Origin of the sequence: Dyadobacter sp. CY351 (assembly GCF_021502625.1) — a bacterium.
Classification (GTDB): Bacteria; Bacteroidota; Bacteroidia; order Cytophagales; family Spirosomataceae; genus Dyadobacter; species Dyadobacter chenhuakuii.
The window spans coordinates 1-57,671 of the sequence record NZ_JAKFFU010000015.1; the positions used below are offsets into that span (position 1 = coordinate 1).

At 46.7% G+C, this 57,671-nt stretch carries 46 protein-coding genes (1 of these 46 running past the window's edge); 27 read left to right on the plus strand and 19 right to left on the minus strand.

Going from position 1 to position 57,671, the window contains the following annotated elements; genetic code table 11:
- Positions 1–134: 134 nt before the first annotated feature.
- The 8 genes from L0660_RS23780 to L0660_RS23815 all read right to left on the minus strand — a co-directional run bounded on the left by L0660_RS23780 (position 135) and on the right by L0660_RS23815 (position 9,440).
- Entirely contained in the window at positions 135–2,405 is a 2,271-nt protein-coding gene (locus tag L0660_RS23780; protein WP_235161624.1) for an NADP-dependent malic enzyme, read from the minus strand.
- Positions 2,406–2,499: 94 nt separating this feature from the next.
- Positions 2,500–3,708, minus strand: a complete 1,209-nt coding sequence (locus tag L0660_RS23785; RefSeq protein ID WP_235161626.1) for an MraY family glycosyltransferase — start codon at positions 3,706–3,708, stop codon at positions 2,500–2,502.
- A 151-nt stretch (positions 3,709–3,859) separates the two neighbouring features.
- Positions 3,860–4,603 carry a glycosyltransferase family 2 protein gene (locus L0660_RS23790; RefSeq protein ID WP_235161628.1) on the minus strand — a complete coding sequence of 248 codons (744 nt, stop codon included), beginning with the start codon at positions 4,601–4,603 and terminating at the stop codon, positions 3,860–3,862.
- The gene (locus tag L0660_RS23795; RefSeq protein ID WP_235161643.1) at positions 4,600–5,166 is read right to left on the minus strand and encodes a WcaF family extracellular polysaccharide biosynthesis acetyltransferase; all 567 of its coding nucleotides are present in this window, start codon (positions 5,164–5,166) and stop codon (positions 4,600–4,602) included. Before L0660_RS23795 ends, L0660_RS23790 begins: the two co-directional genes overlap by 4 nt.
- Positions 5,123–6,049, minus strand: a complete 927-nt coding sequence (locus L0660_RS23800) for a glycosyltransferase family 2 protein (RefSeq protein WP_235161649.1) — start codon at positions 6,047–6,049, stop codon at positions 5,123–5,125. The genes L0660_RS23795 and L0660_RS23800 overlap by 44 nt, the downstream gene beginning before the upstream one ends.
- Positions 6,050–6,108: 59 nt before the next feature.
- A complete protein-coding gene (locus L0660_RS23805; RefSeq protein WP_235161651.1) occupies positions 6,109–7,257 on the minus strand; it encodes a glycosyltransferase in 1,149 nt (382 codons plus the stop codon).
- A gap of 36 nt (positions 7,258–7,293) precedes the next feature.
- The gene (locus L0660_RS23810) at positions 7,294–8,439 is read right to left on the minus strand and encodes a glycosyltransferase family 4 protein (protein ID WP_235161653.1); all 1,146 of its coding nucleotides are present in this window, start codon (positions 8,437–8,439) and stop codon (positions 7,294–7,296) included.
- Positions 8,439–9,440 (minus strand): hypothetical protein, encoded by a 1,002-nt coding sequence (locus L0660_RS23815; RefSeq protein ID WP_235161656.1) that lies wholly within the window; start codon positions 9,438–9,440, stop codon positions 8,439–8,441. The genes L0660_RS23810 and L0660_RS23815 overlap by 1 nt, the downstream gene beginning before the upstream one ends.
- Positions 9,441–9,638: 198 nt before the next feature.
- Between L0660_RS23815 and L0660_RS23820 the strand changes: the two genes are divergently transcribed.
- On the plus strand, positions 9,639–10,517 hold the full coding sequence (locus L0660_RS23820; RefSeq protein WP_235161657.1) for an alpha/beta fold hydrolase: 879 nt from the start codon (positions 9,639–9,641) through the stop codon (positions 10,515–10,517).
- 35 nt (positions 10,518–10,552) lie between these two features.
- Here L0660_RS23820 and L0660_RS23825 read toward each other — a convergent pair whose 3' ends face one another.
- Positions 10,553–10,921, minus strand: coding sequence for a VOC family protein (locus tag L0660_RS23825; RefSeq protein ID WP_235161659.1), 369 nt, complete (start codon positions 10,919–10,921; stop codon positions 10,553–10,555).
- A 27-nt stretch (positions 10,922–10,948) separates the two neighbouring features.
- Positions 10,949–12,286 carry an amidohydrolase family protein gene (locus tag L0660_RS23830; protein ID WP_235161665.1) on the minus strand — a complete coding sequence of 446 codons (1,338 nt, stop codon included), beginning with the start codon at positions 12,284–12,286 and terminating at the stop codon, positions 10,949–10,951.
- A 137-nt stretch (positions 12,287–12,423) separates the two neighbouring features.
- Between L0660_RS23830 and L0660_RS23835 the strand changes: the two genes are divergently transcribed.
- Both L0660_RS23835 and L0660_RS23840 read left to right on the plus strand, forming a co-directional pair.
- Positions 12,424–12,600 (plus strand): DUF6496 domain-containing protein, encoded by a 177-nt coding sequence (locus tag L0660_RS23835; protein WP_235161666.1) that lies wholly within the window; start codon positions 12,424–12,426, stop codon positions 12,598–12,600.
- A gap of 245 nt (positions 12,601–12,845) precedes the next feature.
- Positions 12,846–16,349 (plus strand): PAS domain-containing hybrid sensor histidine kinase/response regulator, encoded by a 3,504-nt coding sequence (locus L0660_RS23840; protein ID WP_235161668.1) that lies wholly within the window; start codon positions 12,846–12,848, stop codon positions 16,347–16,349.
- A gap of 35 nt (positions 16,350–16,384) precedes the next feature.
- On the opposite strand, the gene L0660_RS23845 is transcribed toward L0660_RS23840, so the two are convergent.
- A complete protein-coding gene (locus L0660_RS23845; protein ID WP_235161669.1) occupies positions 16,385–17,242 on the minus strand; it encodes an SDR family oxidoreductase in 858 nt (285 codons plus the stop codon).
- Positions 17,243–17,479: 237 nt separating this feature from the next.
- Between L0660_RS23845 and L0660_RS23850 the strand changes: the two genes are divergently transcribed.
- From L0660_RS23850 to L0660_RS23865, 4 genes are read left to right on the plus strand one after another with little or no spacing between them, the layout of a single operon-like run.
- The gene (locus L0660_RS23850; protein ID WP_235161671.1) at positions 17,480–18,742 is read left to right on the plus strand and encodes an NAD(P)/FAD-dependent oxidoreductase; all 1,263 of its coding nucleotides are present in this window, start codon (positions 17,480–17,482) and stop codon (positions 18,740–18,742) included.
- 3 nt (positions 18,743–18,745) lie between these two features.
- Positions 18,746–19,648, plus strand: a complete 903-nt coding sequence (locus L0660_RS23855; protein WP_235161673.1) for a CorA family divalent cation transporter — start codon at positions 18,746–18,748, stop codon at positions 19,646–19,648.
- Positions 19,649–19,701: 53 nt separating this feature from the next.
- Complete coding sequence (locus L0660_RS23860; protein WP_235161675.1) at positions 19,702–20,880, plus strand: fibronectin type III domain-containing protein; 1,179 nt, start codon at positions 19,702–19,704, stop codon at positions 20,878–20,880.
- A 21-nt stretch (positions 20,881–20,901) separates the two neighbouring features.
- Positions 20,902–22,026, plus strand: a complete 1,125-nt coding sequence (locus tag L0660_RS23865) for a glycoside hydrolase family 18 protein (RefSeq protein ID WP_235161677.1) — start codon at positions 20,902–20,904, stop codon at positions 22,024–22,026.
- Here L0660_RS23865 and L0660_RS23870 read toward each other — a convergent pair.
- Entirely contained in the window at positions 22,023–25,409 is a 3,387-nt protein-coding gene (locus L0660_RS23870; protein WP_235161679.1) for a DEAD/DEAH box helicase, read from the minus strand. The genes L0660_RS23865 and L0660_RS23870 overlap by 4 nt on opposite strands.
- Before the next feature lie 50 nt (positions 25,410–25,459).
- Here L0660_RS23870 and L0660_RS23875 point away from each other — a divergent pair, with 50 nt between their 5' ends.
- The 3 genes from L0660_RS23875 to L0660_RS23885 all read left to right on the plus strand — a co-directional run bounded on the left by L0660_RS23875 (position 25,460) and on the right by L0660_RS23885 (position 28,034).
- Positions 25,460–25,903 (plus strand): RpiB/LacA/LacB family sugar-phosphate isomerase, encoded by a 444-nt coding sequence (locus L0660_RS23875; RefSeq protein ID WP_233796144.1) that lies wholly within the window; start codon positions 25,460–25,462, stop codon positions 25,901–25,903.
- Positions 25,904–25,941: 38 nt separating this feature from the next.
- Positions 25,942–26,721, plus strand: a complete 780-nt coding sequence (locus L0660_RS23880; protein ID WP_235161681.1) for a DUF481 domain-containing protein — start codon at positions 25,942–25,944, stop codon at positions 26,719–26,721.
- A 119-nt stretch (positions 26,722–26,840) separates the two neighbouring features.
- Positions 26,841–28,034, plus strand: a complete 1,194-nt coding sequence (locus tag L0660_RS23885; RefSeq protein ID WP_235161682.1) for a Gfo/Idh/MocA family protein — start codon at positions 26,841–26,843, stop codon at positions 28,032–28,034.
- Between the two features lie 523 nt (positions 28,035–28,557).
- On the opposite strand, the gene L0660_RS23890 is transcribed toward L0660_RS23885, so the two are convergent.
- Complete coding sequence (locus tag L0660_RS23890) at positions 28,558–29,400, minus strand: aldo/keto reductase (RefSeq protein WP_235161688.1); 843 nt, start codon at positions 29,398–29,400, stop codon at positions 28,558–28,560.
- A gap of 166 nt (positions 29,401–29,566) precedes the next feature.
- On the opposite strand from L0660_RS23890, the gene L0660_RS23895 reads away from it, so the two are divergent.
- Complete coding sequence (locus tag L0660_RS23895; RefSeq protein WP_235161690.1) at positions 29,567–29,809, plus strand: transcriptional regulator; 243 nt, start codon at positions 29,567–29,569, stop codon at positions 29,807–29,809.
- Between the two features lie 40 nt (positions 29,810–29,849).
- On the opposite strand, the gene L0660_RS23900 is transcribed toward L0660_RS23895, so the two are convergent.
- Positions 29,850–31,988 (minus strand): type IA DNA topoisomerase, encoded by a 2,139-nt coding sequence (locus L0660_RS23900; RefSeq protein ID WP_235161692.1) that lies wholly within the window; start codon positions 31,986–31,988, stop codon positions 29,850–29,852.
- A 494-nt stretch (positions 31,989–32,482) separates the two neighbouring features.
- Here L0660_RS23900 and L0660_RS23905 point away from each other — a divergent pair, with 494 nt between their 5' ends.
- Positions 32,483–32,740 (plus strand): hypothetical protein, encoded by a 258-nt coding sequence (locus L0660_RS23905; protein ID WP_026630255.1) that lies wholly within the window; start codon positions 32,483–32,485, stop codon positions 32,738–32,740.
- 87 nt (positions 32,741–32,827) lie between these two features.
- Here the strand turns inward: L0660_RS23905 and L0660_RS23910 are convergent, their stop codons facing one another.
- The gene (locus L0660_RS23910; protein ID WP_235161693.1) at positions 32,828–33,691 is read right to left on the minus strand and encodes a hypothetical protein; all 864 of its coding nucleotides are present in this window, start codon (positions 33,689–33,691) and stop codon (positions 32,828–32,830) included.
- A 168-nt stretch (positions 33,692–33,859) separates the two neighbouring features.
- Here L0660_RS23910 and L0660_RS23915 point away from each other — a divergent pair, with 168 nt between their 5' ends.
- From L0660_RS23915 to L0660_RS23945, 7 genes are all read left to right on the plus strand, one after another.
- Positions 33,860–37,702 (plus strand): PVC-type heme-binding CxxCH protein, encoded by a 3,843-nt coding sequence (locus L0660_RS23915; RefSeq protein ID WP_235161818.1) that lies wholly within the window; start codon positions 33,860–33,862, stop codon positions 37,700–37,702.
- 78 nt (positions 37,703–37,780) lie between these two features.
- Positions 37,781–38,905 (plus strand): redoxin domain-containing protein, encoded by a 1,125-nt coding sequence (locus tag L0660_RS23920; RefSeq protein WP_235161695.1) that lies wholly within the window; start codon positions 37,781–37,783, stop codon positions 38,903–38,905.
- A gap of 27 nt (positions 38,906–38,932) precedes the next feature.
- A complete protein-coding gene (locus L0660_RS23925) occupies positions 38,933–39,931 on the plus strand; it encodes a sugar phosphate isomerase/epimerase (protein ID WP_235161701.1) in 999 nt (332 codons plus the stop codon).
- 138 nt (positions 39,932–40,069) lie between these two features.
- On the plus strand, positions 40,070–40,435 hold the full coding sequence (locus L0660_RS23930) for a BlaI/MecI/CopY family transcriptional regulator (RefSeq protein WP_233796154.1): 366 nt from the start codon (positions 40,070–40,072) through the stop codon (positions 40,433–40,435).
- A gap of 22 nt (positions 40,436–40,457) precedes the next feature.
- The gene (locus L0660_RS23935) at positions 40,458–41,468 is read left to right on the plus strand and encodes a M56 family metallopeptidase (protein WP_255712417.1); all 1,011 of its coding nucleotides are present in this window, start codon (positions 40,458–40,460) and stop codon (positions 41,466–41,468) included.
- An 84-nt stretch (positions 41,469–41,552) separates the two neighbouring features.
- Positions 41,553–42,692 (plus strand): glycoside hydrolase family 5 protein, encoded by a 1,140-nt coding sequence (locus L0660_RS23940; RefSeq protein WP_235161704.1) that lies wholly within the window; start codon positions 41,553–41,555, stop codon positions 42,690–42,692.
- Positions 42,693–42,769: 77 nt separating this feature from the next.
- A complete protein-coding gene (locus L0660_RS23945) occupies positions 42,770–43,684 on the plus strand; it encodes a sugar phosphate isomerase/epimerase (protein WP_235161705.1) in 915 nt (304 codons plus the stop codon).
- Here L0660_RS23945 and L0660_RS23950 read toward each other — a convergent pair.
- On the minus strand, positions 43,681–44,202 hold the full coding sequence (locus tag L0660_RS23950; protein ID WP_235161706.1) for a hypothetical protein: 522 nt from the start codon (positions 44,200–44,202) through the stop codon (positions 43,681–43,683). The two genes, L0660_RS23945 and L0660_RS23950, sit on opposite strands and share 4 nt — an antisense overlap.
- Positions 44,203–44,373: 171 nt before the next feature.
- Here L0660_RS23950 and L0660_RS23955 point away from each other — a divergent pair, with 171 nt between their 5' ends.
- Positions 44,374–44,664 (plus strand): GNAT family N-acetyltransferase, encoded by a 291-nt coding sequence (locus L0660_RS23955; protein WP_233796158.1) that lies wholly within the window; start codon positions 44,374–44,376, stop codon positions 44,662–44,664.
- Positions 44,665–44,682: 18 nt separating this feature from the next.
- Here the strand turns inward: L0660_RS23955 and L0660_RS23960 are convergent, their stop codons facing one another.
- Positions 44,683–46,740 (minus strand): PAS domain-containing protein, encoded by a 2,058-nt coding sequence (locus L0660_RS23960; RefSeq protein ID WP_235161707.1) that lies wholly within the window; start codon positions 46,738–46,740, stop codon positions 44,683–44,685.
- A gap of 202 nt (positions 46,741–46,942) precedes the next feature.
- Between L0660_RS23960 and L0660_RS23965 the strand changes: the two genes are divergently transcribed.
- On the plus strand, positions 46,943–47,578 hold the full coding sequence (locus tag L0660_RS23965; protein ID WP_310589645.1) for a DUF1080 domain-containing protein: 636 nt from the start codon (positions 46,943–46,945) through the stop codon (positions 47,576–47,578).
- A 30-nt stretch (positions 47,579–47,608) separates the two neighbouring features.
- Here L0660_RS23965 and L0660_RS23970 read toward each other — a convergent pair whose 3' ends face one another.
- Complete coding sequence (locus tag L0660_RS23970; RefSeq protein WP_233796160.1) at positions 47,609–48,091, minus strand: DinB family protein; 483 nt, start codon at positions 48,089–48,091, stop codon at positions 47,609–47,611.
- A gap of 92 nt (positions 48,092–48,183) precedes the next feature.
- Between L0660_RS23970 and L0660_RS23975 the strand changes: the two genes are divergently transcribed.
- The 4 genes from L0660_RS23975 to L0660_RS23990 are packed head-to-tail and all read left to right on the plus strand — an operon-like array spanning position 48,184 to position 52,705.
- Complete coding sequence (locus L0660_RS23975) at positions 48,184–49,563, plus strand: Gfo/Idh/MocA family protein (RefSeq protein WP_233796161.1); 1,380 nt, start codon at positions 48,184–48,186, stop codon at positions 49,561–49,563.
- Positions 49,564–49,573: 10 nt separating this feature from the next.
- Positions 49,574–50,998 (plus strand): SDR family oxidoreductase, encoded by a 1,425-nt coding sequence (locus L0660_RS23980; protein ID WP_235161708.1) that lies wholly within the window; start codon positions 49,574–49,576, stop codon positions 50,996–50,998.
- A 54-nt stretch (positions 50,999–51,052) separates the two neighbouring features.
- Positions 51,053–51,919: an esterase family protein gene (locus L0660_RS23985; RefSeq protein WP_235161710.1), complete on the plus strand. Its 867-nt coding sequence runs from the start codon at positions 51,053–51,055 to the stop codon at positions 51,917–51,919.
- A gap of 3 nt (positions 51,920–51,922) precedes the next feature.
- Complete coding sequence (locus tag L0660_RS23990; protein WP_235161820.1) at positions 51,923–52,705, plus strand: SDR family NAD(P)-dependent oxidoreductase; 783 nt, start codon at positions 51,923–51,925, stop codon at positions 52,703–52,705.
- Between the two features lie 200 nt (positions 52,706–52,905).
- Here the strand turns inward: L0660_RS23990 and L0660_RS23995 are convergent, their stop codons facing one another.
- Positions 52,906–53,091 (minus strand): hypothetical protein, encoded by a 186-nt coding sequence (locus L0660_RS23995; RefSeq protein ID WP_026630238.1) that lies wholly within the window; start codon positions 53,089–53,091, stop codon positions 52,906–52,908.
- 679 nt (positions 53,092–53,770) lie between these two features.
- On the opposite strand from L0660_RS23995, the gene L0660_RS24000 reads away from it, so the two are divergent.
- Together L0660_RS24000 and L0660_RS24005 are read left to right on the plus strand one after the other, a co-directional pair.
- The gene (locus tag L0660_RS24000; RefSeq protein WP_235161711.1) at positions 53,771–57,025 is read left to right on the plus strand and encodes a TonB-dependent receptor; all 3,255 of its coding nucleotides are present in this window, start codon (positions 53,771–53,773) and stop codon (positions 57,023–57,025) included.
- 9 nt (positions 57,026–57,034) lie between these two features.
- Positions 57,035–57,671: the beginning of a RagB/SusD family nutrient uptake outer membrane protein gene (locus tag L0660_RS24005; protein ID WP_233796166.1), read on the plus strand. The gene runs 1,244 nt beyond the window's last position; the window shows 637 of its 1,881 coding nt (coding positions 1–637); the start codon lies at positions 57,035–57,037; its stop codon lies beyond the right edge, outside the window.

Sequence of the window (57,671 nt, forward strand, 5' to 3'; positions counted from 1 at the left end):
AGTGCGCAACTGCTAGCAGTAACGCACTTCGGCCGCCCGGCGGCCCGGTCCGCTCAGTGTGACAGGGGTTGTGCTCAATGTGACAGGGCTTAATACTCAGCGTGACAGGGGTTGTAATTGTGACAGCCCGCCGACTACTTCTTCATCTGGGCCTCGACAACCGCTATTGCAACCATATTAACAATCTCCCTAACGGAACTTCCTAATTGCAAGACGTGGACCGGCTTTTTCATTCCGAGCAAGATTGGCCCGATGGTTTCGAGTTCGGCAGCTTCTTTCAGCAAGTTGTAAGCAATGTTACTTGCAGACAGGTTCGGGAAGATCAGCGTGTTGGCGCCGCCATCGACGAGGTCGCTGAATGGGTGATTTTCCTTCAATAATGCTGTATTGAATGCGAGGTGGGCCTGCATTTCGCCTTCTACGATCATCGTTGGATTTCTCTTTTTGAGGATCGCGGTGGCTTCGCGCATTTTCACAGCATCAGTTCCGTCGGCGCTTCCGTAGTTGGCATAGGTTACCAATGCAATGCGGGGCTGAATGTTGAACCGCTCGACCGCTTTTGCCGTCAGTTCGGTGATTTCCACGATTTCATCAACCGTTGGATCCAGGTTAACGGTTGTATCCGAGAAGAATAATGGTCCTTTTGGGGTTAGCAAGATGTACATACCCGCCACTTTATTTACACCAGGATCTTTTCCAATGACATGCAATGCGGGACGGATCGTATCCGGATAAGTCCTTGTAAGACCGGAGATCAGCGCGTCGGCCTCTCCGTTTTCCACCATCATTGATCCGAAATAGCTTCTGAAATAAATGCTTCTGTGCGCTTCGATAGGCGTCAGGCCCTTTCTTTTACGTTTTTCAAAAAGCAGGTTGGCATATTTGTTAATGATGTCTTCATTCTCTTCTGCACGCGGATCCACAATCGCTACGTCACCCAGATCCAGCTTACTTTCTTTGATCAGGTTTGACACAATGTCTTTGCTGCCCAGTAAGATAGGAATCGCAATGCCTTCATCGCGAACCTGTTGTGCGGCACGAAGCACCTGAATGTTCTCTGCATCAGCAAAAACAACTCTTTTTGGAGCCAGTTTCGCTTTGTTCAGGATTACGCGGGAAATCTGTTCGTTACGACCAAGGCGGCTGGAAAGTTCCTGCTCGTAAGCGTCCCAATCCGTAATGACTTTGCGGGCAACGCCTGTTTCAATTGCAGCTTTCGCAACAGCAGGTGCAACCGTGGTTAACAATCGCGGATCAACAGGTTTTGGAATGATATAATTTTTACCAAAAACAATGTTCGTTTCATTGTAGGCAAGGTTTACAATGTCAGGAACCGACTTCTTGGCAAGATCGGCAAGCGCGTGAACGGCCGCCAGTTTCATTGCTTCATTGATCTCCGTCGCACGCACGTCGAGCGCGCCGCGGAAAATATAGGGAAAGCCAAGGACATTGTTCACCTGGTTCGGATAATCCGAGCGGCCTGTTGCCATGATCACGTCTTCACGCGCTTCAACGGCATCAGGATAGGGGATTTCGGGATTGGGATTAGCCATAGCGAGCACGATAGGGTCTTTCGCCATTGATTTTACCATATCCTTTGAGACAATGTCCGCCGTGGAAAGTCCGAGGAACAAATCGGCGCCGACCATTGCTTCTTCCAGCGACTCGTAAGCCACATCCGTTGCAAACTGCCGCTTCATTTCCGAAAGGTCCGTCCGGCCATTGTGAATGTGGCCTTTGGTATCGAACATGGCAATGTTCTTCGGATTGGCACCCAATGCCAGGTAAAGTTTAGTACAGGAAACGGCCGAAGCGCCTGCGCCGGAAACGACTACCCGAATATCATTAATGTCTTTTTTAACCAATTCAAGGGCATTTAACATGGCTGCGGCGCTGATGATGGCCGTTCCGTGCTGGTCGTCGTGCATGACGGGAATGTTCAGCTCTTGTTTGAGGCGGGCCTCAATTTCAAAACATTCCGGTGCCTTGATATCTTCCAGGTTGACGCCCCCGAACGTAGGTTCCAGGATCTTAACGGTCCTTACGAATTCGTCGACGTCTTTTGTGTTCAGTTCAATGTCAAATACATCAATGTCTGCATATATCTTGAAGAGAAGGCCCTTTCCTTCCATAACCGGCTTGGAGGCTTCAGGACCAATGTCTCCGAGTCCGAGCACGGCGGTTCCGTTGCTGATTACAGCTACAAGGTTGCCTTTTGCTGTATACAAATAGGCATCTTCAACATTAGCAGCGATTTCGAGACATGGCTCTGCAACACCGGGAGAATACGCGAGTGAAAGGTCGCGCTGGGTGCTGGTTTCTTTGGTCGGGATTACCTGGATCTTGCCAGGACGGCCTTTTGAGTGGTAGTATAGGGCGTCTTCTTTTCTGATCTTTTTATTCATACCTGTTGACGATTATTTCGTGCTAAGGTACAAACATTAGGTGCAACGCAATGAATTTGCAGCGGTATTAACAGCGGTTTTTGAAGCCGGATTTTTACAAATCCCTCAGAATGTTGTTCGAAGAACTCAGATCGTCACCATTAAAAGAATGACTATTCGCCAGGTTCTTTCTTTTTTTTACAGACACGACACGCCTTTTAAGGAAGTAGGCAAATATCATATACACGCCAAACATACCTATATAAATGTACAATGAAGCAGTGTTTGTAATGTCGCCGTGAAATGCAAAAAACAGCGTAGTATTCATGATCGTTACCATCCAAAGTGTGCAGGATGCCCAGAAATGGTTCAGGCCATTGTCGATCAGGATGTGGTGCATGTGGTTACGGTCCGCAATAAATGGCGAGCCTCCTTTAAAAATCCGGACGATAAATACGCGTAATGTATCAAAAATCGGGACGATGAGCAGGACCATAACGATGATAGGCGCATTGAAATAGGCATTCGGATCGTGCAGGTAACCTACATTTAAAGACAGGAATTCAACTGAGAAGATGGAAAGGAGGTAACCCACTATCAGCGAACCGGTGTCGCCCATGAAGATTTTGCTTGTTTTGGAAAAATTAAAACGCAAAAATCCTAGCAGCGAACCCGACATGGCGAAAGCCAGGCAACCAAACGAGAAATGGTCGTTAGCAATGAACCAGATGCCGAACCCCAGGCCCGCAATAAGGCTGATGCCACCTGCCAGTCCGTCGATTCCGTCGATCAGGTTTATCGCATTAATGATCGCGATAAAAATGAAGACGGTAAGCGGGATGCTGATAAAGTCTGAAACACCATGAATGCCGAATATTCCGTAAAAATTATCGACCTTGAAATTGCCCATTGCTACAAGTATCAGCGAGGCAAATATCTGTACAATCAGCTTTTTTGTAGGGTCAACAGCAAGGATATCATCTTTAATCCCAAGAAAAAACAAGATAATTACGCCCGTCATAGCGAGGCTGATCAGGTTGGAATCCAGGATGTTTTCGGAATGCGGCCATAAAAAATAAGCGATCAGCGTTGCCGCAAATATCGCTATGCCTCCCAAAGTAGGGGTTTCCGTTTCATGTGAGCTCCTGAAACCAGGTTTCGCTGTCAAATGCAACAAATTCGATAAGTTGATAATAATCGGAATGCTGATAATGGACAGGAAACAGGCGATCAGAAAGGAAAGGAGGCATTGGTAAACATCATGATGAATAATGTTACTGAAGTTTCCTTCACTCAGTATCTGTAGGGGTAACTTTAATTCCATAGTGCCTGCCAATGTAATAGCCTAGTAACGTTGTAGTAATTTTGTAACCTTTAAATCAAAAGTCGCAATTTTAATTTATATTATAAAAGCTAAACCGCTGTATATCAAAATAATTATTGTGCGGTTTTGATGCTGCTTTTGGTTTTCTATTTTATCGAAACTGTAAGATTTTCCTTAACGGCTTCAACCACAATGTATAAAAATGTGGTTTCAAATCATTTTCCTTCCAGGCCCTCAAATCGTTCCGGTTGGCTGCAATCCTGTTTTTGAGATTGCTGTTGCTAACACCTCCGGTCCGCATTTTCACCAGGACTTTCGGCACGTATGCAATTTTCACTTTGGCTTTATGAATGAAGCGAAGCATCAGTTCGTAATCTGCCGCGCTGCCCAGGTCTAGCCGAAACAAACCGAACCTTTCATAAAGTTCTTTTTTTACAAAAAATGCGGGGTGGGGAGGCATCCAGCCATTGAGAAAAGCACCTTCCTTGTAGTTTCCGGAAATCCATTTTCTCTTGATCACCACCTCGTTCGCTGCATCAACATATACAAGATCGCCATAACAACCCTCAATATCAGGCGATTTCATTTTGCTTACCACGTCGCTGATCGCCGCATTATATGCATAAAAATCGTCTGCGTTTAGTATGCCTATGATATCACCTGTTGCTAATTTTATGCCTTTGTTCATCGCATCGTAAATTCCGCCGTCGGGTTCACTTACAAATGCGGCAATCCTGCTTCCGTATTCGCCTATAATTTCCTGCGTTCCATCCTTGGAATTTCCATCAATGACAATGTACTCGATGTTGGAAAAATCCTGAGCAAGAACAGATTCGATGCACTGCCGGATGGTTTTCGCACCATTATAAACTACGGTTATGATACTTACTTTCAACTGGACAAGTTTCTTGTTTTGACAAATTTAGCCGGATTTCCCTGATAAATCCCATAGGCCTCCAAATCGGAAGTGGCGACGGAATCCACCGTAAGCACTGCATGAGAATAGACACGCACGCCTGGGCAAACCGTTGCCTTAGCGCCAATCCAGGCACCGCTTTCAATCGTTATCGGTTTGACGATCAGGTCGAATGTGCTCTTCGTAAAGTTGTGATTTCCAGTTAGCAGCAGGCAACCTTGCGATAAACAGACATTTGACTCTATTGTCACCATAGTGAGGTTGTCGATCCACACATTTTCACCAATCCAGACGTTTTCTCCGATCACCAGAAACCAGGGATATTTGACATTCACTTTTGGCTTAATCACAACACCTTTGGCCAGCCTGGCACCGAACATTTCCAGCACAAACCGCTTGATCGCCATCGGATAGGGCAAGTAAGTGTTGATAAAAAGCCGGTTGGCAAAGTACCAGAGCAGCTGTTTTAAAAAACCGCCTGGCTTATACCAGCTGTTATCATACTTTGACAGATCGGTTCGGGCTTTTAAGGTCTTTTCCATATTCTGTCTTAAAATGTGTTATGATATCCTGCTTGTCTTTTCCAGCCCGGTAGTACACTTCATAAATTTTGGCATCCACCAGAAAGCGATACCAGAACCCTTGAAGAAAGTGCCAGATCAATCCTTTCATACCATCCAGAAAACCAAGTTTAAAAATATACCGGTAAACGAAATAGATAAAGGGCCGCGTAAACAAAGGCAGGCCCGCATATTTGATTTTTAAAAACCTTGTACGCTGTTCCTGACTTCCCCAGAAGCTTGGGGTTACCGTTTCTTTACTATCAAAATTATATTTAATGTTCAATAGATCAATGACTTCCCTTATTGCATAATTGTTATGCTTTTGGGTCCACCAGGTCAGGTTGTTGAGGTTATGGTCCACAATATCGTGCTGTAACTGGGCGGTGGTGCCGCTGCTGAGCTTGATATGCTCATCCATCCACAACTCTTCACAATGACCAATGCCACTGCGCCAGACCCTGAGCAGCCATATGGGATAGTAACCACCGCGGCGGATCCATTTATCCATGAAAAACACGCGGCGTTTCACGTATAACCCCGACACTCCGGCAGGCGTAAGATGTAATGTGTTTTTCAGCTCATTCGCCAGTTCGGGCGTAATGTATTCGTCGGCGTCCATGCGCATAAGCCACTTGGTGCCGAACGGAATATGCTGAATCCCGAAATTGAATTGAAAAGAGTAGGAAACCCAGGGGTTCTGAACGACCGTGGCGCCGAGGCTTTCGGCAATAGCAACCGTGTCGTCGGTAGAAAATGAATCAACGATGAAAATCTTATCAGTCACCAGAAGCAAGCTTTCTATGCAACGTGCAATGTGCTTTGATTCATTGTGTGTTAAAATGATGACGGACAAATCAATCATACCCGGGAGCAACAGTCAAAAATTACGAATTTGCGGTTATTGCAAACGGCCAAAGATACTTACTTTTTCTTAACATTCTTGTATTCTTCCAATAACTGATTAGCCACCTTCCGGATGTCAAAATTTTCCGTTACCATCTTGTAAGCCCGATTTGCGAGATCCTGCGCATAGGTTTTATCTTGTAATATTTTAAGAAGTCCCTTGGCAACTCCATCGCTCGTGAGCGGCGTCAGAAAGGCTGCGTCATAGCGTTTGATATAATCCCCGAACCCAACGCGATCGGATACAATGGTGGGCACTTTGGAAGTCATTGCTTCCAGGACCGCAATAGAAAATCCTTCCGAATAGGAGGGCAGGACAAAGACATCGGCGTCGGCAAGTGCTTCTTTTTTAGCCGTATCGGTCAGTAATCCGACGAGTTTGATCCGGTTTTGCAGATTGTTTTTTCTGATAAAATCTTCCGTCTCCTGCTGGTAACCATCATCGCCGCCGGCGAGGAAAAGAGTAGCATTAGGAAGCTGTTTTTCAATTTTTTTGAATGCAGGAAGCAGGAGGTCAAGCCCCTTCTTAATGTTGAGCCGGCCCATAAAAAGCACGACCTGCTCATTCTCTCGAACCTGGTGTTTGGCACGGAAGCTCCCTTTGGCAGGCAAGTTGGAATATTCCGACAGCTTCATCCCATTCGGAACAATTACCATGTTTTTGGGACGGTAACCCAGGTAACGGACCACGTCACCTTCTTCGTCGGTGTTGTTGATCTGGATCAGGTCCGCTTTTCCTAGTATTCTCTTCTGATAAAGCAGCGTTACAATGTCTTTTTTCCATTTGTGATGCGCAACAGCCCATTTGTCGAGCAGTCCGTGTATGGTAATCACCTTAACAGCATTGTTTGGGATCAAAAATGGCACCAGACTCCCAAAATGCCATATACCATGCATGTGTATCACATCATACTCGTGAATGTGGTGCCTCAGGAAGCGATACATTTCAAGCGAAAATTCCCTGTAAACATTGCTGACCGGCGTCGTGCGCGCTACGGGAAACAGCCTGGCACCCTCGGGAGCCGGATACATTTCATCGCCCGGCGTCATGGGACTCAGAATGTCCACCTGGTGGCCTTGGCGCAAAACCTCCGTGGTATGGTCGTATATAATCCGGGCCGGGCCGCCAATTTCCCAGGTGTAAGCGCAAATATTTAAAATCCGCATGCGTGCATTTTGTGTAAAAATCTAAACATTAAGCTGTTATGCCAATTTGTGGTAACAGTCTGCCATTTGTCGTGAAACCTGCCGGGAGGAAAAAGGCGCAATCAGGCGCCGCGATTCCTGGCCCATAGCGGCCATTTTTTCCGGATTCTGGATGAAAAAGGCCAGCGCAGTTTCCAATTCCTGCTGGTTATCCGGGTCAAAAGTAAAACCATTCACGCCGTTTTTTACCAAATCTGCCACACAACCGCAATTCTTTGACACAATCACCGGCAATCCGCAAACCATGGCTTCATTCACAACCAAACCCCAGGGCTCTGATTTACTGGGCAAAACCAGTACATCACAATGCACAAGCAGGTCCGGGACTTTATACCAGGAAAGTCCGCCTGCAAATGATATTTTATTTTGCAAACCAAGTTCTGCCGTCAGCTTTTCGAGTGTTGCCCGCTCGGGGCCGTCGCCGATGAGCATCATTTCCCACGGTAAGGTTTCCGAATCGAGCGGACGAACCTGTGCGAATGCACGCAGCAAGGTTCCCAGGTTTTTCTCAGGCGCAAGCCGGCCTACGAACACAAATCTGTAAGCCCGAGCCACGTTCACATGAGCCTTTTTTCCAGCATTGTATCTCGCGCTGATGACTTCCTCATCGATTACCGCCGCATTCCGTACCGGGATTTGCGAAGGTTTTACACCCAGGCTTTCCAGATAGTCTGCGGACGTTTTGCCGAAACAAAAAAATGCCTGGGCACGGTTCACAATGAATCTTTTGAGCGATTCCTTGATAAATGACCGGCTGTTGTCCGCAGCAGATGACTCAGAAGAAAGCACCACTTTCACGCCTTTCAACCTGGCATAAAACATGAGAAGGACCTGCGCAGGATCAAAGTAACCCGTAATGTTGAGGACAGTTGGTTGGTAAGCATCGAAAGCAGCAAACAATGCTGCACGTCTTTCTTTAAAACCCACTTCATCCAGGCTGCGCTGAAACAGCACTTTATAAGGATAATCGTAAGTAATGGCGTCATCGCTTTGCATCACACTGCGACTGGCTTCATAAAGCGCGATCTGGACAACAAGGAAATCACTTTCAGGATATTTTTCCTTGAATGCGCGATGGATTTCGCTGAAAAGCCGCGACTTATAATGCGCCCATAACTGGTTGTGTACAACAAGGACGCGCATTATTTTTTAAGATTTAAATATTCCTGGAACAAAGGATAAAGATTGTTTGCCAAAAAAAGCTGTCCCTGGCTGTTATAATGTACAACATCCAGCTTCCGGTAATATTTGGGATCAATTCCCAGGCTGAATTCGTTCACAAGCCGGATATTGTGCTGAATGGCGAAAGCTATAATCTGGTCGCCCTGATCATTGAAATGTCCCAGCTCTATTTCCGAAGTTTCGGGGTGGAGATAAATGAAGAGCGGGATAGAATCTTTTTTAGCGATTTCGTAAATCTGCTCATACCCGGGGTTGAAAGTCAATCCTGGCTTCCTGATTCCGGCATCATTCAGCTCTTCTTTTTTCAGCGAATCCTTTTTCATAGAATCCAGAAGGGCTCGCTCAGGATTTTTTTCAATGGTTGGGGCGAAAAACCAGGTGTTGAAATAGTAAAAGAAAATCCAACGGTAACGATCCCAAAGTTCGTAGAGCGCCACTTTATATTGCTTGTCGGGCCAGCCGGGATCGATGCCCACAGGACTTTGGTGCGACATGATGTCGTACGCATCGTGGCTGCTGGTAACCAGGCACATCAGCCTGGCTTTGAATGTTCCGTATTTTTTAAGATAAGCGGCAATGTTATCAGGGCCCCACGAGCCGGCGGAAATGTTGAGGACGCGGACGCGCGTACCGAAGTCTTTCAGAAAACGCTTTTCAAGTAAAGTAGAAGCAATGCTGTCCTGGTCGGTAAGGCTTCCGCCGTTCACAACCGAGTCGCCGATGAGCAGGATCACAATGCTGTCTGACGGCAGGACCTCTTCATTGCGCATGGAAAAGCTGTTGGTCTGCACGCGGTAGCCAAATCTTTTCACATCCTGGTCGGGAGCATATATGTATTCAAAATCCGAATCCGAAATATAGAGCGGAGAATTACAGAAGCCATATTTATATCTCAATACAACTTCCGTGGTAACTGCCAGGATCACGACGAAGATTAAGAATCTATAAAAATATTTTAACATCAAGGAAAACGCTGTGTCCGCTGCAAATGCGCTTGCAAATTTAGAATTACTTTTCCCATTTACGACTTTTTAACACCGCACAGGAATAATTTAACAGAATTGCAGCGACCTGGAATGGTTCTTTCAAATTACGAGGAAAGGTTTAGCAGCCGCTAAATCATGCATCAAAACAGATTATTTTCCTTTAAACACATTATTATGAAGTGGATCGAATCACAAGCGGGAACCAATGGTGAGCCTGTCAAACTGTTTGTTCAGGATATTGGACAAGGCAAGCCTGTTGTATTTATATCGGGATGGCCCCTTAGCAATGACATGTGGGAATATCAATATAACGAGCTTCCCAAGCACGGCATCCGCTGCATCGGATATGACCGCCGTGGCTTCGGTAAGTCGGATAAGCCTTGGGATAGTTATGATTACAACACGTTAGCAGGCGACTTGAAAGCAGTGCTGGATAATCTTGATCTTCGCGATGTAACGCTTGTCGGGTTTTCCATGGGCGGTGGCGAGGTGGTTCGTTACCTGAGCAAATATGGAAGCGAACGCGTGTCCAAAGCAGTTTTGATCAGTTCCGTTGTTCCTTATATGTTGCAGACAGATGATAATCCGGACGGTCTGCCCAAGGAAGTTTTTGATGGTTTTGTAGAGAATGTTGAAGCCGACAGGCCTAAATTCCTGGCTGGTTTTGCCAAAGATTTTTACGGCAATTCTTTGCTGAACAATGCCGTAAGCGACGAAATCCTAACCTGGCACAGCATTCTGGCATTACAGGCTTCGGGCCGGGCAACCACGCAGTGCATCAGAAGTTTCAGCTCAACCGACTTCCGGAACGAGCTTTCCACGATCGATGTCCCTGTGCTGATCATTCATGGCGATTCTGACAAAATCGTTCCCATCAAAATCAGCAGCGACATTACTTCGGATCAGCTTCCGGGAGCAGAATACATTGTGTATGAAGGCGCGCCGCATGGGCTTTTTGTTACGCAAAAGGAAAGGCTGAACGAGAACCTGATCCAGTTCATCAATCAGGAAACCGTGACAATTTCTAATCCTTACGCGGATATTACGACATAAAATATAGGAAGTTAGCCTGGAACCGGGATGCGGTTTCAGGCTAACATTTCTATCAGTTCAATGCGGTTACCAAACGGATCACGGAAGGAAAATCGCTTCCGGTCGGGTATGGGGCTGTCTTGCCGGATTGCAATTCCATTCTTCTCCAAAATTTCCCACGCCGCATCCAGGTTCTTCACTTCAAATGCAGGATGCCGCTGCGACTGCTCCGAAGGCTCCTCCGCCCGGATATGCAGCTCAATGTCGCCCATAGCAAACCAGATAGCGCCATTCGGAAGCGGATAGCCCGTTTCTCTCAACTCTTTCAAACCTAATACACCGCCGTAAAAGGCCCTGGCCGCTTCTTCTGCACCAGGAGGAATGCACAGCATAATGTGATTCAGTCTTTCAAATTCAATTTTCATATTCAGGAGTGTTTCATTTTAATCGCATCACAAAGGACCTTTACTAGCTTCCCGGCCGTCTTTCCAAACCGCTTCAATTTTGCGCGTATTCTTGATATCATTAGCCGGATTAGCGCTCAGAATGATCAGATCGGCTTTTTTGCCACGTGTCAGTGTGCCAAACTCATTGTCAATTTTCAACGCCTTTGCAGCATTTTGAGTTGCAAGCATAATGGACTGAACCGGCGTAAGGCCCGCCTGGACCATCAATTCAAGTTCCAGATGTTCTGTGAAACCCTGCGTCCTGATCGGAAATGCGCCGGAATCGGTGCCGAGCGCGACGGTAATGCCCGCATCCACGATTTTTTTCAGGTTAATTGATGCTGTTTTGAATGCAGCAGCATTTCGTTCATAGTCAGCGGATGCCCGGACTTTTTCTGCGTAAGCCGGATCGGTAACCATTTCAAGCACACCCGGTTCCAGTGATTTTATAAAAAATTCATCATTGATCCAGTCCGGTTGACTAGCATATGCAAACTGATATTCATCCAGTGCAAGTGTGGGGATGTATATGACATTCTTTTCCTTCATTTTATTCAAAAGCTCCGCATCCACCGTCCTGTCGCGAATGCTGTGGGCGATGATATCAATGCCGGCCTCGGTCAGGAGCCGTGCGTCTTCTGCATAAAACAAATGTGCTGCCACGCGGATATTGCGTTTATGCGCTTCGGTGATAATAGCCTGGTATATTTCGGGCTTCATTTTCTGAGCATTGCCGCCATGATCGTCCACCCATATCTTCACAACCGTAGGTTTAAGCGGAACCAGCTTATCCAGCATGGCGGGCACTTCCTCAGGATTTTCGGGGCGGAAAAGCAAGTTCATCCAGGAACCGGGATTGGGATCGGGCGTATTGAAGCCGTACCCTGCCGAAAAGAGGCGAGCGCCCGGAAGCAAACCTGCTACCGTCGAATCCCGCATGCCGTCGAAGATCAGCGGCCTGTCGGTTCCCATAGCAAGCACAGCATTAACTCCATAATCCTGATATTTTTTGAGCTGGCGCAGGACGTTTTCTCTCGTGTAGTTTTCTGCCGCAGAAGTTGTCCCCAGCAATGTGCCGACATGCGCATGCGCACATATCAGCGACGGGATTACCGTTTTCCCTGTCAGATTAATCTCCTTCGCACCTTTCAGTTTAATATTGGATTCTACCGCGACAACCCGGCCATCCATGATCAGAATGTCCGTATCCTCGCGCGGCTCCTCGCCGGTGCCATCGATCACCGTGGCGTTTTTTAATATAATGGCCTGCGGCTGGCTGATGGCAGAAAATCCGGTTAACAGCAGCAGCAGAAGTAAGAAAAAGTGATTGACCTGATTTTTCATAAAGACGCGTTTTTGAAATCTTGCACTATAACTGTACCGACCCTTATAATAACTTTCAACTGGTATAGCTTTTGTATAAAACGGAGAATCATTTTTGAACGTCAAAGTAAATTATTTCAACCAAAATTCTTGTAATCATGGCAAAGTATTCAAAAAAGGCCGGAGAAAAAGTAGAGGAAGCGATGCACGAGCAAAAAGAAGGAAAACTGAAAACAGGCTCGGGTAAGAAGGTGACATCCAAGAAACAAACCGTCGCCATCGGTTTATCCGAGGCACGAAAAGAAGGCGCAAAGGTGCCGAAAAAGAAAGATTAATTTCTTGTTCCGATTCCTATACGATCTTATCTGATCTTGCTGAAAATGTGACATTTTGCGTCCTAAATGCGCATTCTACATTAAGATGTCGAAGTAGCTCGGTTCTGTGACGAAAAGTATTACAAACTATCCTGTTGTAACCGTTAAAGTAATTAAATAAACGCTATATTGTACGCATATATGTATTTGTGACACTGACGCTTAATTGTAAGGAATTTTGATTAATGAATACATCAGGTAACGCAATGTCCGAGGAACATGGCGGACCTAATAATGCAAGCGACTTTCAGCTCTTTCAGACTTTCATGGGTAGTCATTCCATGTATGTAGTCCGTACAGATATTGAAGGAAACTATATTTTCCTTAATGATTATTTCTGCAATTTCTACGGCGTGCAGCGTGAGGAGCTTATTGGGCACTCATCTCTGATGGGCGTGGTCAATGAAGATATAGAAAAATGCCTCAAAGTGGCTGAACTATGTCTGCTAAATCCGGGCAAGCCACATTCGGTAATTCTCAGAAAACGTTCCAAACACAACACAATCGCCACAACCCAGTGGGAATTTACTGCCCTGAAAGACGAATCAGGCACGGTAAAGGAGATCTTTTGCCTGGGTTATGACATTACGCAAAAGATTAAAACAGAACAGGACCTTTCCGTGTTGGTGTCCAATGTCCAGGACGTTCTTTTTACATTATCGCCAACACTGACATTCACTTACGTTTCGCCGAGCTGGACAAGAGTATATGGCTATCAGATCAAAGAAACCCTGGGCCAATCCTTTACAGACTATATACATCCCGATGACCTGCATTTGTGTACAGCTTCTCTTTTAAAGGTTGTTGAAACCAACACGTCCATCCGGGGCGGGATAGAGCACCGCATCCTGCACAAGAACGGAACGTGGTCCTGGAGTAATACCAATGCCAGCATCGATACCCGGGGCAACGAAATTATCCTGACCAGCCACAACATCACCGAGCTTCGCCGATCCCGTGAAAGGTTGAAAGAACTGGCTATCGTTGCTTCTAACACAACGGATTATATAGTCATAACCGATAACAGGGGATTAATCACATGGGTAAACAGGGCATATGAGAACCAAACCGGCTATACCCGGCGCGAAGTGAAAGGCCGCCGACCGGTTGATCTTCTGTGCGGCCCTAAAACGGATATGGCCACGATCGAGACAATCAATAAGGCCAGCATAGAAAAGAAGGTCATTCAGGTTGAGATCTTGTGTTATAAAAAGAATGGGGAATGCTACTGGGTTGACTTGAAGATTACTCCCGTTTTTGACGATGAAGGAAATTGTACGAATTACATTGCAATAGAGAGGGACATTACTGAGCGCAAGAAGTCGGACGACGAAATGCGGCGGATGAAAGATCTGCTGGAACAAACAAACAGCGTTGCCCGGATCGGAGGATGGGAATTGCATGCCAAAACGGGTGAATTATATTGGTCTTCCATCACAAGGCAGATACACGAAGTAGACGAAGATTTTTTACCGGATGCTAACACGGCAATCGCATTTTATAAAGAAGGCACGAGCCGCGATGCCATCAACAGGGTGGTGCTGGACGGGATTACCCACGGAACGCCCTGGGACATTGAGTTGCAGCTCAATACCGCAAAAGGAAATGAGATCTGGGTCAGGACGATAGGCAAGTCCGAAATGGTGGATGGCGCCTGTGTGAGACTTTATGGTGCATTTCAGGATATAACCAGCCGCAAACGCTCAGACGAGGCGATCCTGGATTCAGAAGCTAAATTTCGCAGTCTGTACGACTCCACAAGCGACGCAGTAGTGCTGCTCGATAGAAAGGGATACCTGGATTGCAACCAGGCCGCATTGAGAATGTTCAATCTGGATTCGATTGACAGTCTGATCGGTAAAACGCATGAAGAGCTCGCCGCTGCAACCTACACAACTTACGACCAGCTGGCCGGCATTGCCAAAGAGAATCTTGAAATGGCTTACGAGATCGGGAGCCATAGTTTTGAATGGGTGTTCAAGCGCTTCGGACCCGATACGGACAGTTTCGTTGCGGAAGTGCTTCTGAATCTGATCAATGTTAACGACTCCCAGATCATACAAGCCGTGATCAGGGACATTACGCAGCGAAAGCACGCAGAGCTGGAACTGCTGGAAGCACGCGAACAGGCTGAATCGGCGAGCAAGCTAAAATCGGAATTTCTGGCCAATATGAGCCATGAAATACGGACGCCGCTTAACGGCGTGGTTGGTTTCACCGACTTGCTGATGAAAACGTGCCTGGACGAAACGCAGCAGCAATACATGTCCATGGTTTTCCAATCTGCCAATTCGCTGCTGGAAATCATCAATGATATTCTCGACTTCTCGAAGATCGAGGCCGGAAAGCTGGATCTTCGCTATGAGAAAACAGATCTGCTGACAATCTGCGGACAAGTAGCGGATATGCTTACTTACCAGGCGCAGCAGAAGCATCTGGAAATGCTTTTAAACATCCCGGCAGACATTCCGCATTATGTGCTGGCAGATCCGTTGCGTCTGAAACAGGTTTTGGCAAACCTGCTTAGCAATGCAGTGAAATTTACGATTGATGGGGAGGTAGAGCTGCAAATAGCATTGCTCGGCCGCAATGATGATGAAGTGGCCATCCGTTTCTTGGTGCGGGACACCGGGATCGGGATCGAGCCCGAAAACCAGCGTAAAATATTTGATGCTTTTTCGCAGGCGGATTCTTCCACGACAAAACGATTTGGCGGAACTGGTCTGGGGCTTACCATTTCAAACAGTCTGCTGGAATTAATGGACAGCCGATTGCAGCTCAGCAGCAAAGCCAATGAAGGCAGTATTTTCTTTTTTGATGTAACATTCAAAATCATCCCGGACGGGGACGAGTTCTTCTGGGACAATACGGACAACATCAGGCGTGTCCTTGTAGTGGACGACAATGTGCATAACGGAACTATCCTCACCGACGTCCTGATCAACAAAGACATTGATTCCGATTTCGTATCAAGCGGGCAGGAAGCATTAGAAAAATTATTCTCAAGCGTTAAATATGACGTAGTCCTGATGGATTGCCAGATGCCGGAAATGGACGGCATTGAAACGATCCGTAAAGTTCGAAACAGCAATGATGAGGATTTGAAAAATTTGCCTATTATCCTGCTCAATGATTCTTTTGAAGAGGAAACGCTTACGGCTGTAATGACCGAGCTCAATGTTCCGCGTTTTCTCGTAAAGCCTGTCAAGATCAAGCAGTTGTTCTCGATGTTGTCGCGGATACATACCAAAAATCAGCCCACCCGGCAACTAACTGTCGATACTGCAAGAAGCATTACTGCAGAAGCATTATCCGACGCCATTACAGTGCTGATTGCCGAAGATCACAAGATTAATATGTTGCTGGTGAAAACCATGTTAGGCAAGATTCTGTCCAATGTAACCATGATCGAAGCGGTGAACGGGAAGGAAGCCGTCAAACTGTATGCGGAAACAAATCCTGACATCATATTTATGGATATCCAGATGCCCGAAGTGAATGGTTATGAAGCCACGCAGGAGATACGCAGGATGGAATCGGGCAGGCGGATCCCGATTATTGCGCTTACCGCGGGAACAGTGGTGGGCGAGCGGGAGAAGTGCCTTAATGCGGGAATGGACGATTATCTTACCAAACCCGTCGTGAAAGATACATTGCAAGAAACCATTGTGAAGTGGCTCCTGCAACGTTCGGAAGTCGAGGTAAATTAAAAAATGGGCCGTATGGCCCATTTTTTAATTTACTATTATCCGTTAACAACCTGCCCACCGTTCGGGTGCAGCACCTGTCCGCTGATGTAAGAAGCATCCTCACATGCCAGGAAAACATACGACGGAGCAACCTCCGCAGGCTGGCCCGGACGCTCCATAGGCGTGTCTTTCCCAAATTTTTCAACTTTCTCAGCATCAAATGTGGCCGGGATAAGTGGCGTCCAGATGGGACCGGGCGCTACTGCATTCACCCTTATTTTTTTCTCTGCCAGCGCCAGTGCCAGCGATCTTGTATATGCTACAATGGCCCCTTTCGTAGAAGAGTAATCCAGCAATGCAGAACTTCCGTGATACGCGGTTACCGATGTTGTATTAATAATGTTGTCACCTTCTGCCAAATGCGGCAATGCAGCTTGTGTAAAGAAAAAGAATGAGAAGATGTTGGTAGCAAAGGTTACGTGGAGCTGCTCGGCAGTGATCTCCCTGATATCTTCCTTGGGATGCTGTTCAGCAGCATTATTTACCAGCACATTCAGCTTGCCAAACTCGCTTACCACCTGCGAAACAGCTTCTTTGCAAAATGACTCATCACGAATGTCACCCGGAATGAGCAGGCATCTTTTCCCTTCTGCTTCTACCAACGCCTTTGTTTCCTGCGCATCCTGGTCTTCTTCCAGGTAGACGATCGCTACATCCGCGCCTTCACGTGCAAAATGAACCGCAACCGATCTTCCTATGCCGCTGTCGCCACCGGTTATCAGTGCCGCTTTGCCTTCCAACTTGCCGCTTCCCCGGTAATTATCCCGGATAATGACCGGAGCCGGATCCATAATGTGTTCAATACCAGGCTGCGAACCTTGCGTTTGTCCTTTCGTATCTATGTTGTAATCCATGGTTTAGTAATGTTAATGTTTCTAATTATTGTGAATGCGGCCTATCCCTAAAACCATGTGCCAGTGAATCAAACGGCCGTGGATTTCGATGTTTTTTTCAAAAAATCATATTAAAAATCGGCATGAGCAATGTTTTGCACAGTGTTCGTGCGCGAAATATGCCCTTCATGCTCGCGCTCATGCATTCGGCACAATTATAATAGCTGATTTCACGCATTGAGGCATAAATAAAAGAATATGGATACGAAAAAAGTGGTGATCGTGGGCGGTGGTTTCGCAGGGATTAATCTTGCGCAAAAACTTTCCGGAGACAAGCGGTTTGATATCGTGCTTGTTGATAAAAACAACTACAACTTTTTCCCGCCTCTGCTCTATCAGGTTGCAACGGGTTTTCTGGAAGCCTCCAACATCAGTTATCCATTCAGGAAATTTTTTCAGGAAAAACCAAATCTGAGATTCAGTCTGGGCGCATTTCAGGAAGTTTTTCCGAATGAAAAGCGCATTTCCACCGACAGCGGGGATATTTACTACGATTACCTGGTCTTCGCCACCGGCACGGAAACCAATTATTTTGGGATGGAAAACGTGAAAAAGCATGCCGTTCCGATGAAAACGGTGCGGGACGCCCTCGCTTTGCGGAACCACATTCTTTTGAATAAGGAAAAAGCCGCGAAGATGCAGGATTCCAATGAACGCAAAAAACTCCTTTGCATAGTTGTCGCCGGCGCGGGTCCCACAGGGGTGGAAGTCTCAGGTATGCTGGCCGAAATGCATAAGAATATTTTTAAATGGGATTACCCCGAACTCGACAGGGAGGAAGTGCAGATTTACCTGGTGGACGCTTTGCCTGTGGTTCTCAACCCGATGTCCAAGAAATCACAAGAAGATACATTGGAAGAGTTGCGGAAATTGGGCATTAATGTGCTCCTGGACCATGCTGTAAAGGATTTTGAGAACGGTATCGTCACATTTGAAAATGGAAGAACCATTGAAACCGAAACATTAATATGGACTTCGGGCGTGACTGCCACTGCATTGCCCGGCATTCCGAAAGAAGCGCTGGGGAAAGGTAAACGTGTGCTTGTGGACGCGCATAACAAGGTGCTGGGTTTCAGCGATATTTTTGCATTAGGGGATATCTGCATGATGACTTCGGATGAGAAATTCCCCCAAGGCCATCCGCAGCTCGCGCAGGTGGCCATTCAGCAGGGCAAAAACCTGGCAGCGAATTTTTCTCGGGTGCTCGACGGTAAGCCGCTCCAGGATTTCCATTATGTAGACAAGGGCACCATGGCGATTATCGGCATTAACAAGGCCGTAGCCGACCTTCCCGGTTTGCATTTCAAAGGTTTTATAGCTTACTTTCTGTGGCTGGTCGTGCATTTGTTCTCTTTGATCCGCTATCGAAACCAGGTGAAAACTTTTTATAACTGGATGGTTGCGTTTTTTACCAGAGATCAGTCACTGCGCTTCATCATGGATGCAAAGCCCGACAAATAAATTATGATCAATACGATTGCCGAGAAGCCAAAATATCCATTCGAGTGGCTGGATATTACAGACCCTAATGAGGAAGAGTTGAAAGAACTTACCGAAACTCATTCACTCCATAAATCTTCCATCAAAGACTGGTTACAGCCCGACCATCTTCCCAAATATGAAAAAGTTGGTGACTACGTGTTCATCATTTTCCGGCTCCATTCCGAAAAGGTTGGCCCGGAAGCAGATACAGTTCCGGAGCTGACTGATAAGGTTGCCATTTTTATGTTCGAGGAAAAAGTAATCACATTACACCGTAAACCGTGGGACGCGCCAAATTTCATCGCCGAAAATCAACTCGAACAGCATCAATGCAAGGACACGTTACATCTTGTGAATGAGATCATTAAGAGCTGCCTATCCACCTATGAAGCACCTTCGGCCAAATTGACCAGCGACATTGAATTTTACGAGGAAAATATGTTTCTCAAAAACCGCAGGCCTTCTCTATTAAAGGGCCTGTATTATCTAAGGCGCAGGGTGGAAGTGACGCGCCGCATCATCATGTTATCGCATGAGATTGTGGATAAGATGGATGCTCCCGATCATTCCAATGCCTATACACGGGATACGAGGGATCTTTTTGTCAAAATGCAGAACATTTATGACACGCTTTTTGAGAATATGAATCAGCTGGTGATGATCTATTTTTCAATTTCTTCCCAGCGTACCAACGAGATCGTTCGCGTCCTTACCCTGTTTTCAGTGTTTTTTATGCCCTTAACCTTCATCGTCGGTATTTACGGTATGAACTTCGAGTTTATGCCTGAATTGCGGATGAAATATGGTTACCCCGTTGTCATGATCGTTATGGGGCTTATTACGGTTGCAATTTATGGCTGGTTCAAAAAGAAGGGCTGGTTGTGAGATCGTTATGAAGGAAATATTTATTGAAAAAGCTGCTGCATTACACTCAACCTATGACTGATATTTTTACCAAAACATTTAAGCACGCTTTCTTTTCCGCCGTTTTCTGCTTGATCCAGCTTGCTGCCTGGGCTGCTGTAATTCCCAAGGCACCGTCAGCGCTGGCCGCCACTGCTATTTCCGCCACGCAGATCAATCTGAATTGGGTAGATAATGCGGTTGACGAGACCGGCTTTGAGTTGGAAAGATCTGCCGACGGCCTGAAATTTGTGAAAATCACGGACCTTGCAGCCAACGTCAAAACATACTCGAACACAGGCCTTACGCCGTCAACGAAATACTGGTTCAGGATTTTGGCCAAAAACGCCGCCGGCAAATCAGCTTACAGCAACATTGCCAATGCAACCACATTCCTCGTTGCGCCAAATGCCCCTGCGAACCTGAGTGCGGTTTCCGTTTCTACTACGCAAATCAATGTCAGTTGGGTGGATAATGCATTGAATGAGAGTAGTTTTCAGTTGGAACGGTCGCTGGATGGCGTTTCCTTTACAAAGCTCGCCGACCTTGCAGCGAACATTAATTCATTCCAAAACACAGGCCTTAACCCAGCCACCACATATCATTATCGTGTTCGCGCTATCAATGCCGCCGGTGCTTCTGCATACAGTAATGTGGATCCGGCGACCACGGATAACATTCCGGTGCCCGATAGGCCCGAAAACTTTTCCGCCATTCCTATCGCGCCGGATGTGGTGCAATTGAGCTGGTCGGCCGTATCTGAAAATGCCAAAGAAGTCGTTATAGAACGTTCCAAAGGCGTTACCACACAGTTTGAACAGATCGGAAAAGTGGCGGCAAATGTGCTGCAATTTCAGGACACGGATTCGCTGGCTAATACCAATTATTTTTATCGGATCAAGGCTGTTAATGCGGGTGGAAGTTCGCTTTACAGCCTTATTTCTATTGTTTTAGCCAATGCTATCATTACCGGCCATGAGGCTCCGATGTCGGACTATCTCATTTATTCATTCCAAAAAACGCTGGTTATTGAATTAAAACGACCTGTGGCGGCACAAATGCAACTCTATAATGTTGGCGGAATAATACAAATGGACAAGAAAATAACAGCATCTTTGCGCACAGACCTTTCCGGGTTTACCACTGGCATCTATATCGTTCGCATTCAGACAGATAGAGAAGTAATATCACGAAGAATAGTGCTTTTTGACTAATATATCCTAAAATCCTGAAACATGAAATCTGCTAAATATCTGCTGCTGTCAGCATTCGCGCTGATCATTCTTTACCCTGCCTCAACATTTGCTCAAAAAAAGAAAAAATATATTGTTAATGCGTATGTAGGCGGTTTTCGCGGCCTGGTTAAGACAGAAGAAATTGACGCCGAAAAGCTGACCCACATCAATTACGCATTTGTGAATGTGCAGGACAGCCTTGCCGTGCTGACCAATCTGGCAACGGACTCCACCAACTTTCGCAAGCTGAACGAAATGAAAGCAGCCAAAAATCCGGATCTTAAAATCCTGATTTCCATCGGTGGATGGGCTTGGAGTGAAAACTTTTCGGATGCTGTTCTAACCGAAGCTTCCAGAAGAAAATTTGCCAAATCCAGCGTGGACATTGTACGCCAGTTCAACCTGGACGGCGTGGACATTGATTGGGAATATCCAGCCATGCGGGGAGAAGAAGGCAATATTTTCCGGCCCGAGGACAAGCAGAATTTTACACTAATGTTCAAGGCCATCCGCGAAGAACTGGATCTGCTGCAAAAAGAAAAAAGCCGGGCTTATCAACTCACAACGGCAGTAGGAGGCTCGAAATCATTCATCGAAAATACCGAAATGGGCCTTGCACAGCCATTTTTGGATTATGTTTTCATCATGACTTATGATTACGGCGGGAAAAACGGAACCGTCGGCCACCACACCAATTTATATGACTATAACCCGGACGGTTCCTCGGCCGACCGCTCCGTAAAGAATTTCATGGCAGCAGGCGTTCCGGCAAGCAAGATTGTGCTCGGCGCTGCATTCTACGGAAAAGGCTGGGAAGCCGAAACGGCGAACAATAACGGACTCGGCGAAAAACGCGTAAAAGCCGTGCAGGGAGGCGGTTATACCAAGCTGAAAGACACATTGATCAATCAGAATGGTTACAAAAAGTTTTATGATAAAAAGGCAAAAGCACCGTATCTGTTCAATGATTCAACGAAAGTGTTCATTACTTACGAGGATGAAAAGTCGGTGCGGGATAAATGTAAATATGTCAAGAAGAATAAGTTAGCCGGCATTTTCTTTTGGGAATATTTTAACGATCCAAAAGAATACCTGATCACTGAAATCAGTAAAAACCTGGACTAGCTGACCAGGTTAAGCAAATCCTTTTTCGTTAAAGTTTTCAGGACGGAAGCATCTGTTTTTACAAGATCGTCGGCGAGGTCCTTCTTGGATTCCTGCAATTCCAGGATTTTTTCCTCAATGGTTCCCGGGCATATGAGCCGCACGGCGATCACATTTTTTTTCTGCCCGATGCGGTAACTCCGGTCAATGGCTTGATTTTCAACCGCCGGGTTCCACCAGGGATCCACGAGATAGACGTAATCCGCCTCGGTGAGATTTAAGCCCGTTCCGCCCGCTTTCAGGCTGATCAGAAACACGCGAATGTTCGCATTGTTTTGAAAATTGTCAACCCTGGCAGCTCGGTCCTTCGTCTGGCCGGTAAGATATTCAAACTTAATCCCGCGCGTAACCAGCTCCGCTTTGATCAAATCCAGCATGGTCACGAATTGTGAAAAAACCAGGATCTTATGCTGCGCGGATTTACTTTCAATCTGTTCCAAAAGCGTGCCGATTTTGGCCGACGCGTTCCCATAATAAAGGTGATCATTCAGCAGGGCAGGAGAGTTGCAGATCTGGCGCAGCTTGGTAAGCCCTTGCAACACATGCAAGCTCTCCCGCGCAATGTCGCCTTCGTTTTTTGTGTTTAAAAATGTATAAAATTCGAGTTCATAAGCATTGTAAACCTTGCGCTGCTCTTCGCCCATTTCACAGTAAATCACCATTTCGGTCTTATCCGGCAGCTCGGTCGCCACTTGCTTTTTAGTCCTTCTTAAAATGAACGGATCAATGCGTTTTTGCAGTTCGCGCGCCCTGTCATTGTCCTTGAAGCGGTCAATAGGCATGGAAAAGTGGTTTCGGAACTGCGTTTTGTTGCCTAGCAAGCCCGGGCAAGCAAACGAAAGCTGGCCGTAAATGTCGAATGTATTGTTTTCAATCGGTGTCCCCGTCAGCACAAGCTTGTTCCGGGATTGCAATAATCTTGCGGCCTTATAGCGCTGTGATTCAGGGTTTTTAATGGCCTGCGATTCATCAAGGACAATGTAATTGAAATGATATTTTCTCAGAAAATTGACATCCGAAAGCAATGTGCCATACGAAGTCAAAATCACCTCATAATTATCAAAGTCAGAAATGGTCTTGACGCGGTCTGCGCCGTAAATGGTCAGGACTTTGAGCGACGGGGCAAACTTTTCGATTTCTGCCAGCCAGTTGAATATCAGGGACGTAGGGACAATAATCAGGTTTGTGTTTTGAACGTCCTTATCCCTTTGCGTTAGAATGAAGGCAATGATCTGCAAGGTTTTGCCCAGTCCCATATCATCCGCAAGGCAGCCGCCAAACCCAAATTCATCCAGGAAATTCAGCCAGTTAAGGCCCTGTTTCTGATATTCGCGCAACGATGCGTTCAGATCCGCCGGCACTTCCACGGCTTCAATCGATTCAAAATCGGCAAAACGGGATTTATAGAATGCGATCTGCTCTTTCACTTCCGTACTAAGCGCCTCAGCATCATACATTTCACTCACCGAAGCAAAGTTCATCTTTGATGTCTGGATAACATCTCCGACAATTTCACCGGCTTCAAAGAATTTAGCAAATTTCTCGATCCATTCATCCGGCAAAATGCCCTGAGAGCCGTCGTCCAGCTGCACATATTTCGTTCGGTTTTTAACGGCCTTATGCAGATTTTTTAAGGTAACCTTCTGATTTCCAAACCGCACACCCGCAGTTGTATTGAACCAGTTTATGCCGCTGATCACATGCACAGACACTTGCGCGCGGTTCGGATTAAGCCGGATTTTTGTTAGTTTATCAAATCCGAGCACCGTTATTTTCTGGTCTCTCCATTCCTCAAATGTGTTCAGAAACCAGGACTCGTTCAGGAAGCGTTCTTTATACAAATAAAAGAATTCCCTGCCCAGCTGATCCTCAAAATCAGGATGTTGGCGGATAATAGCACTTGCAAAACGGAGCTCTTCACTTTCATCCCTTTGCACGCTGAATGGATTGCCGTGCGCATCGACTGAATAAATCTGTTTTTTGGAAAAAACCGGCACTTCCACACGTCCGTATTTCATGACGGGCGTGATCATTACATAATTCCCGAAATCTTCCAGATAAATGATCTTCTCATTTTCGAGATGAAAACCCTGTTCTTCTTTTTGCGCCTGCGTGGCCGGTTTCAGATACGAATAAGTGATCCGGATCTTCGATTCCAGCTTGGAAAGCAGGTTTTGCCTGAACTCTTCAAACTTCGAGTTATGAATGATGATTTTTTGATTGTGCTGGCTGAAAAATTCAACGGTTTTCAGAATGTCCTCATTGTCAATCAAATGCAAAGCATCCAGATACAATACAAAGTAGTCGTAACGCATCTTGACCAATTCCAGATCCAGGGAAACGCCATTCAGGGTCAGTTGACCCGAAATCTGGAAAAACGGGTCTTTCCGGTCGATATTCAGATGCATATCAACGGGAGATTTTTCCAGTTTTACCAAAACCAGTGACGCTGCGCTGACATTCTCGGAGATCAACGGGTTATGATAAAAAAAGTCGAGTCCGTGCGGATTCCTGACAATGCTTTTCAGTCCCGCGAGATCGGTATCCACCTGCTTTTTCCGGAAATTGTTCTGGAAAGAAGCGATAGCCGTGTAAAACTTGATCACGTCCGCGTCCTGCGTTTTCCATATCGCGTCCAGCGGATTTATTAATGTCAGCGGGTTTTTAAGCTTTCCGTCGCGCGTAGTTGCAGCTTCATGAATCTCGAAATAGAAATGCTCGTAATACTTATGCTGACCAATGACGACGATCGTTTTTGAATTCTCCTTCTGTACTTCTGAACCCGGAATGTCGATCGCAGATTTGTTAATCCATTGGTTCTCTAAAAACGAAACCGACGACGCGCTGATCGGGATCAGCTCTTTCATCTTTGGCTTGATTTCCAGCTCCTTATTTGCATAAATCAGCTGAAAATAAGCATCCAGGTTCGTCTCGTTCTCCAAGCCGTAATCCTGCGCAACAACTCGTATTTTGTCAAATCTCAGTTTTTTATCAAAAAATGCACGCAGGTCCTTTCTGTTATTGAGATTATATAAAACCTGGATCTGATGCTCGCAAAGGCGTTTCTTAGGCTTACTGCATTCACAATAAACCGTGAGCGAATGACTGTTTTGTCTGGCTACGACTTTACAATGGTCGGTTAATGCCTCGGGGATTTTAAATGAAGCATAATCCAAATCAATTTCATGCGGTTGGATGTCAAAGAAGCCTCTCCGGTCGGTAGCAGGCAATTCAGCGCTGTTTTGCAGGATGTGTGTAGTGGTTAAATCTGCGAGATTGAAATCCTGAAAAACAAAGTTGTGGGCTGGCTGGTTTTCTGCGTCGGCAGGGGCATTCTTTTTCATATGGCAAATTAATGAACTATTTTGCACATTCATTTTAAATCATTCTCAACATGGAAATCGGACTTGCTGCTGATCACGGCGGATACGAACTGAAAGAATTCTTGAAGACCTATTTAATCGGAAAAGGGCATCATATAACAGATTTTGGCGCCTATCAAATGGATTCCAAGGACGATTATCCGGATTTTGTGATTCCGTTGGCCAACGCCGTTGTGAAAAAGGAAGTGGAACGCGGCATTGCTGTTTGCGGGAGCGGCGTGGGCGCTTCTGTGGTGGCTAATAAGGTTGCTGGCGTTCGCGCAGCGTTGATTAATGACCACTTTTCGGCCCACCAGGGTGTGGAAGATGACGACCTGAACCTGCTTTGTCTGGGCGGTCGCATTACCGGGAATATGGTTGCACAGGAATTCGTAGAATCTTTCCTTAATGCGCGTTTTACGGGCGAGGAGAGGCATTTACGCAGGTTAGGAAAGGTTAAGGCATTAGAAAAATAAGTATGGGGTTAAATTTCACAAAGTTTGTCGCTTTCTTTTTGTTCATTTCAACAATTTTAGCTCATGCGCAGCAGCCGTCATCCGGCTCCCCGCAGGCTGTTCCACTCGACTCAGTGCTGTCTGTCAAACAAGATAGCGCCGTAAAGCCTCCGCCTCCATTGTTCGACACCATTCGTTACCGCTTTATCGGTGACGGGAATTTTGCGCGGGGAAATGTAAACCGCAGCCTCGTCGTGCTCAGGGCAGAGCTCACATTCAGCGGACCTGCCATTAATATGGCCACCAACCCACGCTTTACTTATGGGAAGCAAAGTGGTATCCTCGCAGAAAGGGATAGTTATGTTGACCTTTTCGTAGACGTTTTCAAAAAGCGGCGAACCTATGCGTTTGGGCTGGGTGCTTTGGAAACCAGCAATCTGCGCCGCATCGATTTGCGTCAGATGGCAGGTGCAGGGATAGGTTACCGCCTCATCAGGAACAAATCCAATGACATGAGCCTGACCAATGCGATCCTTTATGAATCCACCAATTTCCAAGAAATTTCAACAGTGAGCACGATCAGAAATTCATTTCGGGTAAAAGGCAAGCATTCGCTGTTACAGGATAAAATCCGGATTAACCACCTTACATTCCTGCAACCGGCTTTGAATGATTTTTCAAACCTCCGCTGGAACACGATTATTTCCTTCGAACTGCCTCTGAACAAATGGGTAACATTGCGGACCAGCTTCGAAAACTCATATGAAAGTGTCGTAGAAGCCACCCGCAAACGCAATGATTCGCGGATCACGTTCGGGGTCTCCGTGGGGAATAAATAAATGCGCTGGCCGGCCCGGCGCTTGTCAGGGAAAAAGAGGCATAATGATGTCCATGGTTGCGGTACATTATATATGCATAAAATGTGCTTTGTATATAATCACAATTTTCTAACCTTGACATGAAAGAATCAGACGATAACCGCCGCCAGTTCATCCGGAATTCAGTAAGCACAGCCGCTGGAATTATGTTGTTGCCTGGCTTAGCCGCACCCGGCCTGGCAGCACCCGGCCGGGCCGAAAACGCTTCCGCATCCGCTTTGGCGCGTCCCGTGAAAGAGCCCTTAACGCCTGATATGCCGTCCAGAATTAAGTTTTCTGTGATTGGAATGAACCACGGTCACATTTACGGTCAGGTGGAGGCGGTTACGCGGGGCGGCGGTGAGCTGGTTTCGTTTTATGCCAAAGAAGAGGACTTAGCAGCGGCATTCGCCAAGCGTTACCCGCAAGCCAAGCAAGCAAAAAGCGAAGCAGAAATCCTGGATGACAAATCCATTCAGCTCATCCTAAGTTCCGGCATTCCCGACGAACGCGCACCGCTGGGCATTCGCGTGATGAAGAGCGGAAAGGATTATATGGTCGATAAGCCAGGCATAACCACATTGGAACAGCTCGCGCAGGTGCGCAAAGTGCAAAAGGATACCAAACGCATCTACTCCATTATGTACAGCGAGCGCCTGGAAAATCGCGCGACCATTAAGGCCGGGGAATTGATCAAAGAAGGCGTGATCGGAAAAGTGGTGCAGACAATCGGCCTAGGGCCACACCGCATGACGCCCAAATCCCGTCCGGAGTGGTTTTTTGATAAAAAACGCTTCGGTGGCATCATTTGTGACATTGCATCGCACCAGTTTGACCAGTTCCTTTTCTTCACAGGATCCACAAAAGCGGAAGTTGTCGCCGCCCAGGTTGGTAATGTCAACCACCCGCAATATCCGAAGTTTGAAGATTTTGGTGACGCAATGCTGCGCGGCAACGGGGGCACCGGCTATATCCGTGTCGACTGGTTTACGCCCGACGGTCTCAAATCCTGGGGCGATGGCCGCTTAACCGTGCTAGGAACAGAAGGGTACATCGAAATCCGCAAAAACATCGACATTGCCGGCCGCGAAGGAGGAAACCACCTTTTTGTGGTCAATAACAAGGAAACACAATACATCGATTGCAGCAAAGTAGAACTTCCCTACGGCCGCCAACTCGTGGACGACGTCCTCAACAGAACCGAAACCGCCATGTCGCAAGAACATTGTTTTCTAGCCACAGAGCTTGCATTGAAATCGCAAAAGAACGCGCAGAATGTAGCGGCTTTGAGTTGATCATAGGTCAAAATCGTCAGGGACATCGTTGCATCCCCCCGGGATTTAATTACATGCAAGATAACTTTGCTACCAATATTGCATCTCTCCGGGATTTGATTGCATGCAAAATAACTTTGCTACCAATATTGCATGCCTCTGGCATTTCTGAAATAGCAAAATGCCGGAGGCATGCCATATCGGTAGAAAACAACAAATCGGGCACATTGAATAAATGCCGGAGGCATGTAACAACTCTCCGCCCGTCAATCTCTACCGATATTACATCCCTCCGGGATTTCTGAAAATGAAGATGCCGGAGGCATGCCATATCGGTAGAAAACAACAAATCGGGCACATTGAATAAATGCCGGAGGCATGTAACAACCTTCCGTCCGTCAATCTCTACCAATATTGCATCCCTCCGGGATTTCTGAAAATGAAAATGCCGGAGGCATGCCATCTCGGTAGAAAACAGCAAACCGGGCACATTGAATAAATGCCGGAGGCATGTAACGACTTTCCGTTCGTCAATTGCGCCTTTCTACTTCGACAGCGCTTCAAAGTCCTCATCGGACAATGTAATGTTCACTGCGCCCATGTTTTCTTTTAAATGTTCCAGGGAACTGGTGCCTGGGATGAGGAGAATGTGTGGAGCTCGCTTTAATAGCCAGGCTAACGCAATCTGTGACGTTGTAGCGCCGTGCTTCTCAGCGATCTGTGCGATTTTGGATTGGAGCTTGTTCGGGCCGGATGCTAGCGGATACCAGGGGATGAACGCCATGCCCTGCTGCTCGGTGTAATCAACGACTTCTTCCCATTTGCGGTCGCCCAGGTTGTAAAGGTTTTGAACAGAAACGATTTCTATCACTTTTTCAGCGCGCTGAATCTGTTCGACATTCACTTCTGAAAGTCCTACGTAACGAATCTTACCAGCTTGAACAGCCTCAACAACAGGTGCCAGCGTCTCTTCAACAGGGAATTTCGGATCGAAACGGTGCAATTGCCAAAGATCGATTTTCTCAACTTTCAAGCGTTTTAAGCTGCCGTCAATTGCCTCACGGATGTGTTTCGGATCGCCGTTGGTAACCCATTGGTTCGGGCCGGTGCGGTCGAAGCCGCCTTTTGTCGCGATCAGCAGATCGAGTGGATAGGGGTGCAGTGCGTCTGCGATCAGGACTTCGTTGGTATGCGGGCCGTAAGAATCGGCTGTATCGATGAAGTTTACTCCTGCTTCAACGGCGGCTTTTAACACCTTTTTGCCATTTTCCCGATCAGCAACTTCGCCCCAGACGCCCTTGCCTGTGAGCTGCATGCCGCCATAACCCAGTCTTTTTATCTCAATTTCTCCGCCAACGCGGAATGTCTCTGCAGTGGATGTGCTCATGGTTTGTGATTTGTTAATGATTATTAAACATTAACCCGCAGTTTGATGATTTGATTCGCCATGATGCGCATGTTAATGCTTAATTATTTGAGAAATCACAAATGTCACGCCTGGGCATAATTGGCACAGTTTTGTTCCAAATCATTTAAATCAATGTTCAGAAAAAATGGAAACCACAATTTACGAAGATCAGGCAAAAGCACTGGTCGCTGAGATGAAGCAACTAATTGAAGCAAAGGGGATTAATAATGGTAATGCTTTGGAAGAAGCGGGGCTGAGCCAGGAGATTGTAGGAAGGATTTTCAATGGTGAGCAACTGCCTAGTCTTTTGGAATTCCTTGCATTATGCCAGATTTCTGGGATTTCATTCCAGTTGCCGACTGTCGAAACGCCGAATACGCCGATGTAAGGGGATGGAAGCTGCGGTACTTAGCCACTTCGAAACTGCATCACTTAGCCACTTCAAAATTGAAATCACCATTCATGACCAGCCTGGCGTCGGTGGTTTCAGGGTTGCCGGGGATTTGCAGTCCTTTGATCTTGGCAGTTTTGCCTTTGCTTAGCAGGTCATATACATGTTTGTCCGTAAGTTTTTTACCTAGAAACTCAAACGGAATTTTAAAACCGCATACGCTGAAATTGGAGCAGCCGTAAGCGGTTTTTCCTTTTTTGAGCAATTGCTCTTTGCATTTTGGACAAGTAAGCGCTTCAATGTTGATTTCTTCCTTAGGCTCTTTCGGCTCGCGGGGCTTGGCCGGTTTCTTTTCTTTTTCCTCCTTTTCTATCACGACGGGCACTTCTTCGGCAATGCTGATCGCACGTCCGCGGTTGTTCTTCACTTCGTTGGTCAGTTCCACAACCATCTGGATCAGCTCCTGTTTGAACGTTTCCATCGAATAGTCGCCCTTTTCAATCAGCCGCAATTTCCGTTCCCAGTTTCCCGTAAGCTCGGCGCTTTTCAGGAGTTCATTCTGAATGGTGTCAATGAGGTCGATGCCCGTCTGTGTGGCCAGAATATTCTTTTTTTTCTTCTCAATATAACGTCTTTTAAAAAGCGTTTCGATAATGTTGGCACGGGTGGACGGCCTTCCGATGCCGTTGTCTTTCATAAGCTCGCGCATTTCCTCATCCTCCACCTGCTTTCCGGCCGTTTCCATAGCTCTCAGCAATGTGGCTTCCGTGTAAGCTTTGGGCGGCGTGGTTTTTCCCTGATGCACGCGCGGCTCGTGCGGGCCTCTTTCGCCCACTTCGAAGTTGGGCATCAGCTTTTCCTCTTCCGCTGCCTCTTTTTTCGCGCTGGCATCATTGGCGTAAACAGCGCGCCAGCCCGGTTCCAGAATCTGCTTCCCTGTTGCTTTGAATTCAACTTGTCCCACCATTCCCAGCACCGTTGTGTTTGAAACCTTACATTCCGGATAAAAAACAGCGATAAACCGGCGGGCGATCAGGTCGTAAATGCGCTTTTCTTCCGGGCTGATGTTACCGGGCAAAACGCCGGTAGGAATGATGGCGTGGTGATCCGTTACTTTCTTATCATCAAAAACCGTTTTCGATTTTGGGATTGGTTTCTCCAAAAGCGGCGCGGTCAGTTGCACATAGTAAGTGAGCTGCCTCAATATGCCCTCTACTTTGGGATGCAGATCTTCGGAAAGATAGGTTGTGTCCACCCGCGGGTAAGTCACGAACTTCTTTTCGTAGAGATTTTGAATGTGCTTTAATGTATCCTCGGCGGAATAGCCAAACTTTTTGTTGGCTTCCACTTGGAGTGAAGTCAGGTCGAAGAGCCTTGGATTTCCTTCTTTTCCTTCCTTTTTTTCAAATGATGTTATTTCAAAATCATGCAGCAGCAAATAGGCGAGGCCTTTGTTTGCCTTTTCTTCACTCCTGATGCGGTCAATGGTGGCGGTAAATTCCGTTTCGCGGTAAATGGTTTTTAATTCCCAATATTCTTCCGAAACAAATGCGTTGATCTCCTTCTGACGCTGAACGATCAATGCGAGCGTAGGCGTTTGCACACGGCCAATGCTCAGCACGACCTTTCCCTGACCGAATTTTTTGGTAAAAAGGCGTGTCGCGTTCATGCCCAGCAGCCAGTCGCCGATGGCACGTGCGCTGCCTGCTGCATATAAGTTGTTATAAAGTGCGCTGTCTTTGAGTTTTTCAAAACCTTCGCGGATCGCTTGTTCGGTAAGCGAAGAGATCCAGAGGCGTTTCACGGGAACGGTGCATTTGGCTTTCAGTAATACCCAGCGCTGGATCAGCTCACCTTCCTGGCCTGCATCCCCGCAGTTTATCACTTCCTCACATTTGCTGACCAGGCTTTCAATCACCGCAAATTGCTTCATCGCCCCCGCATTATCGATCAGCTTGATGCCGAAGCTGGACGGGATCATGGGAAGGTCTTCCAACCGCCACGATTTCCAGCGTTCTGTATAGTCGTGCGGCTCTTTTAATGTGCAGAAGTGACCGAATGTCCAGGTGACCTGGTAACCATTCCCCTCATAATAACCGTCCCTGCGCTGATTGGCCCCGATGATTCCCGCAATGTCTTTGGCAACACTTGGCTTTTCAGCAATACACAATTTCATAGCTGCAAACTTACTCGATTGAGCCGCAAAGTTTATAAAAACACCTGAGAAACTGACCGAATAATCAATCGGGGGAAAATATTTAAAATTATTTTCAAAATATTTTTTGGCAACAGGAGCTTTTTGGGTCGAAAAATTGGTAAAAATGGCTATTGATAAAGTACACTCCGAATTTTATTTTGATTTAAGATCACTTTGCCAAATTGTATCCTATCCTTTTTAATTGGATTGTTCTAAGATTGACCATTGGCATAGTCAAACAAAATTAAGTAAAGTCAAAAAAACAGATTTCAGGTTACTATTCAATTTGCAATCTTTAAATAATGATATTTTCTGAATCAATATAAGCTGATCTTGAAGTCCAATTTATGATCATTAACACCGAATGTCATAAAGCGCATTGTTTGCTTGAACGTTTGTATTCAGATAATTGTAGTATATTTGTACAAGAATTAGAGACAAAAACAGAACAAAAAACGTAAACACTATTAACAATGAAAAATACAAAAAATATTTTCGCAGCAGCCTTGATGGCCTTGACTTTCGTAACTTACGCTAACGCTAATACCACTGCATATACAGTTGAAGAAAAAGTAAAAGTTTCTGGACTAAGCAAAGCACTTCCAGCTTCACTTCCCGTTTTGGAAAGTCCGGCACCACAGAAAGCAAAGAATTCGATTGACACCAACAATCACAGTGCATCACAAAAAGCAGCTATCGTAGGCCTACAATTGAAAAGCACTACGAAGTAATTGAAATCAGCCTTAATTTGAGAAGGCTTTATGGAGAATGAAAGTTAAAGAGGGGGATTATTTCTCCCTCTTTTTTTGTGCCCTTACCTATTCACGGACGCCGGTTTTTTGCCATCTGAGCAAGCCTTCACGGATGTCGGCCAGGATCTGGTAATCGTCTTTGACCCAGTTGCCCGAATTATGCTTGGTATGCTTTGCATTGCGGAGGTAATTTTCAAACAGCGCATAGCATTCCATCGCATCCTCGCGCGAATGAAAACTATCGATCCACGCCTCAGGCACTTCGTTTTTGGGCACAATGCCGATGCCTACATTATAGACCTTAATGATGCCTTTTGAGAATTCCCAAGAAATGTAATCCTGCTCCCGCGTGTAAGCGGCCCTTAATATGGATGCATTGTGGCCGATGTAATTGATCAGCCGGTCATAAATTTCATCCTTGGTTTCAGGCGCGTCCGGTTTAATGCGCCAGGCATTGTTCTGAACCGAAAAAGGGTCTTCCATATATTTATCTATCGGCTCGCCATACTGGGCCAGCGGCAGACTGTTTCCCGGCATAAATTCTACCAGAAGTCGCTGCTTTCCGGAGGGTGACGTTTGTATAATGACCTTCAATTCCTCTGTTTTACGATTGGCCGTCAATAAAAGCGACTGATCATTTTCGTCATAGGAATATTGGCCGAAATCGTATTTGCCATCTTGGTAAACACGGGTGAAAGTGCTGTCGGGGAAAAAGGACATTAAAACCTGATCCATGCTGCCTGTTACTTTCAGCAGGCTGCGATCCTTATTCGGGACGGCCGAACTGCCTCTGAATTTAGCGAACCGCCAGCTTCCAGACAGCTTTCCCTTGTTCAGGATCAAGGGGTTAATGTTGGTGATCCGTCCCTGGTAACTTGCATCTTTTTTCTGCTTCACGCCACGATAAATGATCCCATGAAAGTCCATCATGGTAATCAGTATAAGCAGCCATATCATTTTGATCAACGCCATGACAGATCGAAACCTAAGTTTTTAAATGTAGCCTTCCCGAAAGGTTTAAGAGTATTTCCAGAAGATTTTGTGCTTATTCCTGTCATTCCAAGCCCTTTCACCAACTATTACCTGATTGTAACACCTATGCAAATCATAAGGTCAGCCCCGCTTTTCCTCATTTTCCTGTTGCTCAATTTCGGATATAATTTAAAAAATCCCGCCAAGGAAATCAAAAAAAATGTGGTTGTGGAAAATTCCCTTTCTGCCGTTCAAAACGAAGCGGAAGAGACCATCAGTATATTTAATGGAACAGATAAAAAGCCGATTTTAGTCCAGAATGCGAAAGCAAATTTCCGCCCTTACCTGCACCCGATTGTTGCGCCGGACGGAAAAGGCGTGCTTACCGAATATAGCCCGGGTCATCACAAGCACCAAACCGGCATTTACTGGGGTTACACGCGCGTGAACGGACGCGATTATTTTCACCATCCCGACGGCGATTACTGGAAAAGGGTTTCGGCAAAAGTGGTTGAAGCAAAAGGAACCGAAGTCAAATGGCAAACAGTCTATAATCTGCTTGATTCAACGGGAAAGGCCGTTTTGACTGAAACTCAGAACTGGTCCATGCGTTTCAAAGACGGCAAATATCTGCTCGATCTCGAATGGAATGGCGAGGCACAAACGGATGTGACCATTGGAAAATATGATTACGGCGGCTTGTTCGTGAGAATGCCCTGGAAGGAAGGCATTAAGGGCGAGGTGATCAATGCTGCGCGTCAAAAAAATGAAAAAGCAGAAGGCCAGGCCGCCATGTGGGTGGATATCGGCATGCAGGTGACGGGCCGCGATAACCTCGCTCACATTGCGATTCTGGATCATCCCGAAAATAAAGGTTATCCCCAGACCTGGCGCGTAGACCAGCAACTGGGCGCTGGTCCGGCGAGGGCAAGAAAAGCCGATTGGCACATTAAAAAAGGAGAAACGGAGACGATCAAGCATGAACTCGTCATTTACACCGGCGAGCTGAATGATGTGGAATTAAATAAAACATTCGGCGAATTCATCGGCAACAATGGCACTTATAACACCGCTGCGTTGTGGGCGATTGCACAAAAAGAGGGTAGGGAGGCCAAATTTCTGAGTGCGCAGGAGGCAGTTGCTGCTATGACGATCAAGGATGGTTTTCTGGTGAATGCTTATGCTTCGGAACCCATGATGACGCAGCCGATGGCGTTCTGCTGGGATGATAAGGGACGAATGTGGATTGCTGAAAACAAGGATTATGAGTCGAGGGGAAAAGGTTTTTCAAATGCAGGCGACAGCCGGATTTTGATCCTGGAAGATACAAACGGCGATGGCGTTGCCGACAGCCGGAAGGTTTTCATGGAAGGCATTGCCTTTCCGTCCGCCATTGCAGTAGGTTTTGACGGCGTTTTTGTAGGCGCTCCTCCGAACCTGCTTTTTGTCCCGGATAAAAATGGTGACGACAAGGCCGATATGGACAACATTGAAGTGCGCCTGACAGGCTGGGGCATCCGCGACCGGCACGAAACATTGAACAGTTTTCACTGGGGCCCCGATGGCTGGTTATATGGTTTGCAGGGTTTTGCCACGCCTTCCAAAGTGGGCAAGCCTAAGGATAAAGGCAAGCTTTACAAGCATAAGGACCCGTTTCCGGAGAATTTTGAGGTGGAAGATGGCGTCGATATCAATGGCGGTGTGTGGCGTTACCATCCTACGAAAGCCATTTTTGAGGTTGTAGCGCATGGTTTCAGCAATCCGTGGGGAATAGATTATGATGCAAAAGGCCAGTTGCTGATGACGGCTTGCGTGATCCCGCATTTATGGCACGTGATCCCGGGCGGCATTTACCACCGGCAGGGCGGCCAGCATTTCAACCCTTATGTTTATAATGATATCAAAACCATAGCCGATCACACGCACCGCTCTGCGCATGGCGGCGCACGGGTTTACTTGTCCGATGCTTTCCCGGAATCCGAACGCGGCAAAATTTTCATGGCCAACATTCATGAGCACGGCATCTTATCCGACATTCTAACGCCAAAGGGCTCGGGTTTCAGCGGAAAGCACGGCGACGATTTTATGATGGCCAACAATGCGCAATGGGTTGGTTTCAGCATGGAAATCGGGCCGGAAGGTGGCATGTATGTCCTCGATTGGCACGATGCCGACATTTGCGGATCGGATGTTCTGAACTCGGAAACAGGCCGGATTTTCAGAATTATGCCAAAAGTTTCCAACGCGGAAAACTGGAAAGGTCGCTATGATGATCTTGGCAAAATGTCTGATATGCAACTGGCCGATTTGCAAACCAGCAAAAGCGAATGGCACGCACGCCGCGCCAGGATCATATTGCAAAACAGGGCTGTGAAAGGCAAGCTGTCCAAAGATGCGCTTGAAAAAATGGCAAACATTTATGCAAAAGATAATAACGCAGATTACAGACTGCGCGCCATGTGGGCTTTGCAGGTAACAAATGCGCTGAATGCTGATCAATTGATGAAGGCATTGGACGATATAGACAACTATGTTCGTGCGTGGGCCATTCAATTTTTAACGGAAAACGGCAAGCCGTCGCAGGAAGCGGTTGCCAAATTTGTAAAGCTTTCAAAAGAAGATCCGTCTCCTGTTGTACGACTTTATCTGGCGTCCGCGTTGCAGCGCATGGATCCCGCGCAGCGGTGGGGCATTGCAGAAAATCTGATCGCCCATTTAGCTGACGCCGAAGATCATAATCTTCCGAAAATGATCTGGTATGGCATTGAGCCTTTGGTTAAAAACAATCCTGCGAAAGCGCTGGAAATGGCCGGAAAAAGCAAAATTCCCATGGTGACGCAATACATTGTGCGCCGGGCGGTGGATGCGGATGCTGTGGAAACGGTGGTGACGGCGATTGGCAAAATGCCTGCAAACCATGTTGTTATGATGGAAGGAATGCGTGACGGACTGGAAGGCCGCACAGACATTAAGACGCCCGCAAACTGGAAAGTTGTTTTTGCCAGCTTAAAACAATCCAGCGGGCCTGCTGCAACGCTGGCAGTAGAAATATCCCAGCATTTCGGCGATACGGAGGCGGCAAAAGGCTTTTTGACAACACTTAAAAATGCAAATGCACCCGCAGACCAGCGCCGCAAAGCATTACAGGCACTGGCAACCCGGCAAAGACCGGAATTAGTCGCGGAGCTGCCCGGTTTATTAAATAATAAGGACTTGAAGCTTGATGCGATCCGCGCTATGGCGGGGTACGACAGCGAACCCTTGGGCAAACTGCTGATTGAACAATATCCGAAATTCAATGCTGCCGAAAAAGCCGAAGCCATTCAGACATTGGCATCCCGGCCAAAATCAGGCTGGTTACTTACTCAGGCTATTTCTAAAAATGTGATTCCTAAAAAAGACATTCCCACTTACGTTGCGCGGCAGCTCAGAAGGGTAGTAGGAAGCGGTTTTGTGGAAGTTTGGGGGCCGATCGACCATGTGGCTTTTGATGAAAAGGCCTATAAAAAGTATAAGGGGCTGCTTACAGACAAGAATGTTTCCGAGGCCAGTCGCAACCAGGGACGCATGATTTTCCAGAGAACTTGTGCGCCGTGTCATAAGCTTTACGGCGAAGGCGGCATTATTGGTCCCGAACTTACAGGTTCAAACCGTGCGAATCTCGATTATTTGCTCGGTAACATTCTCGATCCGAGTGGAGAAATTCAGGACGATTACAAAATGGTTGTAGTCACCACGCGTGATGGCCGCACTTATGTAGGCAACATTGCCAAAGAAACGGAGCGGCAGCTGACGTTGCGCATTGTTGGGCAGGATGCGGTTGCTATCAATAAATCAGACATTCAGACGCGAGAGGTGACGCCGGTTTCCATGATGCCGTCGGGGCTCCTGGAAGCATTGTCGGATAAGGAAGTGACTGAGCTGGTGGCTTATCTGAGAACCACAGCGCAGGTTGAACTACCCAAATAAATGGCACGATACCAGTAATTTATTGTAATAGATCTACTTTTGATTTAAATTAAAACTCAAACCAAACAGGAGATCGTTATGCGGATTTATTACAGGATTTTACTTGCGCTTATTGTTCTCGTTTCCAGCATTCAGTTTACCAAAGCAGAGCAACCCGAGACCTTAAAAATCGGCGCGGCGGCTCCGGATTTCAACCTGATGAGCGTGGATGGTAAGAAATATTCCCTCAAAAGCTTCGCCGCTTCACCGGTTCTGGCCATTGTTTTTACATGTAATCATTGCCCTACAGCACAGGCTTACGAGGATCGTATCAAAAAATTGACGGCTGATTATAAATCAAAAGGCCTCGCATTGATCGCTATTTCATCCAACGACCCCAAAGCAATCCGCCTGGACGAGCTGGGTTACACGGATTTGAGCGACACATATGACGAAATGAAGGTGCGTGCCAAGGATATGGCCTATAACTTTCCTTACCTGTATGATGGTGACGATCAGAAAACCGCACTGGCATATGGTCCGGTGGCGACTCCGCATATTTTCATTTTTGACAAGGCCAGAAAACTGCAATATCACGGTCGTATTGACGACGTTGAAAAGCCGACGGGAACGCCTAAAAACCTGGACGCAAAAAATGCCATTGAAGCATTGCTGGCCAACAAACCAGTTACTGTGCCGTCTACTAAGACATTCGGGTGCTCGATGAAATGGATATCGAAAGAAGATGGCGTCCAAAAAGAAAAAGCTGGCTGGGCAAAGGAACCTGTAACGCTCGAAGCCATTGATGAGGTGGGATTAAAAGAGCTGATCAGTAACAAATCGGATAAGCTGCGGCTGATTAATGTATGGGCTACGTGGTGCGGCCCTTGCGTCACCGAATTTCCTGATTTTATGAGCATGCACCATATGTATCGTGGTCGGGACTTCGAATTTGTATCCATCAGCGCCGATAATCCCGATAAGAAGGAAAAGGCCTTGAAGTTCCTGCAAGGAAAATTTGCTTCCAATAAGAATTATATTTTTAATATGGAAGATAAGTATAAAATGATTGAAGCTATTGATCCTAAATGGCAGGGCGCATTGCCCTACACAATCCTGGTGGAGCCGGGAGGCAAGATCGTTTATGCGCAGCAGGGCCCTATTGACCCGCATAAAATGAAAAAAATAGTCGTTGAAAATAAATACGTAGGCAGATATTACTAACAACCTGATCATTAACCTTTACTAATCATGGCAGAACACGAAATTTCAAGACGTCAGTTTTTGAGTGCATCCGCGCTTTTGACTGCTGGCGTAAGCCTTTTGCCAGGCACAGGCTTTGGCTTTCCGGCTTATATCAAAAACCTGGGCAAGCCCAATTCGCTTTTCAATGGTGTGCAGGTGGGAGCGATTACCTACTCGTGGCGCAGTATGCCGGGCACCGCCGAAGACATTCTCAAATATTGTATTGAAGCCAATGTAAGCGCTATTGAGCTCATGGGGCCAACAGGCGAGCTGTTCGCAGGAGCGCCCGAAGGACCTAAAATGCCGCCCTGGACAGGAGGCAAACGTCCCGAGCTGACCGACGATCAGAAAGCGGCGCAAGCCGAGCATCTGATTAAAATGGCGGAGTGGCGTGCAAAGGTCCCTATGGATAAATTTGTTCAGCTCAGGAAGATGTATAATGATGCCGGTGTGAGCATTTATGCATTTAAACCGTCGGCACTGGGCGAAAAAAATACGGATCAGGAAGTGGATTATGCATTCCGCGCTGCCAAAGCACTGGGTGCAAACCAGGCCACGATTGAACAGCCCAACGATCCCGCGCAAACAAAAAGATTGGGAGACATTGCTGCAAAAAACAAAGTATACGTAGGTTATCACGGTCATACCCAGCAAACGCCAACCTGGTGGGACACTGCATTGAGCCAATCGAAATACAATGCGCTGAACTTTGATATGGGACATTATGTAGCCGCAGGTTTTGACCCGATTCCATTAATCGAAACCAAACATGACCACATTGTAAGCATGCACGTGAAAGACCGGAAAAATAAGGAAAACGGCGGTGCCAATGTAGTTTGGGGGCAAGGGGATACACCCATTACAGCCGCATTGGAACTCATGCGCGCCAGGAAATATAAGTTTCCCGCAACGATCGAGCTGGAATATGAGATCCCGGCCGGTTCCGACGCAGTGAAAGAAACTGCCAAGTGCGTGGAATATGCCAGAAAAGCATTAGGCGCCTAAGAAAAAAAGTGACCAATTTCTAACCGTCACGGGATTCATTCCGTGACGGTTTTTTCATTTTTAAAGAAAAAATTTACCTAAATATTTTTTCGTACGAAATATTTCCTACCTTTGAATTGTTGACTAGAAAACAAGATCATGGAGCCTACAAAATCGGAATTGGAAATATTACAGGTGCTATGGGAGCACGGTCCTTCAACAGTGAGGTTTGTGAATGACAAACTGAACGAAGAAAAGCGGGCTGTGCAGTATTCTTCCACTTTGAAGCTCATGCAGATCATGACCGAAAAGGGGATCGTGATCCGGGATGAAAGCAGTATGAAGCACGTATATAGTCCCGCGGAAGCAGAGGATAAAACAAAAAATGCATTGCTGGAAAAGTTTGTGGATTCGATGTACAAAGGCTCGGCATCGAACCTGGTTATGCAGCTTTTTGGCAATAAAAACACCTCGCAGGAGGAGCTGGATGAGATTAAAGATTTCTTGAAAAAGCTGGATAAGTAAACACTTAAACATCCCTGGCCACCTGCCGGAAGCCCAGATCGAGGCCATTATTTTGCATGAGCTGGCACACATTAAAAGACGCGATTACCTCGTGAATCTGATCCAGATTTTTTGTGAGAATGTATTTTTCTTCAATCCCGCATTGCTATGGTTATCACGATTGATGCGCGAGGAAAGAGAACATTGCTGCGACGATCTCGCAATATCTGTGATGGAAAACAAGACTTCATTTGTCCACGCGCTGGTTTCGTTTCAGGGGTATAATTTAAACGGATCGGCATTTGAAATGGCATTTTCCAAAAAACGCAATCACCTGCTGGACAGGATTAAAAGAATTATTTATAACAACAATAAACCGCTAAACGCCATGGAAAAATTATTTGTAACGATCAGTTTGCTCACCGTTGCCGCTTTGTCAGCTGCTGTTTCGCAGGACTCACTGACGTCTGCTCCTGTGCAGGTTAAAAAAGTAACCGCAAGCTCCATGCCTGCGCCTCTTGCTGCCGTTGAGCCGCTACCGGTTGCAGTCGTAAATCAGGACACTTTACCTAAAAAGAAAATAAAACCGAAACCGGCGAACGCGGAAGAAGGAGTTGAAGTTACCGAAAATATTTCACTGAACTATAATGTCGATTCCAATTCAAATATTAACATAAAAAGCAATGGTATAAGCACTTACAGCATTAATGTAAATGGGAAGCATTATGAAATGGTGAAGATCAAAGACAAAATCACAACGTTAATGATCGATGGAAATGAAATTCCAAAGGAGGACTTCCCTAAGTATCAGCAGGAGATTAACCAGGTGCTGGATAAGATAACAGAAGAACATAAAAAAGCCGAGGCCCAAAGGAAAGAAGCGGATAAGCAACGCGAAGAAGCAGATAAGCAACGCGCAGCAGCTGACCTGCAACGCCGGGAGGCAGACGAGATGCGGACGCAAGCTGATAAGCAACGCTTACAGGCAGACAAACAAAGAAAACAAGCAGAGGAAAATCGAAAAGTTGCTGAGGAACTCCGCTATAAAAAGTAAGATTGTGCGTTAATCGCTGAGCAAGTAAGTAAAACGTTAGCGTGCCTGCATTTTACTAAAAGTATCAAACGAACATGTTGGAACATGCATCGCAGGACTTTTATTAAAAATACGGCTGTCAGCGTAGCAGCAGGTGCGGCCGTTTCGAGTGGCTTCTCATTCAAAACGCAGAACGCGAAAAACAAACTGCCCAAATGGAAAGGCTTCAATCTGCTCGATTTTTTTTCACCAGATCCCGGTTCCAGCCGGAAGCCGACAACCGAGGAACAATTTAAATGGATGAGCGATTGGGGTTTTGATTTTGTCAGGATTCCGATGGCTTATCCTGCATATGTAAAGTTCGACCGCAGCCGGAACATTACGCCCGAAGAAGTTTATCAGATTGATGAGCAAGCGGTTGAGCGCATCGATAAGCTTGTTACAACGGCACATAAATACAACATTCACGTCAGTCTCAACCTGCATAGAGCGCCGGGTTACTGTGTTAACGCAGGTTTTCATGAGCCTTATAACTTGTGGACGGATCAGAAAGCGTTGGATGCCTTTTGCTTTCACTGGAACATGTGGGCGAAGCGTTACAAGAATGTGTCCAACAAAAAAATAAGCTTCGATCTCCTGAATGAGCCTAGCATGCGCGAGGACATGAACGATCAGCATTCCAAAAGATCGTCTGTGCCGGGAGCCGTTTATCGCAAACTGGCCATAGCAGCTTCGGAAGCGATCCGCAGGGAAAATGCCATGCACCTGATCATTGCCGATGGCAACGATGTGGGCAGTTCGGTTATTCCGGAAATCGCCGATCTGGACATTGCACAAAGCTGCCGGGGTTATCATCCGGGCATTATCTCACATTACAAAGCGCCCTGGGCGAACAAAGATCCGGATAATCTTCCCGAACCGAAATGGCCGGGACAGGTAGGCGACAAATATCTGAGCCGAGCCATGCTCGAAAGCTTTTACAAACCCTGGATCGATATGGTAGGGAAGGGAGTAGGTGTACATTGCGGCGAATGTGGCTGCTGGAACAAAACCCCGCATGCCGTTTTCCTTGCCTGGTTCGGCGATGTGCTCGACATTCTAACGTCCAACGGAATCGGTTTCTCCTTATGGGAATTTATGGGCGATTTCGGCGTACTGGATTCCCGCCGTGACGATGTAGCCTACGAAGACTGGCATGGCCACAAGCTCGACAGGAAATTGTTGACCTTAATGATGAAATACTAAATTGTATCCTGAGTCGGTAAAAAAACGCCTGTTGCAGCTTTTCTTGTAAACCATTCGTTAATTTCAGTCAATTCTTCATGAACCGCAGAACCGCTCTATCTTCTATCCTTGCCGTTTCCGGTGCAGGGATTTTGCCTGCCGAAGCCGCTAAAAGCAAAGAACAACCTTTTATTTATTCTTTGAATATGAGCACGTTGCGTGGGCATAAGCTTGGTTTCAGGAAGGAGCTGGAAGTGGCTGCAAAAGCCGGGTTCGGGTCTGTCGAAATTTGGATTAATACATTGCAGGATTACCTGAAAACAGGTGGGACATTGCAGGATGCTAAAAAGATCATCAATGATCTTGGCATTAAGGTGGAAGATGCCATCGGCTTCGCAACCTGGATCGTGGACGACGAATCGGCGCGTTCCAAGGCGATTGAGCAGCTTAAAGTGGAGATGGACCAGCTTGCACAAATCGGCTGCCCGCGCATTGCGGCACCGCCTATGGGTGCAACCACCGGCGATTCGCTGGACCTGGCAAAAGTGGCAGAACGTTACCGGACTATTCTTGAATTAGGGGATAAAACTGGCGTCGTGCCGCACCTTGAACTCTGGGGTTTTTCCAAAAATCTCAGCCGGGTAGGAGAGATCCTGTATGTAGCAGTGGAGTCGGGGCACCCTTCGGCGCGCTTGCTGATGGACGTTTACCATTTGCATAAAGGTGGCTCGGGAATGGATGCTGTGAAGGATGTTGGCAAACCTTTGGTTGAGATATTCCATATTAATGATTATCCCGCAACGCCTCCGCGGGAAACGATCACAGACGCAGACCGCGTATATGCAGGTGATGGTGTCGCGCCGCTGAAAGATCTGTTAAAATCCCTGAAAAATCCGGAACGGCCTGTTATCCTTTCCTTTGAGGTTTTCAACAAAGATTACTATGCGCAGGATGCATTGCTTGTGGCAAAAACGGGCCTGGCCAAGATGAAAAAAGTGACCGAAGGCGTTTAACCAAACTTATTCATCCAGGCCAGAATGCTAAGAACCAGTCCTGCGATGGTTGCAATTGCAGAGATAATGATTGCGAATATGGCAAGAAATCCCTTCGAGCCCGTTTTGGGTGTTATCAACAATTTATCGCCTTCTTTGAAGCCTACAGACTCGGTTGTACGCAATGTGTAGGTGCCCGGCTCGGCAATGTTGAATTCTGCAATCGGCACAACACGGTTGCCTGACAAGTCCTTACGCATTCCAAGCATATTGAGCGCAGACACAACTTGCAATTCCCGCTGGTCGGCATCCTTAATTAGTGTAAATGTGCAGTTTGACGGAATGACGCCGGTCAGTGACGGCCGCTTATACGCGATTTCATAATCACCGCCCTGATCTATCTTAATTGTATTAGTAGCGGTTTTTGCAGAAAATTCGATTTTGGGTCCGGCATAAACTTGCACGATCCTGGTAATGCTGCGGAATAAAAAATAGGCACCGGTTAAAAATAAGGATGGAAAAAGAAGCTTGAATAGCATAGCGGTGTTTTGTTAGTGTGCTTAAAGAATAGATAAAGTAGGGAGAAGAAATTTCAGATTCACGACGACATATTTGGTTTTTACTTGAATATGGGTCAATTTGTCGGCGAACGGCAGGAACAATTATTTACCGGCCGTTATCCTGGATTTTTTGGTTTATCAGACAAAAATATGATTGAAGTAAAATTAAGGCTGGACGAACGCAAGAGAGGCGCGTTTTATATCGAGGAAGAGGGCAAGCAGATTGGGGAAATGGTCGTTGGCGTCAGCGACACGGCTTTAACGGTTTACCACACCGAAGTTGACGAAAACATGTCCGGGAAAGGATATGCGAAGTTAATGCTCGATGAAATGGTAGGTTATGCGCGCAAACAGAATCTGCAAGTGGTTCCGCTGTGTGAATATGTGCATGTCCAGTTCAAAAAACATCCCGACGAGTTCCAGGACGTCTGGCGGAAATAAGCCGGGATGTTTTGTGTTTTAATTTGGAACAGGCAGGTAAACAATGAAAGTGGATCCCACTTCCAGCTCGCTTTTGGCCGTAATGTAACCGTGATGGTTCTGGACAACTTTTTTACATAGCGCAAGCCCGATTCCCGAGCCGGAAAATTCACCGCGTCCGTGCAAGCGCTGGAACATTTGGAAAATACGGTCCAGATATTTTTCGTCAAAGCCGATCCCGTTATCGCGGACTTCAAAACGGGTGTAATGATGCTCTGAAAACAAGCGCGGCAACTCTGCAAGTTCGGCAGCGTCCACATCCCTGGCCAAAATTTCGATCACCGACGGCACATCCTGCTTCCTGTATTTGATCGCATTGCTTAGCAAATTTTGCACAAGCTGGGTCAGCTGCGAGGCATTACCCCAAACGGTTGGTAATGGCCCTATCTTAATGTCGGATTTCTGTTCCTCAATAGAGAATTCAAGATCTGCAATCACGGATGAAACGATTTTATCCAGGTCAACAGGCTCAAAAGCGCTGTCACGTGTGGTCAGCCTGGAATATGCCAGCAAATCATCGATCATACTCGACATTCTTTTGGAAGCATCCTGGATCCGGTTCAGCATGAAAATGCCGTTCTCATCGAATGAATTGCCGTAAACAGTCTGCAAACGTGAGCTGAACGACAGGATTTTACGCAACGGCTCCTGCATGTCATGACTTGCCGCATAGGCGAATTGCTGCAAGTTGCTATTCGAGTTCAAAAGCTCCTGATTGGCTTGGTGCAATTCCTCGGTTCGCTTTTGTACTCTTTGTTCCAACTCATTAACCAGCTGACGATAACGCTCTTCGCTTTGCTCCAAAGCCTGTCGCGATTTCACCTGCTCGGTCACGTCTACTGCCATATCAAGAATTGCATAGATTTCACCTTTCGAATTCCGGAGCGGCTTGTAGGTAAAGTCGAAGTAGAAAGTTTCGAGGACACCGTTCATGACGAGGTCCGCCCGGCTTCCCGAAGCTGCATATGGCACCCCTGTTTCAAAAACTTCACTCAGGATTTTAAAGAACGGCTGGCTTTGCAGTTCTGGAAGCGCTTCGTGTAATGGCTTGCCGATCACAGTGTTACCTTTTCCCCAGATTTTTAACATCGCCTCGTTCGGAAGCTCAATGATCATTTCCCTGCCTACAAATAGGGAAGTAGCCACAGGCGCCTGCTCAATCAATGTGCGCAAATGTTCTTCGCTGGTCCTGATGATATTTTCGGCCTCGATACGGTCCGTAATGTCCATAACCACGCCCGAAAGCGACACGGCTTTTCCGGTGCTGTCAAAAAGATATTGTCCGATTACCCGCACCCAATGTACAGACTTGTCGTGCCATACAAAACGCGCTTCATACCGCAGCTGACCGGTTGCAGAGGCAACCTTATACGCGTTGAGGCGCTTATCGGCATCTTCCGGGTGTACATGCCGGATAAACACCTCACGCGAATCTGTATTGTTGTCCCTGCCCGTAATGATGCGTGACATGGTAGGGGAATAAATGATCTCATCGGTTGCAAGCGTCACCAAAAATGAACCCGCACCGGAGCCTTCGATCGTCATGGCAGCCTGCTGATCGGCCCAGGCCACTCTTTCCCGGTTGGATATTTCATCGGTAACATTGCGGGACACACCTGAAAACCGGTAAGGCGTCCCTTCGGGTGTAAAATAAGCTTTCCCTGTGCAATGCAGCCAGCGCAATCGATTGTCCGCCGCTCCAACCGTTCTGTAACGCACATCATAGGTGAGCCTCTTATTCGGGTCGAGCGCATCACTGATGGCACTGGTCACTTTTTCCCGATCCTCGAAATGAATGTGCAGGATCAGGCTCTCAAAATTTAATATCTCTTCGGGGGGATTTCCGTACAGTTCTCTGCATCTTTCATCAAAGTAAACTTCCCCGGTATCCGGGTTCATATTCCAGACGCCCAGCTGCGCGGCCCCCAGCGCAAATTGCAAATTGGCTTCACTTTCCAGTCTTGCCACTTCGGACTGCAATTCTTCCGACAAATCCCCCATTAATTTATTGTTATTTAAGTTCGGTTTGGTGTTCATTTTCCCCGATGCCTGAATACATTTTATCCGTAAAAATAATCATATTAATGACAAAGCATTAGCCAAACAGGCATTTGCGCATTCGTGTCACGAATAATAAACAGCTACGTTCCTAACTCATTTTCGGATTGCAGCCGGACCCTATATAGTAAAGTCCATAGCGGGCAGACTTTTATCCGAGATCCAACATTATATCTGCGTTATGTTAAAAACATCATTATGCCTGTTTCTATCAGTTATGCTGGTAACATTTATAGCAATGGTGCCCCAGAAGAAGAAAGTTTCGCTGTTTGACGGCAAAACATTCAGCGGCTGGGAGGGCGATACGGTGAAGACCTGGAAGATAGAGAACGGCACAATCGCTGGTGGTTCGCTGGAAGAAACGGTGCCGCACAATGAATTTTTAGTTACCAAAAAGACCTATTCAAACTTTATACTAAACCTGAAATTCAAACTAACGGGGCATGATGGCTTCATTAATACAGGTGTTCAGTTTCATAGTGTGCGATCGAAGGATCCGTCCTATGAAATGATTGGTTATCAGGCAGATCTGGGAGAAAAGTTTTGGGCAAGCCTTTATGATGAATCCCGCAGGAACAAAACCCTCATCGCGCCCGATTCGGCGGAAGTGCTCAAACTGGTTAAGCTGAACGATTGGAATGACTATCAGGTGCGGAGTGAAAACGGCCGTATCAGGATTATGCTCAATGGTAAGCAGACTGTGGATTATACCGAGCCGGACAAATCCATTCCTCAGCAGGGGCTCATCGGGTTACAAATCCACGGTGGCGGAAAAGCAAAGGTTTATTATAAAGATATTTTTATAGAAGAATTATGAAGCCACGCCGCTGGGGACGTGGCTTTGGTCTTATTTCCAGCTTTTCAGTAATCGTCTTGCAACCACTATTTCGGCGGTGTGATAGGCATTGTGATCGGCGATAAGCATGGCTTCGCGTAGGAGGCTTTGCCCGGTTCCCCAGGGCAGCGGCGTAAAAAGATCGTGTTTCTCGTCTTCCAAAAGCGCTTGAAAACGCTGCTGATCTGCTTCAATTTGCTTCAACGAATGATTCCATTCCTCATCGCTGATTTGTTCGGTTGGCTCCACCCAGTAATCGTCCGGCCAGGCGAGCGAAGGACTGTCGGCAGAAGCGGAAAAATCGACAATGTCCTGCTGGGCAATCCTGATGTGTTCAACCAATTGCCAAATGCTGTATGGCAGATTTTCCGGGATAACGGTGCGTAATTCCGGCGGTAACCCATCCACCGAATCCTTGAAACTGACGTGTGCGTTTCCTTTTTCAATGAGGCCGATAAGCTCATCTACAAGTTTTTTTCGTTGCGAGTTGTCCATAAATTGTAAATAGAAGATCGTTGTGGTTCGACAAACATTTATTCCTTATTTTAGTGGAATCATCACAATGTAACATTTTAGTCATATTTAATATGAATCCTACCCGACGGAAATTTCTCAGGAACGTAACGGCGGCCTCCGCTTTGTTAGCTACTGAAAGCATTGCCAAGCCTTTCAACATTATCAAAGACCTCAAAAAGATCAGCCCCAATGATAAGATCCGTTTTGCGACGATCGGGATGGGAATCCAGGGCCACCAGGATACGAAAGCTGCATTGAGAGGCGCGCCCGATGCAGAGTTCGTTGCTGCGGCAGACCTGTACGACGGCAGGCTGGCCCGGGTAAAAGAGGTTTTCGGAAAAGATATTTTTACAACACGTGACCATCGTCAGATCCTGGAAAGAAAAGACATTGACGCAGTCCTGATCGTAACGCCGGACCATTGGCATGACCATATTACCAAAGCGTCATTGCAGGCCGGCAAGCATGTTTATTGTGAAAAACCAATGGTGCACCACATTAACGAAGGCCTTTCTGTGATCGACGCCTGGAAAAAATCGGGCAAGACCATGCAGATCGGCAGCCAGCGCATTAGTTCTGCTTCTTTTAAGGAAGCTAAAAGGCTTTTCCAGGCAGGCGAAATCGGGGAGATCAATTATGTAGAGTCTAATAATGACCGTTTTAACTCCATAGGGGCCTGGAATTATTCGATTCCGACGGATGCGTCGCAGACCACATTGGATTGGGACCAATTCCTGGGCGATGCGCCCAAAGTTCCGTTTGAGGCCAAGCGCTTTTTCAGATGGAGAAATTACCGGGATTACGGGACAGGCGTAGGCGGGGATTTGTTTGTGCATTTGATCACTGGCGTGCATTTTGTTACTAATTCCCTAGGGCCCGAACGCATTATGTCGTCAGGCGAGCTGAGTTACTGGAAAGATGGCCGTGACGTGCCGGATGTGCTGGTTTCCATTTTGGATTACCCAAAAACAGACATTCACGCTAACTTCCAGATGGTGCTGCGCGTGAACTTTGCTAATGCTGGTGCGATCGCGAACAACACGCGTATCATCGGAACCGAAGGGCAGATAGAATTTACAGAAAATAATTTGGTACTAACCAAGAAAAAGCTCCCAAAAGCGCCTGGTTTCGGGGGATACGACAGTTATAACACGTTCTCGGAAAGCGAACAGCAGGCTTTTAAAAAACAATATGATGCCCAATATCCGGAAGACACCCGCAAGGCCGAGCCGGTAAAAGAAGTAAAGTTCACAGCCCCGAAAGAGGACGATGCGCATGCCAACCATTTCGCCGATTTTTTTGACAACATCAAAAAAGGAAGCGTAGGAACAATTGAAGACCCTATTTTCGGTTTCCGCGCCGCAGCGCCTGTTTTGGCTTGTAATGAAAGTTATTTTTCCAAAAAAATCATCAACTGGGACCCCGTTGCGATGAAGGTTAAAAAGAAATAAATCAAACTGAATGAAAATCCTACTGACGGGTGCCACCGGATACATTGCACAGCGATTACTGCCGGTGCTGCTGGAAGCAGGGCATGAAGTATTTTGTTGCGTCAGGGATAAGCAGCGTTTCAATGCGCCGCAGTTCCCTGACGCAACTGTTTTGGAAGTGGACTTTTTGCGTGTAGAGACGCTTGCTAACATCCCGGATGACATCGACGCCGCCTATTATCTGATCCACTCCATGTCTACGGGCGGCGGGGAGGATTTTGAGAAACTGGAAGAAACCACTGCCACGCATTTCAAGCAAAGAGTTGAAGAAACGCAAGCCCGGCAGGTCATTTATCTGAGCGGCATTATCAATGAAGAAGATCTTTCCAAACATTTGCTCTCCCGCAAAAACGTCGAGGAGATCCTGAAATCCGAACATTATGCATTGACAACATTGCGTGCGGGCATCATTGTCGGTTCGGGCAGCGCTTCTTTTGAAATTATCAGAGATCTTGTCGAAAAACTGCCGGTTATGATCACGCCGCGCTGGTTGCATACGCAATGTCAGCCCATAGCCATCCGTAATGTCGTCGATTTCCTGACCGGCACCTTGCTTTTGGAAGAAACCTATGGGAAAAGTTTCGACATAGGCGGCCCGGACATATTGACTTACAAACAGATGCTGCTGAAATTTGCAGAAGTCCGTGGGTTGAAACGACGCATTCTGGTGGTGCCTGTTATGACACCCAAATTATCGTCCTACTGGCTCTATTTTGTCACTTCTACCTCTTATTCCCTCGCTAAAAACCTTGTGCACAGCATGAAGGTCAAAGTCGTCTGCCGACCGAATGATCTCGCGGAAAAGCTTCACATTGAGCTTATTGGCTATGAAAAAGCGATCAGTCTGGCATTTGATAAAATAGAGCAGAATCAGGTTTTATCCAGCTGGACGGGCGCACAAAGCAGTGCGGCACTTTCCAAAGGCATTTCCAGTTACATGCAAGTGCCTACCAACGGCTGTTTTATTGATAAAAGAGAACTTAAAATCGACGATCCCGAGTATGTGTTGAAAAGGATCTGGTCCATCGGCGGCAAAACCGGCTGGTATTATGGAACCTGGCTTTGGGAGATACGCGGGTTTCTGGACAAGGTTACGGGCGGGGTAGGACTGCGGCGGGGGAGAAGGCATCCCGAGCAAATCTATCCGGGCGATCCGCTCGATTTCTGGCGGGTGCTACTTGCTAACAAAGAAGAAAAGCGTCTTTTGCTATACGCAGAAATGAAGCTTCCCGGCGAAGCCTGGCTGGAATTTTGCCTCGATGAAAACAATGTTTTGAAGCAAACGGCCACATTTCGCCCCCTTGGCTTGGCGGGAAGGTTATACTGGTACTCGGTGCTTCCTTTTCATGCATTCATTTTTAAAGGAATGATTACAAACATTGCGGGTAAAGTGTGATGCGCGGTTACTTTTTAGTCCGAAGGATTTTTTAAACCAAATCAACCCGGATCTATGCGCAAGATTTACGCTACTTTTCTGCTGGCTATGCTGGCGGTTCCCACATTTGCCCAAACGGGCAAGGTAATGGATAATTTATCAGTTCCCAGTAAGCTCCTCAAATCGGAAAGAAAATACGCCATTTACCTGCCGCCCGATTACGCGACGTCAGAAAGAAGCTATCCTGTGCTTTACCTGCTGCACGGTGCCGGCGACGACCACACCGGCTGGGTCCAGTTTGGCGAAGTCCTTAACATTACCGACAAAGCCATCCGCGAAGGTTCCGCAACGCCCATGATCATCGTTATGCCGGACGCAGACACGGGAAGAAGGGGTTATTTCAATGATGTAAAAGGCGACTGGAACTATGAAGATTTCTTTTTTCAGGAACTGATGCCGCATGTGGAGAAAAAGTTCAGGATCAAGGCCAACAAGAAATTCAGGGCTATATCCGGACTTTCGATGGGAGGAGGAGGTACTTTCATGTATGCGTTGCACCATCCCGAACTCTTTTCGTCGGCCTGCCCATTGAGCGCAGCAGCCGGCCCGATCACGGTGGAGGACGCGAAAAAGAATTTACAGCGCAACAATGCCAACCCCGACATTCAGGATTCCACAGTGACCAATTATTACAACCGGCACAGCGCCCTGGCATTGATCAACAACATCAAAGACGATCAGAAAAAAGCCGTTCGCTGGTACATTGATTGCGGCGACGATGACTTCCTGTACGAAGGCAACAGCCTGGTTCACATTGCAATGAAGAAAAAGGAAATCCCGCATGAATTCAGGATCCGCGATGGTGCGCATAACTGGACCTATTGGAGAGAGTCATTGCCCAAAGTGCTCGAATTCGTATCACAGTCGTTTCATCAGTACTAAATGATGTCGGTTTCAGATTTACCAGGAATCAAGCTATTTGACCTGACAGGAAAAGTAGCCGTGATCACCGGCGGCTCAAAAGGGCTTGGCCTGGCTATGGCTGCCGGGCTGGCTTCTGCCGGAGCCGATATTGTGCTAGTGAACCGCAATGCAGCCGATGCCGAAAAGAGCGCGGAAGAATTGCGCTCATTCGGAACGCGGATAACCTCATTCCCGGCGGACATTACCAGCCTGGAACAAACGGAGGCCATGGTAAAATTTGTGATAGCGGCTTTTGGTAAGATTGATATCCTGATCAACAGTGCGGGTATCAATATACGCGGGCCGATCGATGAGCTTTCGCCGGCAGATTTTAACCGGGTTATGGATGTAAATGTAAACGGCACGTGGCTCGCATCGCGTGCCGTTACACCCATCATGAAGCAGCAGAAAAGCGGTAAGATCATCAATCTGGCCAGCACGCTGGGGCTGGTAGGGCTAGCCAACAGAACGCCATACACGGCCAGTAAGGGAGCAGTCGTACAAATGACCCGTGCACTAGCGATGGAACTTGCGCCTTTCAACATCAATGTCAACGCGATCTGTCCCGGCCCGTTCCTCACCGAAATGAACATCCCCATCGCCGACAGCGACGAAGCCCGCGACATCATCATCGGCGCCACCGCATTGCAGCGCTGGGGCAATCTGCAGGAAATCCAGGGAGCCGCCATCTTCCTGGCCAGCGAAGCATCCAGCTATATGGTTGGGTCGATAATGACAGTCGACGGAGGGTGGACGGCGCATTGAAAGGAATGACAGAATGAGTGAATGACAGAATGAGTGAATGACCGGTGGCCGGGCTTGTGTTGTGTTGCAAGGCGTTGATTGGGCCAGGGTGATCTTTGCGAGTTTTTAGCTGAGCGCCATGATAATTGGGACCACTAATGCGGTTAAATACTTGTCCATTTATAATGTGTGTATAAGACTATATGACGTCGTTGTTTCTTTTAACTAACAGCGTCGTTTTTTCGGGAGTTTTCTTTTTTGTCATAATAAAATCCCGCGGTTGCTCCCAGGATGACGCCGAACAGCGCGCCTATCGGACCTCCCACTACGCCTAAAAGAAGACCGCAAGCAATTCCTCCGTTAAGCGGTGTGTTCAGGGATTGGATATCATTTGGTTGATTTTTCATTGACAGATGCTTTTGTAATGTGTGAATATTAATTCCTGGTTTCCTTTATCTCCGCTGCAAATTTAAATTCTCTTTCTCAAACTCCCTATCAGCGCTGCTTATAACGTTATGTAAATATTTTCTTTTAAAACATAATAAAAACAATTCGCTTGGTGTTATATGAATTACCGGGCGGAATGTTCTTTTGCTCTCTTCTATGCGGCGATGCGCCGACGGATGGCCATGAAAAGTGTTGAAATTGGTTTAGTGAAGGCACCATCGAAAATCAAATTTTTGTAACAATCTATGAAATAAACAATATTTAAGTGTCCGAAAGACACTGTTTGCGACTATACGTAAAGTAACCTATGGTTATTTTCGAAGAAAACATAGTCAGAAAGCAGGAATGCTTGTTTATGTGAATTATATCATATCTTTTTGTACTGCCGGTTACCAATACGCCGGCTTCGCAAAGACAAATATGTAGCAGCGCAAATGCCGCTTTTGCTTCAACCCCCTCAAATTTTATAATTACGCTACGCGGAAAATGATGTCCCGCGGAGAAAAGAATGTGACTGATTTTTAATCAAAATAATTGTGTAAAAAAGACACAGGAATTACGCCTGAATGCCATTTGTATAAAGTCAAGATTTTTCATTGTTTAACTATTTTTTAACTATCTACTATCTATACTCTGTTTATGGGGATTTCTAAACCTGAAAAAGGCCGGGGCCTAAGCCGGTACTTTTTTTCCCTTTTTCTGACGTTCATCGTCACGGCCGGTACATTTGCTCAGGATGTTACGGTAAAGGGAAAAGTCAATGATGAGCAGTCGCAGGGGCTTCCCGGCGTTAGCGTTGTGGTAAAAGGTACTTCTACCGGTACTGTCACGGATTTGGAAGGAAACTACACGGTGAATGCACCAGGATCCGCAACGTTGGTATTTTCATTTATCGGTTACATTACACAGGAGATTCCGCTGGGCAACAAAACCAGTCTGGATGTAAAATTGCTTACCGATACCAAAGCACTTGAAGAAGTGGTGGTTGTAGGTTACGGAACTGCCAAGAAAGCAACATTAACAGGCTCGGTAACAGCTGTTAAGGGAGGCGAATTGGCAAAGGCACCAGCAACCAACCTTTCCAACACATTAAGCGGTCGTCTGCCGGGTGTGTCTGCTGTACAAGGCAGCGGTGAGCCGGGTTACGATGGCTCTGCCATCCGTATCCGTGGAACCAACTCGTTGGGTAACAGCAATGCGCTGATCGTTGTGGATGGGGTTCCCAACAGAAGTGGTGGTCTGGACCGTCTGAACCCAGCCGATATTGAGAGCGTATCCGTTTTGAAAGATGCGGCGGCTGCTATCTACGGTTCACGTGCAGGTAACGGGGTTATTTTGATCACTACAAAAAGAGGTAAGACTGGAAAACCACAGTTGTCGTATGATTTGAACATGGGTATCGGGCAGCCTACGCGCACGCCAACGATGTCAAATGCAACGCAATACGCTACAATCCGTAACGAATTGCAGATTTATGATAACCTTGAAGTAGGTGAGTGGGCAGGTGCGTTGCAAGGGTTCAATACCAATGGCGCTTACACAAGAAAAGACAACGGCAATGTATTGAATGCAGTTTTCACGCCGGATGATATCAAGAAATTTTCGGATGGATCTGATCCTTTGATTCACCCGAACACAGACTGGTATGGCAGCGTGATCCGTAACTGGTCGCCGCAGCAACGTCACAACTTGCAGTTAACCGGCGGTAGTGAGAACATCAGATACCTGGCATCCCTCGGACACATTAACCAGGAAGGTAACTATGTAAAATCTGCAACAGGTTACAAGCAGTATGACATGCGTATCAATCTGGATACAAAAATCAACAAATATGTAAGTGCAAACCTGGGCCTGACGCTTCGTGAAGAATTCCGTCGTTTCCCTAATGGTGGTGGTGCAGGTGATATTTTCCGTATGTTGATGCGCGGAAAACCTACTGAGATCGCGATCTGGCCGGACGGAAGACCTGGTCCTGATATTGAGAATGGTCAAAACCCTGCGGTTATTACAACCAACACAACAGGTTATAACCACGACAAACGTGACTATATCCAAACAAACGGTTCTCTTGAAATCCTTATTCCGGGTGTTGAAGGCTTGAAAGTGAATGCAATGGCAGCGATTGATAAGCAAATCCGCCGTCAGAAGTCATTCCAGAAACCATGGACGCTTTATTATTGGGATAAGAAAACCTATGAAGCGGATGGCACTTCTCCATTCCTGACGGGAACTGTTCGTTCTACATTCAGCGATCCGCGTTTGACTGAAACTTCATCTCAGGAATTGTCTATTCAGCTGACAGGTCAGGTTTCTTACGAGAAATCTTTCGGCTCGCATAATTTCAATGTAATGGCTGGTATTCAGCGTGAGAAAGTGGATGCGGATGGGTTTTTTGCTTACCGTCGCTACTTTATCTCACCGGTTGTAGATCAGCTTTTTGCGGGCGGAACGCCTGAGCAGAACATTGGTAACTCAGGTTCTACAACGGCTAACGGGATAACTTATAACAATACAGATTTGTTTAACAGAGCTCGTTTGAGCTACTTCGGTAGAGCTGGTTATAACTTCAAAGAGAAATATCTTGCTGAATTCCTTTGGCGCGTGGATGGTTCTTACGTATTCCCGCAGGATGGCCGTTTTGGTTTCTTCCCAGGGATTTCGGCAGGTTGGAGAATTTCGGAAGAAGATTTCTGGAAGGGCAATATCAACTTCCTGAACAATGTTAAAATCCGTGGTTCATGGGGACAAATGGGAGCTGAGCCGTATTTGGTCGGAACAGAAATCCTTGCTGAATACCAGTATTTGTCAACAATGGGCTTTGGTTCTTACGTGATCAACGATCAGGTTGCTAAAACGCTTCTTGAATCACGTGTGGCTAACAAGGCATTTACATGGGAGGTTGCCAACAATATGAACTTCGGTATCGAGGGAACATTGTTCCGCGATAAAGTTGCTTTCGAATTTGATTATTTCGTGAACAACCGTTCGAATATTCTGATCCCAAAAACGGGTTCTACGCCTTCCAGTGCCGGTATTGACGGAAAACTTCCTCCTCAAAACCTGGGTAAGCTGCAAAACAAAGGATGGGAATTCAAAGTGAGCTATGATGGCAGCTTAGACGACTTTACTTACTCTGTGAGCGTGAATGGTGGTTATGCGAAGAACCAGATCAAATTTTGGGATGAAACGCCGGGCGCACCTACGTACCAGCAGACAACGGGAATGCCATATAACTCATTCCTGGCGTATCAATACGACGGTGTGTTCCGCGATCAGAGCGAAGTTGATGCCAACCCATTGGATTACAAAGGTATCACAGGAACGATCCGTCCGGGTGACATGAAGTTTAAGGATATCAACGGAGATGGAAGAATCACAGCTGATGATAAAGTGAGATCTGAAAAAACAAACCGTCCGCAGTTCACCGGCGGTGCGTCGATCAACTTAGGTTACAAAGCATTTGACCTTTCTATCCTGTTCCAGGGCGCATTAGGCGGGTTGCAGTACATTGGACAAACGGAGTCGGGTGACATTGGTAACTATCTGCAATACGCATATGATAACCGCTGGACCATCGATAATCCAAGTTCAACAGAACCTAGGCTGGCCAACAGAAATAACACTTATTATACCAATTTCGACAACGCCGGTGCCAACACATATTTCCTGAGAAGCAACAATTATCTGCGTCTTAAAAACATTGAGCTTGGTTACAATCTGCCTTCTGAAATTGGAAGCAAAATCGGTTTGGGTAACCTGAGACTGTATGTTAACGGACTTAACTTGTTCACATTTGATAAGATCAAGATCTGGGATCCGGAATCTACAAGCTCAAACGGACAATACTATCCGCAATCGCGAGTACTTAATGCAGGTGTACGTGTAACTTTTTAAGAATTAGAAATGAAACTGAATTATAAACATTGGATATTTTTAGCAGCACTTGGCTCATTCGGGCTGGTGTCATGCGACACGGAATTCTTGGACGTAACGCCTCCAACTGAAATTCCGTCAGAAGAAGTTTGGAAGGAAGGTCCGCTTGCCGAAGGATTTGTAACAGGTATTTACGCGGGTCTTCAGCAAGGCGGTTTTAGTGAGCAGATGCTGGCTTCCCTTACGGATGAAGCAGTATTTACGCACACGGGCCGGAACATTAATACGGTAAACGAAGGAAGTTTAAGTCCTTCCAATCTTGGCTGGGTAGATGATACTTATGGCTGGGGCCCAATGTATACCAGGATCAGGGCTGCAAACCTTGCGATTGCTAATCTGAAAACGGCGACTTTCACGGATGAGACTTTGAAAGCCCGTCTGATGGGAGAGTCTTACTTCCTGCGCGGATATTACTATCAGCAGCTTGTTCGCTACTACGGATCTGCGCCGATCATCACAAAGGTTTATAACCTGAATGAAGATTACTCTGTGCCCCGTAACACCTATGAAGAATGTGTGAACCGCATCGTTACTGACCTGGACAGTGCTGCCATGTTGCTGAAAGGCAAAACAATTGTGAAAGGCCGTGCAAGCGAAGCGGCTGCAT

Bases quoted from the DNA above. Each gene is read 5' to 3' on its own strand.
- L0660_RS23795 (WP_235161643.1), bottom strand. From the start codon at position 5,166: ATGGAAAAGACCTTAAAAGCCCGAACCGATCTGTCAAAGTATGATAAC.
- L0660_RS23915 (WP_235161818.1), top strand. From the start codon at position 33,860: ATGCAAATCATAAGGTCAGCCCCGCTTTTCCTCATTTTCCTGTTGCTC.
- L0660_RS23820 (WP_235161657.1), top strand. From the start codon at position 9,639: ATGAAGTGGATCGAATCACAAGCGGGAACCAATGGTGAGCCTGTCAAA.
- L0660_RS23805 (WP_235161651.1), bottom strand. From the start codon at position 7,257: ATGCGGATTTTAAATATTTGCGCTTACACCTGGGAAATTGGCGGCCCG.
- L0660_RS23900 (WP_235161692.1), bottom strand. From the start codon at position 31,988: ATGAAATTGTGTATTGCTGAAAAGCCAAGTGTTGCCAAAGACATTGCG.
- L0660_RS23925 (WP_235161701.1), top strand. From the start codon at position 38,933: ATGGCAGAACACGAAATTTCAAGACGTCAGTTTTTGAGTGCATCCGCG.
- L0660_RS23850 (WP_235161671.1), top strand. From the start codon at position 17,480: ATGGATACGAAAAAAGTGGTGATCGTGGGCGGTGGTTTCGCAGGGATT.
- L0660_RS23875 (WP_233796144.1), top strand. From the start codon at position 25,460: ATGGAAATCGGACTTGCTGCTGATCACGGCGGATACGAACTGAAAGAA.
- L0660_RS23835 (WP_235161666.1), top strand. From the start codon at position 12,424: ATGGCAAAGTATTCAAAAAAGGCCGGAGAAAAAGTAGAGGAAGCGATG.
- L0660_RS23785 (WP_235161626.1), bottom strand. From the start codon at position 3,708: ATGGAATTAAAGTTACCCCTACAGATACTGAGTGAAGGAAACTTCAGT.
- L0660_RS23860 (WP_235161675.1), top strand. From the start codon at position 19,702: ATGACTGATATTTTTACCAAAACATTTAAGCACGCTTTCTTTTCCGCC.
- L0660_RS23960 (WP_235161707.1), bottom strand. From the start codon at position 46,740: ATGAACACCAAACCGAACTTAAATAACAATAAATTAATGGGGGATTTG.
- L0660_RS23855 (WP_235161673.1), top strand. From the start codon at position 18,746: ATGATCAATACGATTGCCGAGAAGCCAAAATATCCATTCGAGTGGCTG.
- L0660_RS23980 (WP_235161708.1), top strand. From the start codon at position 49,574: ATGAAAATCCTACTGACGGGTGCCACCGGATACATTGCACAGCGATTA.
- L0660_RS23870 (WP_235161679.1), bottom strand. From the start codon at position 25,409: ATGAAAAAGAATGCCCCTGCCGACGCAGAAAACCAGCCAGCCCACAAC.
- L0660_RS23975 (WP_233796161.1), top strand. From the start codon at position 48,184: ATGAATCCTACCCGACGGAAATTTCTCAGGAACGTAACGGCGGCCTCC.
- L0660_RS23890 (WP_235161688.1), bottom strand. From the start codon at position 29,400: ATGAGCACATCCACTGCAGAGACATTCCGCGTTGGCGGAGAAATTGAG.
- L0660_RS23825 (WP_235161659.1), bottom strand. From the start codon at position 10,921: ATGAAAATTGAATTTGAAAGACTGAATCACATTATGCTGTGCATTCCT.
- L0660_RS23865 (WP_235161677.1), top strand. From the start codon at position 20,902: ATGAAATCTGCTAAATATCTGCTGCTGTCAGCATTCGCGCTGATCATT.
- L0660_RS23955 (WP_233796158.1), top strand. From the start codon at position 44,374: ATGATTGAAGTAAAATTAAGGCTGGACGAACGCAAGAGAGGCGCGTTT.
- L0660_RS23950 (WP_235161706.1), bottom strand. From the start codon at position 44,202: ATGCTATTCAAGCTTCTTTTTCCATCCTTATTTTTAACCGGTGCCTAT.
- L0660_RS23965 (WP_310589645.1), top strand. From the start codon at position 46,943: ATGTTAAAAACATCATTATGCCTGTTTCTATCAGTTATGCTGGTAACA.
- L0660_RS23845 (WP_235161669.1), bottom strand. From the start codon at position 17,242: ATGGATTACAACATAGATACGAAAGGACAAACGCAAGGTTCGCAGCCT.
- L0660_RS23895 (WP_235161690.1), top strand. From the start codon at position 29,567: ATGGAAACCACAATTTACGAAGATCAGGCAAAAGCACTGGTCGCTGAG.
- L0660_RS23940 (WP_235161704.1), top strand. From the start codon at position 41,553: ATGCATCGCAGGACTTTTATTAAAAATACGGCTGTCAGCGTAGCAGCA.
- L0660_RS23840 (WP_235161668.1), top strand. From the start codon at position 12,846: ATGTCCGAGGAACATGGCGGACCTAATAATGCAAGCGACTTTCAGCTC.
- L0660_RS23885 (WP_235161682.1), top strand. From the start codon at position 26,841: ATGAAAGAATCAGACGATAACCGCCGCCAGTTCATCCGGAATTCAGTA.
- L0660_RS23970 (WP_233796160.1), bottom strand. From the start codon at position 48,091: ATGGACAACTCGCAACGAAAAAAACTTGTAGATGAGCTTATCGGCCTC.
- L0660_RS23945 (WP_235161705.1), top strand. From the start codon at position 42,770: ATGAACCGCAGAACCGCTCTATCTTCTATCCTTGCCGTTTCCGGTGCA.
- L0660_RS23810 (WP_235161653.1), bottom strand. From the start codon at position 8,439: ATGCGCGTCCTTGTTGTACACAACCAGTTATGGGCGCATTATAAGTCG.
- L0660_RS23800 (WP_235161649.1), bottom strand. From the start codon at position 6,049: ATGATTGATTTGTCCGTCATCATTTTAACACACAATGAATCAAAGCAC.
- L0660_RS23930 (WP_233796154.1), top strand. From the start codon at position 40,070: ATGGAGCCTACAAAATCGGAATTGGAAATATTACAGGTGCTATGGGAG.
- L0660_RS23920 (WP_235161695.1), top strand. From the start codon at position 37,781: ATGCGGATTTATTACAGGATTTTACTTGCGCTTATTGTTCTCGTTTCC.
- L0660_RS23985 (WP_235161710.1), top strand. From the start codon at position 51,053: ATGCGCAAGATTTACGCTACTTTTCTGCTGGCTATGCTGGCGGTTCCC.
- L0660_RS23910 (WP_235161693.1), bottom strand. From the start codon at position 33,691: ATGATGGACTTTCATGGGATCATTTATCGTGGCGTGAAGCAGAAAAAA.
- L0660_RS23780 (WP_235161624.1), bottom strand. From the start codon at position 2,405: ATGAATAAAAAGATCAGAAAAGAAGACGCCCTATACTACCACTCAAAA.
- L0660_RS23905 (WP_026630255.1), top strand. From the start codon at position 32,483: ATGAAAAATACAAAAAATATTTTCGCAGCAGCCTTGATGGCCTTGACT.
- L0660_RS23830 (WP_235161665.1), bottom strand. From the start codon at position 12,286: ATGAAAAATCAGGTCAATCACTTTTTCTTACTTCTGCTGCTGCTGTTA.
- L0660_RS23815 (WP_235161656.1), bottom strand. From the start codon at position 9,440: ATGTTAAAATATTTTTATAGATTCTTAATCTTCGTCGTGATCCTGGCA.
- L0660_RS23990 (WP_235161820.1), top strand. From the start codon at position 51,923: ATGTCGGTTTCAGATTTACCAGGAATCAAGCTATTTGACCTGACAGGA.
- L0660_RS24000 (WP_235161711.1), top strand. From the start codon at position 53,771: ATGGGGATTTCTAAACCTGAAAAAGGCCGGGGCCTAAGCCGGTACTTT.
- L0660_RS23995 (WP_026630238.1), bottom strand. From the start codon at position 53,091: ATGAAAAATCAACCAAATGATATCCAATCCCTGAACACACCGCTTAAC.